Annotated in this window: 45 protein-coding genes (1 of these 45 running past the window's edge); 29 read left to right on the top strand and 16 right to left on the bottom strand. The window is 71.6% G+C overall.

The window, feature by feature from the left end; translation table 11 throughout:
• The 4 genes in view from ACZ3I3_RS16270 to ACZ3I3_RS16255 are tightly spaced (at most 35 nt apart) and all read left to right on the top strand, a layout consistent with a single transcriptional unit that may run on beyond the window.
• A protein-coding gene (locus ACZ3I3_RS16270; RefSeq protein ID WP_467365587.1) for a WD40/YVTN/BNR-like repeat-containing protein crosses the window boundary here: on the top strand, positions 1-771 show its 3' end. It extends 1,419 nt beyond the left edge of the window; the window shows 771 of its 2,190 coding nt (coding positions 1,420-2,190); its start codon lies beyond the left edge, outside the window; it ends in the stop codon at positions 769-771.
• A complete protein-coding gene (locus tag ACZ3I3_RS16265) occupies positions 771-2,735 on the top strand; it encodes a beta-galactosidase (protein ID WP_467365585.1) in 1,965 nt (654 codons plus the stop codon). The genes ACZ3I3_RS16270 and ACZ3I3_RS16265 overlap by 1 nt, the downstream gene beginning before the upstream one ends.
• Positions 2,732-4,921 carry a glycosyl hydrolase family 95 catalytic domain-containing protein gene (locus tag ACZ3I3_RS16260; protein WP_467365583.1) on the top strand — a complete coding sequence of 730 codons (2,190 nt, stop codon included), beginning with the start codon at positions 2,732-2,734 and terminating at the stop codon, positions 4,919-4,921. The genes ACZ3I3_RS16265 and ACZ3I3_RS16260 overlap by 4 nt, the downstream gene beginning before the upstream one ends.
• A 35-nt stretch (positions 4,922-4,956) precedes the next feature.
• Positions 4,957-5,670: a glycoside hydrolase family 12 protein gene (locus tag ACZ3I3_RS16255; protein WP_467365581.1), complete on the top strand. Its 714-nt coding sequence runs from the start codon at positions 4,957-4,959 to the stop codon at positions 5,668-5,670.
• Positions 5,671-5,702: 32 nt separating this feature from the next.
• On the opposite strand, the gene ACZ3I3_RS16250 is transcribed toward ACZ3I3_RS16255, so the two are convergent.
• The 3 genes from ACZ3I3_RS16250 to ACZ3I3_RS16240 all read right to left on the bottom strand — a co-directional run bounded on the left by ACZ3I3_RS16250 (position 5,703) and on the right by ACZ3I3_RS16240 (position 10,162).
• Positions 5,703-6,890: a sulfotransferase family protein gene (locus ACZ3I3_RS16250; protein WP_467365579.1), complete on the bottom strand. Its 1,188-nt coding sequence runs from the start codon at positions 6,888-6,890 to the stop codon at positions 5,703-5,705.
• Positions 6,891-7,002: 112 nt separating this feature from the next.
• Positions 7,003-9,045, bottom strand: a complete 2,043-nt coding sequence (locus ACZ3I3_RS16245) for a glycoside hydrolase family 31 protein (protein ID WP_467365577.1) — start codon at positions 9,043-9,045, stop codon at positions 7,003-7,005.
• A 103-nt stretch (positions 9,046-9,148) separates the two neighbouring features.
• Positions 9,149-10,162 carry a LacI family DNA-binding transcriptional regulator gene (locus ACZ3I3_RS16240; RefSeq protein WP_467365575.1) on the bottom strand — a complete coding sequence of 338 codons (1,014 nt, stop codon included), beginning with the start codon at positions 10,160-10,162 and terminating at the stop codon, positions 9,149-9,151.
• Between the two features lie 343 nt (positions 10,163-10,505).
• On the opposite strand from ACZ3I3_RS16240, the gene ACZ3I3_RS16235 reads away from it, so the two are divergent.
• From ACZ3I3_RS16235 to ACZ3I3_RS16205, 7 genes are all read left to right on the top strand, one after another.
• Positions 10,506-12,446, top strand: coding sequence for an acyl-CoA dehydrogenase family protein (locus ACZ3I3_RS16235; protein WP_467365573.1), 1,941 nt, complete (start codon positions 10,506-10,508; stop codon positions 12,444-12,446).
• Positions 12,447-12,541: 95 nt separating this feature from the next.
• Positions 12,542-13,798, top strand: a complete 1,257-nt coding sequence (gene dxr, locus ACZ3I3_RS16230) for a 1-deoxy-D-xylulose-5-phosphate reductoisomerase (protein WP_467365571.1) — start codon at positions 12,542-12,544, stop codon at positions 13,796-13,798.
• Between the two features lie 8 nt (positions 13,799-13,806).
• The gene (locus ACZ3I3_RS16225; RefSeq protein WP_467365941.1) at positions 13,807-15,099 is read left to right on the top strand and encodes a M50 family metallopeptidase; all 1,293 of its coding nucleotides are present in this window, start codon (positions 13,807-13,809) and stop codon (positions 15,097-15,099) included.
• Positions 15,100-15,267: 168 nt separating this feature from the next.
• Positions 15,268-16,425 carry a flavodoxin-dependent (E)-4-hydroxy-3-methylbut-2-enyl-diphosphate synthase gene (ispG, locus tag ACZ3I3_RS16220; protein ID WP_086561175.1) on the top strand — a complete coding sequence of 386 codons (1,158 nt, stop codon included), beginning with the start codon at positions 15,268-15,270 and terminating at the stop codon, positions 16,423-16,425.
• 180 nt (positions 16,426-16,605) lie between these two features.
• Positions 16,606-17,454, top strand: a complete 849-nt coding sequence (locus ACZ3I3_RS16215) for a GNAT family N-acetyltransferase (RefSeq protein ID WP_467365569.1) — start codon at positions 16,606-16,608, stop codon at positions 17,452-17,454.
• Positions 17,455-17,484: 30 nt separating this feature from the next.
• Complete coding sequence (locus ACZ3I3_RS16210; RefSeq protein WP_467365567.1) at positions 17,485-18,015, top strand: GNAT family N-acetyltransferase; 531 nt, start codon at positions 17,485-17,487, stop codon at positions 18,013-18,015.
• Positions 18,016-18,087: 72 nt separating this feature from the next.
• Positions 18,088-19,788 (top strand): proline--tRNA ligase, encoded by a 1,701-nt coding sequence (locus tag ACZ3I3_RS16205; RefSeq protein WP_467365565.1) that lies wholly within the window; start codon positions 18,088-18,090, stop codon positions 19,786-19,788.
• Positions 19,789-19,827: 39 nt separating this feature from the next.
• Here the strand turns inward: ACZ3I3_RS16205 and ACZ3I3_RS16200 are convergent, their stop codons facing one another.
• From ACZ3I3_RS16200 to ACZ3I3_RS16190, 3 genes are read right to left on the bottom strand one after another with little or no spacing between them, the layout of a single operon-like run.
• Entirely contained in the window at positions 19,828-20,727 is a 900-nt protein-coding gene (locus tag ACZ3I3_RS16200) for an aminoglycoside phosphotransferase family protein (RefSeq protein WP_467365563.1), read from the bottom strand.
• Positions 20,728-20,775: 48 nt separating this feature from the next.
• Positions 20,776-21,240, bottom strand: coding sequence for a ferritin-like domain-containing protein (locus ACZ3I3_RS16195; protein WP_467365561.1), 465 nt, complete (start codon positions 21,238-21,240; stop codon positions 20,776-20,778).
• Complete coding sequence (locus tag ACZ3I3_RS16190; protein ID WP_467365559.1) at positions 21,237-21,776, bottom strand: hypothetical protein; 540 nt, start codon at positions 21,774-21,776, stop codon at positions 21,237-21,239. Before ACZ3I3_RS16190 ends, ACZ3I3_RS16195 begins: the two co-directional genes overlap by 4 nt.
• Positions 21,777-21,982: 206 nt before the next feature.
• Between ACZ3I3_RS16190 and rimP the strand changes: the two genes are divergently transcribed.
• From rimP to ACZ3I3_RS16145, 9 genes are all read left to right on the top strand, one after another.
• Positions 21,983-22,483, top strand: a complete 501-nt coding sequence (gene rimP / locus ACZ3I3_RS16185) for a ribosome maturation factor RimP (RefSeq protein ID WP_356925801.1) — start codon at positions 21,983-21,985, stop codon at positions 22,481-22,483.
• A gap of 2 nt (positions 22,484-22,485) precedes the next feature.
• A complete protein-coding gene (nusA, locus tag ACZ3I3_RS16180; protein ID WP_356925800.1) occupies positions 22,486-23,487 on the top strand; it encodes a transcription termination factor NusA in 1,002 nt (333 codons plus the stop codon).
• Between the two features lie 102 nt (positions 23,488-23,589).
• A complete protein-coding gene (locus tag ACZ3I3_RS16175) occupies positions 23,590-23,886 on the top strand; it encodes a YlxR family protein (RefSeq protein WP_467365556.1) in 297 nt (98 codons plus the stop codon).
• A gap of 148 nt (positions 23,887-24,034) precedes the next feature.
• A complete protein-coding gene (gene infB, locus ACZ3I3_RS16170; RefSeq protein ID WP_467365554.1) occupies positions 24,035-27,154 on the top strand; it encodes a translation initiation factor IF-2 in 3,120 nt (1,039 codons plus the stop codon).
• 317 nt (positions 27,155-27,471) lie between these two features.
• Positions 27,472-27,765, top strand: a complete 294-nt coding sequence (locus ACZ3I3_RS16165) for a DUF503 domain-containing protein (protein ID WP_467365553.1) — start codon at positions 27,472-27,474, stop codon at positions 27,763-27,765.
• A 44-nt stretch (positions 27,766-27,809) separates the two neighbouring features.
• On the top strand, positions 27,810-28,262 hold the full coding sequence (gene rbfA / locus ACZ3I3_RS16160) for a 30S ribosome-binding factor RbfA (protein WP_351412812.1): 453 nt from the start codon (positions 27,810-27,812) through the stop codon (positions 28,260-28,262).
• The gene (gene truB, locus ACZ3I3_RS16155) at positions 28,259-29,164 is read left to right on the top strand and encodes a tRNA pseudouridine(55) synthase TruB (RefSeq protein ID WP_467365551.1); all 906 of its coding nucleotides are present in this window, start codon (positions 28,259-28,261) and stop codon (positions 29,162-29,164) included. The genes rbfA and truB overlap by 4 nt, the downstream gene beginning before the upstream one ends.
• A 256-nt stretch (positions 29,165-29,420) precedes the next feature.
• Positions 29,421-32,906 (top strand): trypsin-like peptidase domain-containing protein, encoded by a 3,486-nt coding sequence (locus ACZ3I3_RS16150; protein WP_467365550.1) that lies wholly within the window; start codon positions 29,421-29,423, stop codon positions 32,904-32,906.
• A 166-nt stretch (positions 32,907-33,072) separates the two neighbouring features.
• Positions 33,073-34,029, top strand: coding sequence for a bifunctional riboflavin kinase/FAD synthetase (locus ACZ3I3_RS16145; protein ID WP_467365548.1), 957 nt, complete (start codon positions 33,073-33,075; stop codon positions 34,027-34,029).
• Between the two features lie 13 nt (positions 34,030-34,042).
• On the opposite strand, the gene ACZ3I3_RS16140 is transcribed toward ACZ3I3_RS16145, so the two are convergent.
• Positions 34,043-34,660 carry a TetR/AcrR family transcriptional regulator C-terminal domain-containing protein gene (locus tag ACZ3I3_RS16140; protein ID WP_467365940.1) on the bottom strand — a complete coding sequence of 206 codons (618 nt, stop codon included), beginning with the start codon at positions 34,658-34,660 and terminating at the stop codon, positions 34,043-34,045.
• A 186-nt stretch (positions 34,661-34,846) separates the two neighbouring features.
• On the opposite strand from ACZ3I3_RS16140, the gene ACZ3I3_RS16135 reads away from it, so the two are divergent.
• The gene (locus ACZ3I3_RS16135; protein ID WP_467365546.1) at positions 34,847-35,557 is read left to right on the top strand and encodes an NAD(P)-dependent oxidoreductase; all 711 of its coding nucleotides are present in this window, start codon (positions 34,847-34,849) and stop codon (positions 35,555-35,557) included.
• 520 nt (positions 35,558-36,077) lie between these two features.
• Here ACZ3I3_RS16135 and ACZ3I3_RS16130 read toward each other — a convergent pair.
• From ACZ3I3_RS16130 to ACZ3I3_RS16100, 7 genes are all read right to left on the bottom strand, one after another.
• On the bottom strand, positions 36,078-37,079 hold the full coding sequence (locus tag ACZ3I3_RS16130; RefSeq protein WP_467365544.1) for an oligopeptide/dipeptide ABC transporter ATP-binding protein: 1,002 nt from the start codon (positions 37,077-37,079) through the stop codon (positions 36,078-36,080).
• Positions 37,076-38,146 (bottom strand): ABC transporter ATP-binding protein, encoded by a 1,071-nt coding sequence (locus ACZ3I3_RS16125; RefSeq protein WP_467365542.1) that lies wholly within the window; start codon positions 38,144-38,146, stop codon positions 37,076-37,078. Before ACZ3I3_RS16125 ends, ACZ3I3_RS16130 begins: the two co-directional genes overlap by 4 nt.
• Positions 38,092-39,006: an ABC transporter permease gene (locus ACZ3I3_RS16120; RefSeq protein WP_467365540.1), complete on the bottom strand. Its 915-nt coding sequence runs from the start codon at positions 39,004-39,006 to the stop codon at positions 38,092-38,094. Before ACZ3I3_RS16120 ends, ACZ3I3_RS16125 begins: the two co-directional genes overlap by 55 nt.
• Positions 39,003-40,049: an ABC transporter permease gene (locus ACZ3I3_RS16115; protein ID WP_467365539.1), complete on the bottom strand. Its 1,047-nt coding sequence runs from the start codon at positions 40,047-40,049 to the stop codon at positions 39,003-39,005. The genes ACZ3I3_RS16120 and ACZ3I3_RS16115 overlap by 4 nt, the downstream gene beginning before the upstream one ends.
• A 19-nt stretch (positions 40,050-40,068) precedes the next feature.
• On the bottom strand, positions 40,069-41,922 hold the full coding sequence (locus ACZ3I3_RS16110) for an ABC transporter substrate-binding protein (protein ID WP_467365537.1): 1,854 nt from the start codon (positions 41,920-41,922) through the stop codon (positions 40,069-40,071).
• Positions 41,923-42,228: 306 nt separating this feature from the next.
• Positions 42,229-46,080: an SCO5717 family growth-regulating ATPase gene (locus tag ACZ3I3_RS16105; RefSeq protein WP_467365535.1), complete on the bottom strand. Its 3,852-nt coding sequence runs from the start codon at positions 46,078-46,080 to the stop codon at positions 42,229-42,231.
• A gap of 452 nt (positions 46,081-46,532) precedes the next feature.
• The gene (locus tag ACZ3I3_RS16100; protein ID WP_467365533.1) at positions 46,533-46,835 is read right to left on the bottom strand and encodes a DUF397 domain-containing protein; all 303 of its coding nucleotides are present in this window, start codon (positions 46,833-46,835) and stop codon (positions 46,533-46,535) included.
• A gap of 293 nt (positions 46,836-47,128) precedes the next feature.
• Here ACZ3I3_RS16100 and rpsO point away from each other — a divergent pair, with 293 nt between their 5' ends.
• The 5 genes from rpsO (at position 47,129) to ACZ3I3_RS16075 (ending at position 52,563) form a co-directional block, all read left to right on the top strand.
• Positions 47,129-47,416 (top strand): 30S ribosomal protein S15, encoded by a 288-nt coding sequence (gene rpsO / locus ACZ3I3_RS16095; protein WP_003993372.1) that lies wholly within the window; start codon positions 47,129-47,131, stop codon positions 47,414-47,416.
• A gap of 305 nt (positions 47,417-47,721) precedes the next feature.
• A complete protein-coding gene (locus tag ACZ3I3_RS16090) occupies positions 47,722-49,938 on the top strand; it encodes a polyribonucleotide nucleotidyltransferase (protein ID WP_399414837.1) in 2,217 nt (738 codons plus the stop codon).
• Complete coding sequence (locus tag ACZ3I3_RS16085; protein WP_467365530.1) at positions 49,935-51,314, top strand: M16 family metallopeptidase; 1,380 nt, start codon at positions 49,935-49,937, stop codon at positions 51,312-51,314. Before ACZ3I3_RS16090 ends, ACZ3I3_RS16085 begins: the two co-directional genes overlap by 4 nt.
• Positions 51,315-51,341: 27 nt before the next feature.
• A complete protein-coding gene (gene dapB, locus ACZ3I3_RS16080) occupies positions 51,342-52,094 on the top strand; it encodes a 4-hydroxy-tetrahydrodipicolinate reductase (RefSeq protein WP_274820191.1) in 753 nt (250 codons plus the stop codon).
• A gap of 13 nt (positions 52,095-52,107) precedes the next feature.
• Complete coding sequence (locus ACZ3I3_RS16075; protein ID WP_467365528.1) at positions 52,108-52,563, top strand: tetratricopeptide repeat protein; 456 nt, start codon at positions 52,108-52,110, stop codon at positions 52,561-52,563.
• 82 nt (positions 52,564-52,645) lie between these two features.
• Here ACZ3I3_RS16075 and ACZ3I3_RS16070 read toward each other — a convergent pair whose 3' ends face one another.
• Positions 52,646-53,200 (bottom strand): hypothetical protein, encoded by a 555-nt coding sequence (locus ACZ3I3_RS16070; RefSeq protein WP_467365526.1) that lies wholly within the window; start codon positions 53,198-53,200, stop codon positions 52,646-52,648.
• Positions 53,201-53,312: 112 nt separating this feature from the next.
• Positions 53,313-53,555 (bottom strand): hypothetical protein, encoded by a 243-nt coding sequence (locus ACZ3I3_RS16065; RefSeq protein ID WP_274820197.1) that lies wholly within the window; start codon positions 53,553-53,555, stop codon positions 53,313-53,315.
• Between the two features lie 177 nt (positions 53,556-53,732).
• Here ACZ3I3_RS16065 and thyX point away from each other — a divergent pair, with 177 nt between their 5' ends.
• The 3 genes from thyX (at position 53,733) to ACZ3I3_RS16050 (ending at position 57,424) form a co-directional block, all read left to right on the top strand.
• Positions 53,733-54,473: an FAD-dependent thymidylate synthase gene (gene thyX, locus ACZ3I3_RS16060; RefSeq protein WP_279546991.1), complete on the top strand. Its 741-nt coding sequence runs from the start codon at positions 53,733-53,735 to the stop codon at positions 54,471-54,473.
• A gap of 211 nt (positions 54,474-54,684) precedes the next feature.
• On the top strand, positions 54,685-55,584 hold the full coding sequence (dapA, locus tag ACZ3I3_RS16055; protein ID WP_467365524.1) for a 4-hydroxy-tetrahydrodipicolinate synthase: 900 nt from the start codon (positions 54,685-54,687) through the stop codon (positions 55,582-55,584).
• Positions 55,585-55,738: 154 nt separating this feature from the next.
• Positions 55,739-57,424, top strand: a complete 1,686-nt coding sequence (locus tag ACZ3I3_RS16050; protein ID WP_467365523.1) for a ribonuclease J — start codon at positions 55,739-55,741, stop codon at positions 57,422-57,424.
• The last annotated feature ends 247 nt before the right edge of the window (positions 57,425-57,671 follow it).

Here is a 57,671-nt window from a genome sequence, read left to right as displayed (position 1 = left end):
GGGCTGGCGCTGGCCGCGGCCAGGCCGACGTACGTCGTGCGGGCCGGGTGGGGAGACCACGGCAACGGCGCCTGGTCGAACGACGGCGGAAAGACCTGGACGCCCTTCGAGTCCCAGCCGTCCATGGCCAAGTCCGCGCCGGGACCGATCACCACCAACGCCGACGGCAGCGTGCTGCTGTGGTCCTTCGGCACGAGCAACCCGGGCTTCCGCTCGGCGGACAACGGCGAATCGTGGTCGGAGATCGCATCCTTCCCGAAGGGAGCCGCCCCGGTGGCGGACCCCGTCGACCCGACCCGCTTCTACGCCTTCGACACCACCGCCGGCACCCTGTTCGCCAGCACCGACAGCGGCCGGACCTTCACCGCGCGGGCCACCGGCCTGAACTCGGGCGACACCGAGTTCCAGCTGGCCGTGGCGCCGGGCCGCTCCGGCGACCTGTGGCTGAGCCTGAAGTGGAACGGGCTGTACCGCTCCACCGACGGCGGCGCGACCTTCACCAAGGTGGGCAGCTGCTGGGCGTCGTACACCCTGGGCTTCGGCAAGGCCGCCGAGGGCGCCTCCTACCCGGCGCTCTACATGGTCGGCTCCACCGAGAGCATCACCGCCGTGTACCGCTCCGACGACGAGGCGAAGAGCTGGACCCGGGTCAACGACGACCAGCACCAGTGGGGCTGGATCGGCGCCACCATCGCCGGGGATCCGCGCGTCTACGGCCGGGTCTACATCGCCACCAACGGGCGCGGCGTGCAGTACGGGGACCCCGCCTGATGCCCGGCCTGAGCGACGCGACCCGAGGCCGTCTCCTGTTCGGCGGCGACTACAACCCCGAGCAGTGGCCGCAGGAGACCTGGCACGAGGACGTCCGGCTGATGAAGGACGCCGGCGTCAACTCCGTCACCCTCGGGGTGTTCTCCTGGTCGAAGCTCGAACCGGAGCCGGGGGCACGGGAGTTCGGCTGGCTGGACACGCTGATGGACCTGATGCACGAGAACGGCATCGGGGTCGTCCTCGCCACCCCCACCTCCTCGCCCCCGCCCTGGATGGGCCGGCTGCACCCCGACACCCTGCCCGTCACCGAGGACGGCCGCACCGAGTGGTGGGGCGGCCGGCAGCACTTCTCGCACTCCAGCGCCACCTACCGGCGCTACGCCGCCGCCATCACCGAGGACCTGGCGGCCCGCTACGGCGGCCACCCTGCCCTGACGATGTGGCACATCAACAACGAGTACTGCACCTTCGACCACGGCGACGAGGCGGCGGCCGCCTTCCGCCGCTGGCTGCGCGAGAAGTACGGCACGCTCGGCGCCCTCAACGAGGCCTGGGGCACCGCCTTCTGGAGCCAGGGCTACGACACCTGGGACGGCATCCTGCCGCCCCGCCTGCCGCACTACATGCGCAACCCCGGCCAGGTCCTGGACTTCCGGCGCTTCACCTCCGACATGCTCCTGGAGTGTTACACCGCCGAGCGGGACATCGTCCGGCGCCACACCCCGCACATCCCGGTGACCAGCAACTTCATGCCGCTCTGGATCGGGCAGGACGCGTGGCGCTGGGCGGCGGAGGAGGACGTCGTATCGGTCGACATCTACCCCGACCCGCGCGACCCGCTCGGCGCCCAGAACGGCGCACTCGTGCAGGACATGACCCGCTCCCAGGCACGCGGGCCCTGGATGCTCATGGAACAGGCGGCCGGGCCGGTCAACTGGCGGGGCGTGAACCACCCCAAGCCGCGCGGCCTCAACCGGCTGTGGTCCCTCCAGGCCGTGGCCCGGGGCGCCGACGCCGTCTGCTTCTTCCAGTGGCGGCAGTCCCGGCAGGGCGCGGAGAAGTTCCACTCCGGCATGGTCAGCCACGCGGGGGAGGAAGGCCGTACGTACCAGGAGGTCAAGCAGCTCGGCGCGGACCTGGCCAGGATCGCCCCGCAGGTGACCGGCCGGAACCTCACCGCGAACGTCGCCGTCCTGCACGACTGGGACGCCTGGTGGGCGGGCGCTCATGACGGCCGCCTGTCCAGCCGGGTGGAGTACCCGGACGTCCTGCGCGCCTGGCACCGGGCCCTCTGGCAGGCGCACCTCACCTGCGACTTCGCTCACCCCGGGCACGATCTGACGCCGTACTCGGTGGTCGTCGTGCCCCAGCTGTACGCGCTCACCGACGCGGCGATCGACAACCTCCTGGCCTACGTCCGCGGCGGCGGCACCCTCGTCTGCGGTTTCCTGACCGGCGTCGCCGACGAGGACGACCGGGTGCGCCCCGGCGGCATGGACGCCCGGCTGCGGGAGCTGTTCGGCATCCGCACCCTGCACGAGTGGTGGCCGCTGGACGCGGACGAGACCGTCGCGTGCGAGGGCTTCCGGGGCACGCTGTGGTCCGAGGAGATCGAGCCCGCCGACCCCGACCACACGACCCGCTACAAGGGCGGCGAACTCGACGGCATGCCCGCCGTCCTGCGCAAGGGCCGGGCCTGGTACGTCTCCACGCTCCCCGAGCCCGAGGCCCTGCGCGAGCTGCTGGCCCGGATCGCGGGCGACGCGGGCGTCCGGCCGGTGCTCGACGGCCTCCCCGAGCAGGTCGAGGCCGTCCTGCGGGGCGAGATCCTGTTCCTGCTCAACCACGGCCGTGAGCCGGTGACCGTCGACGTTCCCGGCACCCACTACGACCTGCTGTCGGAGACGGACGTCACCGACCGGGTCACCCTCGGCCGCTACGGTGCGGCGGTGCTGCGGCCATGACCGACTCCGCAGCCGTCCACGGCACGTGGGAGCCGCACCCGGCCGCCCGCTGGGAGGACGGCTTCCTGAGCGGCAACGGCCACCACGGCGCCCTTGTGTCCGGTGACCCGAACGACGAGCGGGTCGTCGTCACTCATCACACCCTGGTCCGGCCGGGCGGCAGGGATCCCCGGCCCCCGCAGCTCGCCGACGGCCTCCCCGCCCTCCAGGACCGCCTGCTGGCGGGCGACACGACCGCGGCGGAGAGCTTCACCGACGGCAGGCCGCTCCAGTGGGTGCAGCCCTTCCACCCCGCCTTCCAGATCCGGCTGCGCCGGCCGCCGGACGACTGCCCCGGCTACCGGCGCGACGTCGACTTCACCACCGGCGTCGTGCGGGCCGCCTGCACCGGCTGGACAAGCCGCCTCTTCGTCTCCCGCGCCGACGACGTGCTCGTCCAGCAGGTCACCGGACCCGGCCTCACCCTCGACATCGACCTGGACCACCGGCTGCCCGGCGCCCCCGCCGGACTGGGCGTCGGCCACGGAGCCGTCCTCACCCACGAGGGCGCCCTGCTGAGCCTGCGCGCCCGCTACCCGGACAGCGACCTGGCCTGCACCGGCGTCACCCTGCTCACCGTCACCGGCGGCACGACCACCCTCAGGCCTCCCGGCGTGCACATCGAGGGAGCCCGGTCCGTGCTGCTCCTCACCCGGGTGCACCGGCACACCGGCGAACTGGACGTGGTCGCGCAGGGGCGTGCCCTGCGGGACCTGCCCACCGGGTACGACGAACTCCTCGACCGCCATACCGCCCTGCACCGCACCGCCTACGAGCGTGTCACCCTCGAGCTGGCCGCCGACCCCGCCGAACGGGCGCTGCCGGGCTCCGAGTTGCTGAAGCGGCCCCGCAGTGCCGCCCTGCTGGAGCGCCTGTTCGCGGCCGGCCGCTACCACCTGCTGTCCGCCAGCGGCCTCTTCCCGCCCCGCCTGACCGGACTGTGGACCGGCGACTGGAACACGGCCTGGTCGGGCGCGTTCACCAACGACGCCAACCTCAACCTCCAGACCGCCTCGGCCGCTGCCGCCGCCCTCCCCGAGGTCACCGAGGCCCACGCGAACCTCATCCACCGCCAGCTGCCCGACTGGCGCGACAACGCCCGCGCGGTCTTCGGCACCCGGGGCGCCGTCGCCCCCGCCCACACCGACGGCGAGTCCGGCCACTCGTACCACTTCAGCCGCGAATACCCGCTGCACCTGTGGACCGCCGGCGCCGACTGGCTGCTCAAACCGCTCGTCGACCACGACGAGACCCACGGCACCCGCGATCCGCGCACCGCCGCCGCGCTCGCCGAAGTCGCCCTGTTCTACGAGGACTTCCTCACCCGCACGGACGAGGACGGTCGGCTGGTCGTCGTCCCGTCCTACTCGCCCGAGAACAGGCCGGCCAACGCGAGCTGGGGCACCCTAAACGCGGCGATGGACCTCTCCGCGGCCCGCCACGCCCTGCGCACGGCCGCCGCCTACCACCCGGGCCCCGACGCCGACCGCTGGCGCGCCCTCGCCGACCGGCTCCCCCCGCACCGGATCAACGCCGACGGAGCCCTGGCCGAATGGGCCTGGCCGGGCCTGGAGGACTCCTACGACCACCGCCACCTCAGCCACCTCTACGGCGTCTGGCCGCTCGACGAGATCACCCCCTACGACACCCCCGAGCTGGCGGCCGCCGCGCACCGCGCCCTGGAACTGCGCGGCGCCGAGAACGACTCCGCGCACGGCCACCTGCACCACGCGCTCATCGCGGCCCGGCTCAGGGACGGCGACCGCGTCGCCCACGCCCTCGGCCAGGTCCTGGACGGCGACTTCTTCCACGCGTCCCTGATGAGCGCCCACTACCCGAACCGGAACGTCTACAACGCCGACGCCGCGCACACCCTGCCCGCCGTGCTGATCGAGATGCTCGTGCAGTCGACCCCCGACCGGCTGGTGCTGCTGCCCGCGCTGCCGGCGGCGTACGCCGCCGGCGCCCTGCACGGCGTGCGCACCCGGTTCGGGGCGGAGCTCGACCTCACCTGGACGCCTGACGGCGCCACCGTGGCCATCAGGCCGGGCCGCACCCAGCGCGTCGAACTGCGGACTTCCTCCGGCGCAGAATCCCTCCACCTGGTCGCCGGAGAAGACCACGTCCTCACCCTGAGGGCGTGGTAGTTCCCCCCATCCCCCCACCCCATGGAAGGGACACCATGGCATCACGCACGCTGAACAGGGTCACCAAGGCCCTGCTGGCTCCCGCCCTGGCGCTCGGCGCCACCGTCGGCCTCGCCTCCGCCCCCGCCTCGGCCGCCGTCTGGAACTCCTGCGACCAGTGGGGCCAGACCAACCTGAACGGCTACACGCTCTACAACAACATCTGGGGCGGCGGCGCCGGCAGCCAGTGCATCTGGGCCAACTCCGGCACCAACTGGGGTGTCTGGGCCAACCACCCCAACACCGGCGGCATCAAGTCCTACCCGAACCAGACGAAGGCGATCAACAAGTCGATCACCTCGCTGGGCTCGCTGTCCAGCAGCTACAACGTGAGCGTCCCGTCCTCCGGCGCGTACAACACGTCGTACGACATCTGGGACACGGACCACGACTACGAGATCATGCTCTGGGTCAACAAGACCGGCCCCGTCGGCCCGATCGGCACCTCGCAGGGCAGCGTCAGTCTCGGCGGTCACTCCTGGAACGTCTTCAAGGGCACCAACGGCTCCAACGAGGTGTTCTCGTTCATCCGCACGTCCAACTCCAGCTCCGGCACCGTGAACATCCTGCCGATCCTGAAGTGGATCAAGGACACCAAGCGCTGGATGGGCAACGAGACCATCGGTGACGTCCAGTTCGGCTACGAGGTCACCTCGTCGTCCGGCGGGCTGAACTTCACCACCAACAACCTGACGGTCAGCAGCAGCTGATCCGTCGCGGGGGCCGGGGCCGGCCGTGCCGTTCAGGCGCGGTCGACCTCGGCCCGCAGCGCGTTGTAGTCCGCGAACGCCGACTCGACCTCGGCGCGGGTCAGGCTGTAGCGGGACAGGTCGTAGGTGTGCTTGCGGGTGCCCTTGGGGCGGGCGACGGCCGCCGGGAGACGGGCCGCGTCCGCCTCCGTCCAGGGGGCACCGACAGCCGCGTAGAGCTTCGGGGCGCCGGTGGCGGGGTCCGAGCCGAGCCAGGAGTACGGGGCGTCCACCAACTGCTCCGCGGGGATCGCGGCCCGGGCCGCGAGGCCGCGCGCCATGGCACGGCTCAGCAGGCCCAGCCAGGTGGCGCCGATGCCGGACAGGTCGAGCGGGCGGGTGCTGACGGCCATGCCGTGCTCGATCAGCGAGCAGAACGACGCCACGACGGTGACCGGGTCGCGGTGGCACCACACGATCGTGGCGTCGGGGAACACCGTGCGCAGCGCGTCCAGGTTCTCCAGGTGCATGGGGGACTTCAGCACCCAGCGCCGCTGCGGACGGCCGTACTGGAGCACCTGGTAGACCTGCTTGAGGTACCGGTAGTCGGCGGTGAAGTCCCGCTCGCAGTGCCAGTCCAGGTACTCCGGGATACGGGCCTGGGAGAACGGCATCAGGGCGTGCGGGAGCGCGAACGTGCACTCCTCGGGGCCCTCGGCGGCCATCGCGTGGATGTCGCGGAAGCGCGGCGCGAAGAGGTCTGTGCCCTGCACCAGCCGGCGCCCGGCCGTGATCGCCCTGCGCCGCTGCCGGGGCGGCAACTCGAGGTCGGGCCCGAGCAGTTCCCACAGCAGGGGACACCGGTGCTCGTCCGAGATCGCCAGCACCGAGTGCGTGACCGTGGTGGCGGTGCGCGGCAGCCCCACGACGAACACCGGCTTCTCGATCGGCTCCCGCTCGATCTCCGGATGCTCGGCGATCAGCCGCCGGACGCGGGCCCGGTTGGTGAGGTGCCGGCGCACGTGCACCTGCGCCGACTGCCAGCCGACCGGGGTGAGGTTCTCGGCCTTCGCCCACCACCCCAGCAGCGACCGGAAGCCGTCGACGAACTCCCGGTCCCCCGGCGCCTCACCGGCCTCCACCACGATGCGGTCGAAGATCCGGTCCGGGTCACGACGGGAGCCGAAGCCCGGCCGCAGCAGCAGATTCGCCAGCGTGAGGGCGAGCGGTGACGTGGACACGCAGGGAACCTATCCTCCCGAACCCGCTTGCGGTGGACGAAAGTTGGCCGAACAGGCGGAAGGGGTGGCCGGAAGACCTCCATCGATCCGGTCACCCCTCCCACTGACACGGCTACTCCGCTACGGGCAGCCGCGCCCCGTCCCGCAGAAACAGCGGGATGCGGTCCAGCGGGGCGTCGACCGTCACGGACCGGCCGCCCTCGTACGTCTCACCCGTCCAGGCGTCCGTCCACGTGGCCCCCGCCGGCAGGTATGCCGTCCGGGCGGTGGCGCCGGCGGTGAGCACCGGGGCGACCAGCAGGTCCGGGCCGAAGAGGTAGGAGTCGTCGACCGACCAGGTGGCCTGGTCGTCCGGGAACTCCAGGAACAGCGGCCGCATCACCGGCAGGCCCTCCTCGTGCGCCTCCCGCATGACCCGCAGCACGTACGGCTTCAGGCGCTCGCGCAGCCGCAGGTACTTCTCCAGGACGGCCAGCGCTTCCTCGCCGTACGACCACACCTCGTTCGGGCCGCCGGTCATCGCGGGGCCGAGCGGCATGCCCGGGTCGCGGAAGCCGTGCAGACGCATCAGCGGGGACAGCGCGCCGAACTGGAACCAGCGGACCATCACCTCCCGGTACGCCGGATCGTCCGGGTCGCCGCCGTGGAAGCCGCCGATGTCGGTGTTCCACCACGGGATGCCCGACAGCGCGGTGTTGAGGCCGGCCGCGATCTGGCGGCGCAGGGTCGGGAAGTCCGTGCCGATGTCACCGGACCACAGGGCGGCGCCGTAGCGCTGACTGCCCGCCCAGGCCGAGCGGTTGAGGCTGACGACCTCCTCCTCGCCGGTGGCGACGAGCCCTTCGTAGAACGTGCGGGCGTTCTCGGCCGGGTAGATGTTGCCGACCTCCAGGCCCGGGCCAGCCCAGTAGCGCAGGTTCTCCTGGAAACCCGGCTTCAGCTCCGGCTCGCAGGCGTCCAGCCAGAACGCCGTGATGCCGTACGGGTCGAGGTAGTTCTCCTTCACCTTCGACCACACGAACTCCCGGGCCTCCGGGTTGGTGGCGTCGTAGAAGGCCACCTGGACCGTGGAGGCGACCTCCTTGTCGGGCCAGTCGGCGTGCGCCATCGGGCCGTACTGGGTGCCGATGAACCAGCCGCGCTGCTCCATGACCGGGTGGTTCTCGCTCAGCGGCGACACCGACGGCCAGACGCTCACCACCAGCTTGATGCCGAGCTCCTCCAGCTCGCGCACCATCGCGGCCGGGTCCGGCCACTCCTTCGGGTCGAACTTCCACTCGCCGAGGTGCGTCCAGTGGAAGAAGTCGCACACGATCGCGGAGATCGGCAGGCCCCGGCGCTTGTACTCCCGTGCCACCGCCATGAGTTCGTCCTGTGTGCGGTAGCGCAGCTTGCACTGCCAGAAGCCCGCCGCCCACTGAGGCAGCATCGGCGTCCGGCCGGTCACCGCGCTGTAGCGGCGCTGGGCGGCGGCCGGGTCGCCCGCCGTGATCCAGTAGTCGATCTGCCGGGCCGAGTCGGCGACCCACCGCGTGCCGTTGTGCGCGAGCTCCACGCGGCCGATCGCCGGGTTGTTCCACAGCAGGGTGTAGCCGCGGCTGGAGGTCAGCACCGGGATGCCGACCTCGGCGTTGCGCTGGACCAGGTCGAGGACCAGGCCCTTCTGGTCCAGGCGCCCGTGCTGGTGCTGCCCGAGGCCGTACAGCTTCTCGTCGTCGTACGCGGCGAAGCGCTGCTCCAGGCGGTGGTGGCCGTTGCCGACGGCCGTGTAGAGGCGGGAGCCGGGCCACCAGAAGTGGGCGCGGTCCTCGGCGAGCAGCTCGGCGGAGTCCTCCGTCCGCAGGAAGCGGACCAGGCCCTCGGCGCTCACCTCGACGGTGAGCGTGCCGACGGTCAGCTGCCCGCGCCCCTCCTCGATCTTCACCGTGGACGGGGTCGTGGGAGCCTCGTCGAGGAGGGCGCCCGGGAGCCCTTCGAGCACCGGGCCGCCGAGCCGGGCCCGCACCCGGACCGCGTCCGGGCCCCACGGCTCGATCCGTACGGTCTCCTGACGGCCGCTCCACTCCAGCGCGCCGTCCCGCTCGCGGAACGTGCCGACGGTGGGGGAGGACTGCGCCAGGCTCACCTGGGGCTGGGTTTCAGCAGGCTGATTCACGTGGCGGGCTCCTGTGCTCCTGGGGGAGTGCAGACAGAGGTGTTCAGGCATGACGGTGCCGTGGGAGGACGGCGGTGGTCGTGAGTGGGAGAAGGGGGTGGGCTTACGGCCGGGTGGGCGCCGGCCCCGTGCTGCCCCGGACCGTCAGCTCGGGCGCGATCAGCACGACCTCGTCGCTGCCGCGTCCCTCGAACTTGGCGACCAGGTGTTCCACGGCGTTCCGGCCCATCTCCTGCGCGGGGATGGCGACCGACGTGAGCCGCACCGAGGCCTGCGTCGCGACCTGGTCGGGGCAGATCGCCACCACCGACACGTCCTCCGGCACGGCCCGGCCCTGCTGCCGCAGCAGCGCGAGCAGCGGCTCGACCGCCGACTCGTTCTGCACGATGATCCCCGTGGTCCCCGGGCGTTCGTCGAGGATCCGGGCGAGCGTCACGGCCATCGCGTCGTACCCGCCCTCGCACGGCCGGTGCAGCAGCCGCACGCCCAGTTCCCGGGAACGGGACCGCAGCCCGTCGAGGGTGCGCTCGGCGAAACCGGTGTGCCGCTCGTAGACCGCCGGGGCCTCGCCGATGACAGCGATGTCCTGGTGCCCCTGCTTCGCCAGGTGCTCCACGCACAGCGCGCCCGTCGCCCGGAAGTCCAGGTCGACGCAGGTCAGCCCGGTGGTGTCGGCGGGCAGTCCGATCAGCACGGACGGCTGGTCCGTCGCACGCAGCAACGGCAGCCGCTCGTCGTCGAGTTCGACGTCCATCAGGATCATCCCGTCGGCGAGCCCGCTCCCGGCGACGCGGCGGACCGCGTCCGGGCCCTCCTCACCGGTGAGCAGCAGCACGTCGTACCCGTGCGTCCGCGCGGCGGTCGCCACCGCGATGGCGATCTCCATCATCACGGGCACGTACATGTCCGTCCGCAGCGGGATCATCAGCGCGATGATGTTCGACTTGCTGCTGGCCAGGGCGCGGGCCCCGGCGTTCGGGTGGTACCCGAGCTCGCGGATGCTCCGCTCGACCCGCTGCCGGGTGTTCGCGGAGATGGACCGCTTGCCGCTGAGGACATAGCTCACCGTGCTCGCCGAGACTCCGGCGTGCTGGGCGACCTCGGCGAGGGTGACCATCCGCTCTCCAAGCTTTGTGAAGCGCTTCGACAATGCGCGTTGCTGACATGAGTGGGTGAGGGTGGTTCGACAGTAGCTCCAGCGCGAGTACGTGTCCATAGGTCGTCGAAGCGCTTCGATACCGAATTCCGGCACGGCGTTGGCAGCGCGGCCGTTCCCGGGAAGACACCTTGATGCAACACCGTCCTCAGGTCCCCGACAAGTCCGGCAGCTTTCCGTCCCCTTCGGCTGAACGGATGCGTGAGGACTGGTGGGAGCGTCCGGTTTCGGGTACCAACGATCCAGTAGCACTGATCGGTAACGTACGGTCCTCAACATCCCTATATGCGGCGAGGTGGCCCTCATGTCCGCTTCCACCACCCCCTCTTCCCGTCCCGCCGTCACCGAGCGGGAGGCCCGTGAGGTGGCGGAGGCCGCCCGGGAACAGCACTGGCGCAAGCCCAGCTTCGCCAAGGAGCTCTTCCTCGGCCGCTTCCGGCTCGACCTCATCCATCCCCACCCCCTGCCGGCCGACGAGGCGGTTCAGCGCGGCGAGGAGTTCCTCGCCAAGCTCCGCGACCTCGTCGAGACGAAGGTCGACGCGGCCCTCATCGAGCGCGAGGCCCGGATCCCCGACGAGGTGATCGACGGGCTGAAGGAGCTCGGCGCCTTCGGCATGAAGATCGACACCAAGTACGGCGGTCTCGGCCTCACCCAGGTGTACTACAACAAGGCGCTCACCCTGGCCGGCTCCGCCAGCCCCGCCATCGGCGTGCTGCTCTCCGCGCACCAGTCGATCGGCGTGCCGCAGCCGCTGAAACTGTTCGGCACACAGGAACAGAAGGAGCGCTTCCTGCCGCGCTGCGCGCGCACGGACATCAGCGCCTTCCTGCTCACCGAGCCCGACGTCGGCTCCGACCCGGCCCGCCTCGCCACCACGGCCGTGCCCGACGGGGACGACTACGTCCTCGACGGCGTGAAGCTGTGGACCACCAACGGCGTCGTCGCCGACCTGCTGGTCGTCATGGCCCGGGTCCCGAAGAGCGAGGGCCACAAGGGCGGCATCACGGCCTTCGTCGTGGAGACCAACTCGCCCGGCGTCACCGTCGAGAACCGCAACGCCTTCATGGGCCTGCGCGGCATCGAGAACGGCGTCACCCGCTTCCACCAGGTCCGCGTCCCCGCCGCCAACCGCGTCGGCGCGGAGGGCCAGGGCCTGAAGATCGCCCTGACCACGCTCAACACCGGACGGCTCTCCCTGCCCGCCTCCTGCGTCGCGGCCGGCAAGTGGTGCCTGAAGATCGCCCGGGAGTGGTCGGCGGCCCGCGAGCAGTGGGGCAAGCCCGTCGCGCACCACGAGGCGGTCGGCTCCAAGATCTCCTTCATCGCGGCCACCACCTTCGCCCTGGAGGCCGTGACGGACCTGGCCTCGCAGATGGCCGACGAGGACCGCAACGACATCCGCATCGAAGGCGCCCTCGCCAAGCTCTACGCCTCCGAGATGGCCTGGACGATGGCCGACGAACTCGTCCAGATCCGCGGCGGCCGCGGCTTCGAGACGGCCGAGTCCCTCCGGGCCCGCGGCGAGCGCGGCGTCCCCGCCGAGCAGCTCCTGCGCGACCTGCGCATCAACCGCATCTTCGAGGGCTCGACGGAGATCATGCACCTCCTCATCGCCCGGGAGGCCGTCGACGCCCACCTCTCGGTCGCCGGCGACCTCATCGACCCGGAGAAGTCCCTGGGCGACAAGGCCAAGGCGGGAGCCAACGCGGGAGCCTTCTACGCCAAGTGGCTTCCGAAACTGGTCGCGGGCCCGGGCCAGCTCCCCACCTCCTACGCCGAGTTCAAGCACGGCGTGGACCTCTCCGGGCACCTGCGCTACGTCGAGCGCACGGCCCGCAAGCTCGCCCGCTCCACCTTCTACGCCATGTCCCGCTGGCAGGGCCGGATGGAGTCCAAGCAGGGCTTCCTCGGCCGGATCGTCGACATCGGCGCCGAGCTGTTCGCCATGAGCGCGGCCTGCGTACGGGCCGAACTGCTGCGCAGCCAGGGCGACCACGGCCGCGAGGCCTACCAGCTCGCCGACATCTTCTGCCGCCAGTCCCGCATCCGGATCGAGGAGCTCTTCAACCGCCTGTGGACCAACACCGACGACCTCGACCGCAAGGTCGTCAAGGGCGTCCTGTCGGGCACGTACGAGTGGCTGGAGCACGGCATCGTCGACCCGTCGGGCGAGGGACCGTGGATCGCGGACGCGACTCCCGGCCCGAGCCAGAAGGAGAACGTGCACCGGCCGATCCGCTGACCCGGCCTTCACGGGGGCGCGAACCACTGCGGCGCGCGCCCCCGTGAAGGGGATGCGCTGTCCTCACACACGACGCTTACGGCAACAATGGAGGAATGAGCGACAGTCCAGCCCCCCTCGCCGATCCCCATCTGGTCTACGACCCCGTAGCGGGCGACGGCCCGAAGGACGTGGTGATCCTCGGCTCCACCGGGTCCATCGGCACCCAGGCCATCGACCTCGTGCTGCGCAACCCCGGCCGGTTCCGGGTCACCGGCCTGTCCGCCAACGGCGGCCGGGTCGCCCTCCTCGCCGAGCAGGCGTACCGGCTGCGGGCGCGCACGGTCGCGGTCGCCCGTGAGGACGTCGAACCGGCCCTGCGCGAGGCGCTCACCGCGCAGTACGGCACGGGCGAGCCGCTCCCCGAGATCCTCGCCGGCCCGGACGCGGCCACGCAGCTGGCGGCGTCCGACTGCCACACCGTCCTGAACGGCATCACCGGCTCCATCGGCCTCGCCCCGACCCTGGCCGCCCTGGAGGCGGGCCGCACCCTCGCGCTCGCCAACAAGGAGTCGCTCATCGTGGGCGGCCCGCTGGTCAAGGCCCTCGCCAAGCCGGGGCAGATCATCCCGGTCGACTCCGAGCACGCCGCCCTCTTCCAGGCCCTGGCCGCCGGCACCCGCGCCGACGTCCGCAAGCTGGTCGTCACCGCCTCCGGCGGCCCCTTCCGCGGCCGTACGAAGGCGGAGCTGGCCCACGTCACCGTCGAGGACGCCCTCGCGCACCCCACCTGGGCCATGGGCCCGGTCATCACGATCAACTCCGCGACCCTCGTCAACAAGGGCCTGGAGGTCATCGAGGCGCACCTCCTCTACGACATTCCCTTCGACCGCATTGAGGTGGTCGTGCATCCCCAGTCGTATGTCCACTCGATGGTTGAGTTCACGGATGGATCGACACTGGCCCAGGCGACCCCGCCCGACATGCGCGGGCCCATCGCCATCGGCATCGGCTGGCCCGAGCGGGTCCCCGACGCCGCGCCCACCTTCGACTGGAGCAAGGCCTCGACCTGGGAGTTCTTCCCGCTCGACAACGAGGCCTTCCCGTCGGTGAACCTCGCCCGGCACGTCGGCGAGCTCGCGGGCACCGCCCCGGCGGTGTTCAATGCGGCCAACGAGGAGTGCGTGGAGGCGTTCCGCCAGGGCGCACTGCCCTTCAACGGGATCATGGAGACCGTCACCCGGGTCGTCGAGGAGCACGGCACCCCGCGTACGGGAACCTCACTCACCGTGTCGGACGTCCTCGAAGCGGAGACCTGGGCGCGGACCCGGGCCCGGGAACTGGCGGCACAGACGGCGGAGGCCCGTGCATGACGACCCTGATGTTCATCCTCGGCATAGGCCTCTTCGTGGTCGGCCTGCTGTTCTCGATCGCGTGGCACGAGCTGGGGCACCTGTCCACCGCCAAGCTGTTCGGCATCCGCGTGCCGCAGTACATGGTCGGTTTCGGCCCGACGATCTTCTCGCGCAAGAAGGGCGAGACCGAGTACGGCCTCAAGGCCATCCCCTTCGGCGGCTACATCCGCATGATCGGCATGTTCCCGCCCGGCCCCGACGGCCGACTGGAGGTCCGCTCCACCTCCCCGTGGCGCGGCATGATCGAGGACGCCCGCTCGGCCGCGTACGAGGAGCTCAGGCCGGGCGACGAGAACCGCATGTTCTACACGCGCGCGCCCTGGAAGCGCGTGATCGTGATGTTCGCGGGCCCCTTCATGAACCTGATCCTGGCCGTGGCGCTGTTCCTCGGCATCCTGATGGGCTTCGGCATCACCCAGCAGACGACGACGGTCAGCTCGGTCTCCCAGTGCGTCATCGCGCAGAGCGAGAACCGCGACAAGTGCGCCAAGGGCGACCCGGCCAGCCCCGCCGCCGCCGCGGGCCTCAAGGCGGGCGACAAGATCGTCTCATTCAACGGCGTGCCGACCGACGACTGGAACAAGCTGTCCGACCTGATCCGCGCCAACCCCGGCAAGGAAGTGCCGATCGTCGTCGACCGCAAGGGCCAGGACGTCACCCTGCACGCGAAGATCGCCACCAACCAGGTCGCCAAGAAGGACTCCGGCGGGCAGATCGTCGAGGGCCAGTACGTCCAGGCCGGATTCCTCGGCTTCAGCGCCGCCACCGGCGTGGTCAAACAGGACTTCGGCGACTCCGTGACCTGGATGGGCGACCGGATCGGTGAGGCCGTCGACTCCCTCGCCGCCCTGCCCAGCAAGATCCCGGCCCTGTGGAACGCGGCCTTCGACGGCGCCGAGCGCGAGGCCGACTCCCCGATGGGCGTGGTCGGCGCGGCCCGCGTCGGCGGCGAGATCTTCACCCTCGACATCCCGCCGACCCAGCAGCTGGCCATGGCCCTCATGCTGGTCGCCGGCTTCAACCTCTCCCTGTTCCTGTTCAACATGCTCCCGCTGCTGCCGCTCGACGGCGGCCACATCGCGGGCGCCCTGTGGGAGTCGCTGCGCCGCAACACGGCCAAGGTCCTGCGCCGGCCGGACCCGGGCCCCTTCGACGTGGCGAAGCTCATGCCCGTCGCGTACGTGGTCGCCGGGATCTTCATCTGCTTCACGATCCTGGTGCTGATCGCGGATGTGGTTAACCCGGTGAGAATCTCCTAGTCATACGGCGTTCGGGGCGGCTCGGCATACTTTCTGCCGGGCCGCCTCCCATTGAGTGGCAATGCGGGTGGGATGTGCCCGCGCCAGTGCATGTGCCGTAATCTCGAAGCTCGGAGCCCGCTGCTCACGGGACCGGACCTTGATCCACGACTTGGGGTTGCACAGCAGATGACTGCGATTTCTCTCGGCATGCCGTCCGTTCCGACCAAGCTCGCCGAGCGCCGGAAGAGCCGCCAGATCCAGGTCGGATCCGTGGCCGTCGGCGGAGACGCCCCTGTCTCGGTCCAGTCGATGACGACGACGCGTACGTCCGACATCGGCGCGACCCTCCAGCAGATCGCGGAACTCACCGCGTCCGGCTGCCAGATCGTCCGGGTCGCCTGCCCGACCCAGGACGACGCCGACGCCCTCGCCACCATCGCCCGCAAGTCGCAGATCCCGGTCATCGCCGACATCCACTTCCAGCCGAAGTACGTCTTCGCCGCGATCGAGGCGGGCTGCGCGGCGGTCCGCGTCAACCCCGGCAACATCAAGCAGTTCGACGACAAGGTCAAGGAGATCGCCAAGGCGGCCCGGGACCACGGCACCCCGATCCGCATCGGTGTCAACGCGGGCTCCCTCGACAAGCGCCTGCTCCAGAAGTACGGCAAGGCGACCCCCGAGGCCCTGGTCGAGTCGGCCCTGTGGGAGGCGTCCCTCTTCGAGGAGCACGACTTCCGGGACATCAAGATCTCCGTCAAGCACAACGACCCGGTCGTGATGATCGAGGCGTACAAGCAGCTCGCCGAGCAGTGCGACTACCCGCTCCACCTCGGCGTCACGGAGGCCGGGCCCGCCTTCCAGGGCACGATCAAGTCGGCGGTCGCCTTCGGCGCGCTGCTCAGCCAGGGCATCGGCGACACCATCCGCGTCTCCCTGAGCGCGCCCCCGGCCGAGGAAGTGAAGGTCGGCCTCCAGATCCTGGAGTCGCTGGGCCTCAAGGAGCGCGGCCTGGAGATCGTCTCCTGCCCGTCCTGCGGCCGCGCCCAGGTCGACGTCTACAAGCTGGCCGAAGAGGTCACGGCCGGCCTCACCGGCATGGAGGTCCCCCTCCGCGTCGCCGTCATGGGCTGCGTCGTCAACGGCCCCGGCGAGGCCCGCGAGGCCGACCTCGGCGTCGCCTCCGGCAACGGCAAGGGCCAGATCTTCGTCAAGGGCGAGGTCATCAAGACGGTCCCCGAGTCCAAGATCGTCGAGACCCTGATCGAAGAGGCGATGAAGCTCGCCGAGCAGATGGAGAAGGACGGCGTCATCTCAGGCGAGCCGTCGGTTGCGGTAGCGGGCTGAGGTTTCCGGAGCGCCGGTTTTCCCTGCGTCCTTCTTGGGGGCGCGGGGAACTGCGCGACCAGCCACAGAAAACCCGCACCCGCCGACAAACCCCCGGCTCCCGAGCTCGAAGGCGCCCGGCCCAAGCAGCGCAGCTATAGTGCGGAGACCAAGCAGACCCGAGTGTGTGAGGCCCCGCCCGTGTTGACGCAGACGACCTCCCGGGTCCTCGAACCGAGCGACCTGGACGCCGCGCTCGCCATACTCGACCGCGAGCCCGTCGCGAACGCCTTCGTGACCTCCCGCGTGCAGATCGCCGGCCTCGACCCCTGGCGGCTCGGCGGAGAGATGTGGGGCTGGTACGAGGACGGCATGCTGACGTCCCTGTGCTACGCGGGCGCCAACCTCGTCCCCATCTGCGCCACCCCGCGCGCCGTCCGCGCCTTCGCCGACCGCGCCCGCCGGGCAGGCCGCCGCTGCTCCTCCATCGTCGGCCCGGCCGCCTCCACCGCCGACCTGTGGCGGCTGCTGGAACCCCAGTGGGGCCCGGCCCGCGACGTCCGCCGCCACCAGCCGCTCATGGTCACCGACCGCCTGCCGGACGGCATCGCCCCGGACCCGTACGTCCGTCGCGTCCGCAAGGACGAGATGGAGAAGATCATGCCGGCGTGCGTGGCGATGTTCACCGAGGAGGTCGGCGTCTCCCCGCTGGCCGGCGACGGCGGCCTCCTCTATCAGGCCCGCGTCGCCGAACTCGTCGGATCCGGCCGCGCCTTCGCCCGCTTCGACGCGGACGGCAAGGTCGTCTTCAAGGCCGAGATCGGCGCCGCGACCGACCGCGCCTGCCAGATCCAGGGCGTCTGGGTCGCCCCCGAGTACCGGGGCACCGGCCTGGCGGCCCCGGGCATGGCAGCGGTCCTGCGCTACGCCCTGGCCGACGTGGCCCCGGTGGCGAGCCTGTACGTCAACGACTTCAACACGGCAGCCCGCAGGACGTACCAGAGGGTGGGCTTCCAAGAGGTCGGCGCCTTCATGAGCGTGCTGTTCTGACAACTCGAAGCCCCCTGTAGGCTCCCCGCCATGGACCTGGTGATCGGCCCCCTCGACCTCTCCGCCCACGTCGACGAGGCCCTGGAAGTCCAAGCCGTGGCATTCGGGCTGGGCCCCGACGAAGTCGCAGTCCGCCGCCAGATCGTCCTGCGCCACATGACCTACCCGGGCGCCCGCGCCCTCGGCGCGACAACCGGCGGCAAGCTCGTGGGCTTCGTCTACGGCATGCCCAACGACCGCGCCCACTGGTGGTCCACCGTCGTGGAGCCGTACCTCAGGGCGAACCACCACGACCACTGGCTCGACGACGCCTTCGTGATCACCGAACTGCACGTCCACCCCGCCCACCAGAACCGCGGCATCGGGCGTTCCCTGATCACCACGATCACCGACGACGCCGCGGAACCCCGCTCGATCCTCTCCGCGATCGACACCGAGAGCCCCGCCCGCGCGCTCTACCGCTCCCTCGGCTACCGGGACCTGGCCCGCCAGGTCCTCTTCCCGAGCGCCCCCAAGCCGTACGCGGTGATGGGCGCTCCGCTTCCGCTCCGCCGCCGTTAACCGATTTCCGCCGCCCGGTGCCCCCCGGATAACCTCCTGCCATCACCTACACGCAGCAGGAGCAGAGAAGCCATGGCGAACGTACCGGTCCAGCGCATGTCCCAGTTGATGGCGAAGACGTTGCGCGACGACCCGGCGGACGCCGAGGTCCTCAGCCACAAGCTCCTCGTCCGCGCCGGGTACGTGCGCCGCACCGCCGCCGGGATCTGGAGCTGGCTGCCGCTCGGCAAGCGGGTCCTGGCCAACGTGGAGCGCATCGTCCGTGAGGAGATGGACGCCGTCGGCGCCCAGGAGGTACTGCTCCCCGCCATCCTGCCGCGCGAGCCCTACGAGGCCACCGGCCGCTGGGAGGAGTACGGCCCCGAGCTGTTCCGCCTCCAGGACCGCAAGGGCGGCGACTACCTCCTCGGCCCCACCCACGAGGAGATCTTCACCCTGCTGGTGAAGGACCAGGCGTCCTCCTACAAGGACCTGCCGGTGATCCTCTACCAGATCCAGAACAAGTACCGCGACGAGGCCAGGCCCCGTGCCGGCATCCTGCGCGGCCGCGAGTTCCTCATGAAGGACTCCTACTCCTTCGACACCGAGGACGAGGGCCTCGCCCGCTCCTACGCCCTGCACCGCGAGGCCTACCAGAAGATCTTCGCGCGCCTCGGCCTCGACTACCGCATCTGCGCCGCCACCGCCGGCGCGATGGGCGGCTCCAAGTCGGAGGAGTTCCTCGCCCCTGCCGAGGCCGGCGAGGACACCTTCGCCGACTGCCCGAACTGCGACTTCGCCGCCAACACCGAGGCGATCACGTACGAGCTGAAGCCCGTCGACGCCGCGGACGTGCCGGCCGCCGAGGACATCCCGACCCCCGACACCCCGACCATCGAGACCCTCGCCGCCTCCCTCGGCGTCCCGGCCTCGGCCACGCTGAAGAACCTCCTCGTCAAGGTCGACGGCGAGATCGTCGCCGTCGGTGTCCCCGGCGACCGCGAGGTCGACATGGACAAGGTCGAGGCGCACTTCGCCCCCGCCGTCGTCGAACTCGTCACCGAGACGGACTTCGCGGCCCGCCCCGACCTGGTCCGCGGCTACGTCGGACCGCAGGGCCTGGACAAGGTCACCTACATCGCCGACCCGCGCGTCGCCCCGGGGACGTCCTGGATCACCGGCGCCAACAAGCCCGGCACGCACACCAAGAACGTCGTCGCGGGCCGCGACTTCGAGGTCGACCGTTACGTCGACGTCGTGGTCGTGCAGGAGGGCGACCCCTGCCCGAAGTGCGGCACGGGCCTCGTCCTCGACCGGGCCATCGAGATCGGCCACATCTTCCAGCTGGGCCGCAAGTACACCGACGCCCTCAAGCTCGACGTCCTCGGCCAGAACGGCAAGCCGGTCCGCGTCACCATGGGCTCCTACGGCATCGGCGTCTCCCGAGCGGTCGCCGCCATCGCCGAGCAGAGCGCCGACGACAAGGGCCTGTGCTGGCCCAAGGAGGTCGCCCCGGCCGACGTCCACGTGGTCGCCGCCGGCAAGGCCCTCCAGACCGAACTGGCCCTCGACATCTCCCAGAAGCTGGCCGCCGCCGGCGTCCGCGTCCTTGTCGACGACCGCGCCGGCGTCTCCCCGGGCGTCAAGTTCACGGACTCCGAGCTGATGGGCGTACCGCAGATCCTGGTGGCCGGGCGGCGCGCGGCCGACGGCGTGGTGGAGCTGAAGGACCGCCGCACCGGCGAGCGCGAGGAGCTGACGGTCGAGGAGGCCGTCGCCCGGCTCACCGCCTGAGCGCCCTGGCCCTGTGAGCGCTCCGGGCCTGCGGAGCGCTCACAGCCAGCCCGCGAACTCCAGCAGCAGCTCCGCGTCCCGCGGGCGACCCACCCGCCCCGCCCGCACACCCGACTCCACGGCCCGGAACAGCGTCCAGCCGCGCAGCCGCTCCTGGTCGACGTCCAGGGACTCGGCCAGGCGCTTCACCCGGCGCCGGGTCGTCGCCGCGCCGGACGGCTGGGCGATCAGGTCCTCCACCCGGTCGCGGACCAGCCGGGCCAGATCGAAGGCGCACTCGCCGACCACCGGGTCGGGCCCCACCGCCAGCCACGGCATCCGCTCCCCGGCGAGCACCTTGCTCTGCCGGAACGTGCCGTGCAGCAGCCGGTGTTCGGGCGGCGCGGCCAGCAGCTCCGCACGCGCCGCGAGCGCCACGTCGACCAGCGGTGCCACCTCGGGATCGACCCGGGCACGCGCCCGCATCGCCTCGGCCTGCCGCCCGGTCCGCTCGGCCACGGTCTCGAAGGGGAAGCCGGCGGGCGGCTCCACCCACAGCCGCCGCAGCGTCCCCGCCGCCTCCAGCAGCGCCTTCGCCTCCGGCAGCGACCGCACCGACACGTCCGGATGCAGCCGCTCCAGCAGCAGCACACCCTCGGTCCGACCGGGTTCGAGCAACTGCACGGCACCCCGCCCGGCCCAGTGCGCGAGCGCGGCCCGCTCCGCCTCCGGACGGGCCCGGCCCGGCGCCAGCTTCAGCACGGCGGGCGTACCGTCGGCCGTCCGCACCAGCACGACCAGGCTGCTGCGCCCGCCGGGCACCTGCACCCGCTCCACGGTCAACTCGCGTAGCGCGACGGCCTGCTGCGCCGCCCCGGGCAGCTTCTCCAGCCAGTCGTCACCGTCCGGTGCCGTCTCACCGAGCGCCCTGACCAGACGCTTCGGCGGTTCGAAAACCATGCGCGAGTCGTTCCCTTCATGCTGTCCGCGGTGCGTGCCCTGCGCGGGTCACGCCGTCGGCGCCGCCAAGGGCGGGGCCGTGCCGGCCCGCTCGGCGAGCCCAGGGAAGGCTACGCTCTCGCCGCGCCAGCGCACCGCCCGCACCGCCGCCTCCCGCAGCGCCTCGGCGGCCAGGGCCCGCCGGGCGCCGCCCGCCGCGCGCACCAGGTCCGAGTACACCCCGGCCACCCGGTCCTCCAGCTCTGCGGCGAGCCGCACGGCCGCCGCCGCGTCCGGCACCGGGAACGGCAGCGCGTACCCGGCGGCCGCCGCCACGGGCCTGCCGCCCAGGTCCTTCACCTCGCGCACCAGCGCGTCCCGGCGCGTCCGGTGGGCGTCGTACGCCGTCCGTGCCTCGGCGCGCTGTCCCTCGCCGATCCGGCCGCCGACGACGCCGTAGCCGTACACCGCCGCGTGCTCGGCGGCCAGCGCCGCCTGCAGGGCCCGCAGCTCCCGGTCCTTCGCCTCGCTCACGCGCCACCCTCCGTCAGCAGATACACGTGCGCCGCCCCGGCCGCCGCCACCGAGGCCAGCAGCCGCGCCAGCTCGCCCGGCGCGTCGAGCAGTGCCTTGGCCCGCCGGTCGGCGAGGTCCCGCTCCGCGGCGGCGAGCGCGGCGAGCGCGTCCTTGTCGCTGCCCGGCACGGCGGCGGCCGAAGGGGAGGCCGACGCGGCCGAGGCAGAGAGGGAGGGGGAGGGAGACGCCTTCCGGCCCGGCCCCCCGCCGAAGGCCTGCGCATGCCGCACGGACTCCTCCCGCAGCGGGCGCAGCCGCTCCGCGAGCCCCGGATGGGCGGTGATCACGGCGTCGTACCGCTCCACCAGCCCCTCGCTGTCCCGCGCCGCACGCGCGCGTGCCCGGCGCTCGGCCGCCGACGGGCCGTCCTCCGGGGCACCCGGACCGTCGCCCCCGGCGGTGCAGCCCGCCAGGGCGAGAGCCGCCGGGCCGACGGCGAGCAGAGTCCTTCTGCGCGGCCCCGACCGGGCGCGCGGAGATGAGGGGAACGGCACGTCAGACGTCCTCGGGGGGCTCGTACGAGAAAGAAACGGCTCTGAGGGCTGAACGCCCGTGATCACGGTACCCGGGCCCCCGCCCGGGACCACTCAGCGGCACCGTTCGTCACCGGGTGGACGGCAACACACCCCGCGACCGGATACCCTTTGACCAGACACGCGACCCATCCCACAACAGCACACGCGGCCGAGGAGTCACCCGGATGAGCACCACCCAGAGCGAGAGGCTGCGAAAACTGCTGGAACCGCTCGTCACATCCCAGGGCCTGGATCTCGAAGAGATCGAAGTGGACTCCGTCGGACGCAAGCGTGTGCTGCGCGTCGTCGTCGACTCGGACACGGGCGCCGACCTGGACCAGATCGCCGATGTGAGCCGCGCGCTCTCGGCGAAGCTCGACGAGACGGACGCGATGGGCGAGGGGGAGTACACCCTCGAGGTCGGCACCCCGGGCGCGGAGCGCCTCCTCACGGAACACCGGCACTACGTCCGCGCCACGGACCGCCTGGTGAAGTTCCAGCTGGCCGAGGGCGGCGAGCTGGTCGCCAGGATCCTCAAGGTCGACGACGAGGGAATCGACACCGAGGTGCCCGGGGTGAAGGGCCGCAAGGCCACCGCGCGCAGACTCGCCTTCGACGACATCGTCCGGGCACGCGTCCAGGTCGAGTTCAGCCGCAAGGACAACAAGAAGGAAGAGGAGGCGTAGCCGTGGACATCGACATGAGTGCCCTGCGGGGCTTGGTTCGGGAGAAGGAGATCTCCTTCGACCTGCTGGTCGAGGCGATCGAGTCGGCCCTCCTCATCGCCTACCACCGCACCGAGGGAAGCCGCCGTCACGCGCGCGTGGAGCTCAACCGGGAGACCGGCCATGTGACCGTGTGGGCGAAGGAGGACCCCGACGATCTCGAGGAGGGCCAGGAGCCCCGCGAGTTCGACGACACCCCGTCCGGTTTCGGCCGTATCGCCGCCACCACGGCCAAGCAGGTCATCCTGCAGCGCCTGCGCGACGCCGAGGACGACGCGACGCTCGGCGAGTACGCGGGCCGCGAGGGCGACATCGTCACCGGCGTGGTCCAGCAGGGCCGCGACCCGAAGAACGTGCTCGTCGACATCGGCAGGCTGGAAGCCATCCTGCCGGTCCAGGAGCAGGTGCCGGGCGAGACCTACCCGCACGGCATGCGGCTGCGGTCGTACGTCGTCCGGGTGGCCAAGGGCGTCCGCGGCCCGTCCGTGACGCTGTCGCGAACGCACCCCAATCTGGTGAAGAAGCTCTTCGCCCTGGAGGTGCCGGAGATCGCCGACGGGTCCGTGGAGATCTCCGCGATCGCCCGTGAGGCCGGCCACCGCACGAAGATCGCCGTACGGTCCACCCGGTCCGGCCTGAACGCCAAGGGCGCCTGCATCGGCCCCATGGGCGGCCGTGTGCGCAACGTGATGGGCGAGCTGAACGGTGAGAAGATCGACATCGTCGACTGGTCGGAGGACCCGGCCGAGATGGTGGCGAACGCGTTGTCCCCGGCGCGTGTCTCCAAGGTGGAGATCGTGGACATGGCGACCCGGTCGGCCCGGGTGACCGTGCCCGACTACCAGCTGTCCCTGGCCATCGGCAAGGAGGGGCAGAACGCCCGCCTCGCGGCCCGGCTGACCGGCTGGCGGATCGACATCCGGCCGGACACCGAACCGGCCGGGGACGACCGGGCCGGGGAATAGATCCAAGCCGCGGGTCGTTCAGATCACGACAGGTTCGGGCCCGGCAACTGTTCGAATCCTGCCCCAAAGGGGTGAGGCGCCTACGGGGAGGTAGACTTAACGGTGTCTGGCCGGACGCGCACCCGCGCATGCCCTGAACGCACCTGTGTGGGGTGTCGGGAGCGAGTGGCCAAGGCCGATCTGTTGCGGATCGTGTTGATCGAGGGTGCATGCGTCCCTGATCCACGCGGTACGCTGCCCGGCCGGGGTGCGTATGTGCACCCCACACCGGTCTGTCTCGACCAGGCGGTTCGCCGCCGGGCGTTCACGAGGGCACTGCGCGCCCCGGGAGCGCCCGACACAAAGGCGTTGCGCCAATACGTCGAGCAGACAACAGTTGCCGAGCAGGCAACACGGTAAGAACGTGCCGCACGGAACCCCCCGTGCGGTCTAGGTACCTCGCGAGTCGAAAGCAGGTCGAGATTGCGATGAGCACTCGATGAGTACGCGATGAGTACGCCCATGAACTAGCGACGGTCCGGCTTCACCCGGACCTCAAAGGAGCGAAGTGGCTAAGGTCCGGGTCTACGAACTCGCCAAGGAGTTCGGTGTCGAGAGCAAGGTCGTCATGGCCAAGCTCCAGGAGCTCGGTGAATTCGTCCGTTCGGCGTCTTCGACCATCGAAGCGCCCGTTGTACGCAAGCTGACGGACGCCCTCCAGCAGGGCAACGGTGGCGGCAAGTCCGCCCCCGCACGCAAGGCTGCCCCGGCGAAGCCGGCAGCCCCTTCCCCGGCGCAGGCTGCCCGTCCGGCCGCCCCGCGCCCGCCGGCCCCCAAGCCGGCAGCCGCCGAGAAGCCCGCGGCTCCGGCCGCACCGGCCACTCCCGGCCCCCGTCCCACCCCGGGTCCGAAGCCCGCGCCGCGGCCCGCCCCGGCGTCCCCGGCTCCGACCACGCCCGAGTTCACGGCGCCCCCGGCGGCTCCCTCCTCGCAGGGTTCGTCGCAGGGTTCGTCGCAGGGCTCCTCGCAGGGTTCCGGTGCGCGTCCGGGCGCCCCGCGTCCGGCCGGCCAGTCGCCGCGTCCGGGTGCCCCGCGTCCGGGTGGTTCCGGCCAGGGCGGCCAGGGCCGTGGTGACCGGGGCGAGCGCCCCGGCGCCTCGCGTCCGGGTGGCGGCGCCCCGCGTCCCGGTGCCCGTCCGGCGGGTCCCCGTCCGGGCAACAACCCGTTCACCTCTGGTGGTTCCACCGGCATGGCGCGCCCCCAGGCGCCCCGTCCGGGCGGTGCCCCGCGTCCCGGCGGCCCTGGTGCCCCCGGCGGCGGACAGCGTCCGCAGGGCCAGGGCCAGGGCGGTCCCCGTCCGCAGGGTGCGGGCGGCGGTCCTCGTCCGCAGGCTCCGGGCGGCGCGCGTCCCACTCCGGGCGGCATGCCCCGTCCGCAGGGCGGCGGTCCGCGTCCCGGCGGCGGTCCCGGCGGTCCGCGTCCCAACCCCGGCATGATGCCGCAGCGTCCGGCTGCCGGTCCGCGTCCCGGTGGCGGTGGCCCCGGCGGCCGCGGTCCTGGTGGCGGCGGTCGTCCCGGTGGCGGCGGCGGTCGCCCGGGTGGCGGCGGCTTCGCGGGTCGTCCGGGTGGCGGCGGTGGCGGTTTCGCCGGTCGTCCCGGTGGTCCCGGTGGCGGTGGCGGCGGTTTCGCCGGCCGTCCGGGTGGCGGCGGTGGCCGTCCCGGCTTCGGTGGTCGTCCCGGTGGTCCCGGTGGCCGTGGTGGCACGCAGGGCGCCTTCGGTCGTCCCGGCGGTCCCGCGCGTCGTGGCCGCAAGTCGAAGCGGCAGAGGCGCCAGGAGTACGAGGCCATGCAGGCCCCGTCGGTCGGCGGTGTGATGCTGCCTCGCGGCAACGGCGAGACCGTTCGCCTGTCGCGCGGTGCCTCGCTCACCGACTTCGCGGAGAAGATCAACGCCAACCCGGCGTCGCTCGTCGCGGTCATGATGAACCTCGGCGAGATGGTCACGGCCACGCAGTCCGTCTCCGACGAGACGCTCCAGCTCCTCGCCGACGAGATGAACTACACGGTTCAGATCGTCAGCCCGGAGGAGGAGGACCGCGAGCTCCTCGAGTCCTTCGACATCGAGTTCGGCGAGGACGAGGGCGACGAGGAGGACCTGATGGTCCGCCCGCCGGTCGTCACCGTCATGGGTCACGTTGACCACGGTAAGACCCGGCTCCTCGACGCCATCCGCAAGACGAACGTCATCGCGGGCGAGGCCGGCGGCATCACCCAGCACATCGGTGCCTACCAGGTCGCGACCGAGGTCAACGACGAAGAGCGCAAGATCACCTTCATCGACACCCCGGGTCACGAGGCGTTCACCGCCATGCGTGCCCGTGGTGCCCGGTCGACGGACATCGCGATCCTGGTCGTCGCGGCCAACGACGGCGTCATGCCGCAGACGGTCGAGGCGCTCAACCACGCGAAGGCGGCCGAGGTTCCGATCGTCGTCGCGGTCAACAAGATCGACGTCGAGGGTGCGGACCCGACCAAGGTGCGCGGTCAGCTGACCGAGTACGGCCTCGTGGCCGAGGAGTACGGCGGCGACACCATGTTCGTCGACATCTCCGCCAAGCAGGGTCTGAACATCGACTCCCTGCTGGAGGCCGTGGTCCTCACGGCCGATGCCTCGCTCGACCTTCGGGCCAACCCGAACCAGGACGCGCAGGGCATCGCGATCGAGTCCCGTCTCGACCGCGGCCGTGGTGCCGTGTCGACGGTCCTCGTCCAGCGCGGCACGCTGCGGGTCGGCGACACCATGGTGGTCGGCGACGCGTACGGCCGAGTGCGGGCGATGCACGACGACAACGGCAACCTCGTCACCGAGGCCGGCCCGTCGACGCCGGTGCAGGTCCTGGGTCTGACCAACGTCCCGGGTGCCGGCGACAACTTCCTCGTCGTCGACGAGGACCGTACGGCCCGTCAGATCGCGGAGAAGCGTGCGGCGCGCGAGCGCAACGCGGCCTTCGCGAAGCGCACGCGCCGTGTGTCGCTGGAGGACCTGGACAAGGTGCTGAAGGCCGGCGAGGTCCAGCAGCTGAACCTGATCATCAAGGGTGACGCTTCCGGTTCCGTCGAGGCACTCGAGTCCTCCCTGCTCCAGCTGGACGTCGGCGAAGAGGTCGACATCCGCGTCCTGCACCGCGGCGTCGGTGCGGTCACGGAGTCCGACATCGACCTGGCGATGGGCTCGGACGCCATCGTGATCGGCTTCAACGTGCGCGCCGCCGGGCGTGCGCAGCAGATGGCCGAGCGCGAGGGCGTGGACGTCCGGTACTACTCGGTCATCTACCAGGCGATCGAGGAGATCGAGGCGGCCCTCAAGGGCATGCTCAAGCCGGAGTACGAAGAGGTCGAGCTCGGTACGGCGGAGATCCGCGAGGTCTTCAAGTCGTCCAAGCTGGGCAACATCGCGGGTGTTCTCATCCGCTCCGGCGAGGTCAAGCGCAACACCAAGGCCCGCCTCATCCGCGACGGCAAGGTGGTCGCGGAGAACCTCAACATCGAGGGCCTGCGTCGCTTCAAGGACGACGTCACCGAGATCCGCGAAGGGTTCGAGGGCGGTATCAACCTCGGCAACTTCAACGACATCAAGGTCGACGACGTCATCGCGACGTACGAGATGCGCGAGAAGCCGCGGGTGTAACCCACGGTTGTCAGACCGGCCGACGGGGCCTCGCCCCGTCGGCCGGCTGGTCGTTTGCTCCTCCTGCGGAACAGCCTCGGCGCACCCTGTGGGGTGCGCAGGGGCGAAGCCCCGCGAGGGGTGCAGGGGACGCAGTCCCCGCCGGGGTCCGGGGCGGAGCCCCGGAGGCAGCACCTCCTGGCCGACCGTGTCGGGCGGGTGGGTGGGCAAAGGAAAACCCCGTCGAGCCACCGGACGGTACGCGGTACCGTTCTTGATGTCCCTGCCCCAACCGCAGGGCCATCGATCCCGTACCGGCGGGTCATCCGGATACACACATGTACGTGGGGACGCTGTCCTTCGACCTGCTCCTCGGCGACGTACGGTCGCTGAAGGAGAAGCGCTCCGTCGTCCGCCCCATCGTCGCCGAGCTCCAGCGCAAGTACGCGGTGAGCGCGGCCGAGGTGGATCACACGGACCTCCACCGCAGGGCCGTCATCGGCCTCGCGCTGGTGTCCGGCGACGCGGGGCACGTGAGCGAGGTCCTCGACCGGTGCGAACGGCTGGTCGCCGCCCGCCCCGAGGTGGAGCTGCTGTCCGTCAGGCGGCGCTTCCACGGCGAAGACGACTGACGAACCGAGAACGACCCAGACAGGAAAGAACGGGAGACGGACCAGTGGCCGACAACGCGCGGGCCAAGAGGCTGGCGGACCTCATCCGGGAAGTGGTGGCCCAGAAGCTGCAGCGTGGGATCAAGGACCCGCGGCTCGGCTCGCACGTCACCATCACGGACACGCGGGTCACGGGCGATCTGCGGGAGGCGACCGTCTTCTACACCGTGTACGGGGACGAGGAGGAGCGGAACGCCGCCGCGGCCGGTCTGGAGAGCGCCAAGGGCGTCCTGCGCTCCGAGGTCGGCCGGGCCGCCGGCGTGAAGTTCACGCCGACCCTGACCTTCGTCATGGACGCCCTTCCGGACACCGCGCGCGCCATCGAGGACCTCCTCGACAAGGCGCGCCAGTCCGACGAGAAGGTGCGGGAGGCCTCCGCGGGCGCGAAGTACGCCGGCGACGCCGACCCGTACCGCAAGCCGGACGAGGACGACGAGACGGACGACACCGCCGAATGACCCAGAAGCACACCACGCCCGACGGCCTCGTCATCGTCGACAAGCCGTCGGGCTTCACTTCGCACGACGTCGTCGCCAAGATGCGCGGCATCGCCAGAACGCGACGCGTCGGGCACGCCGGCACCCTCGACCCGATGGCGACGGGCGTCCTCGTCCTCGGCGTCGAGAAGGCCACCAAGCTCCTCGGCCACCTCGCGCTGACCGAGAAGGAGTACCTGGGCACCATCCGGCTCGGGCAGAACACCCTCACGGACGACGCCGAGGGGGAGATCACCTCTTCCACGGACGCCTCCGGGGTCACCCGCGACGCCATCGACGCGGGCATCGCCAAGCTGACCGGCGACATCATGCAGGTGCCGTCCAAGGTCAGCGCCATCAAGATCAACGGCGTGCGGTCCTACAAGCGGGCCAGGGACGGCGAGGAGTTCGACATCCCGGCCCGGCCCGTCACGGTCTCCTCCTTCGGCGTGTACGACGTCCGGGAGGCAGTCGCCGAGGACGGCACGGCCGTACTCGACCTGGTCGTCTCGGTCGTCTGCTCCTCCGGCACGTACATCCGGGCCCTCGCCCGCGACCTGGGCGCCGACCTCGGCGTGGGCGGGCATCTCACCGCCCTGCGCCGCACCCGCGTCGGCCCCTACAAGCTGGACGCGGCCCGCACGCTCGACCAGCTCCAGCAGGAGCTGACCGTGATGCCCATCGCCGAGGCCGCCACGGCCGCGTTCCCCCGCTGGGACGTCGACACCCGGCGGGCCAAGCTGCTCACCAACGGCGTACGGCTGGAGATGCCCGAGACGTACGCGGGCTCCGGCCCCGTCGCCGTCTTCGACCCGGAGGGCCGCTTCCTCGCCCTCGTCGAGGAGCAGCGGGGCAAGGCCAAGAGCCTGGCCGTCTTCGGCTGACGGCCCGACCGGGACCGTCCGCCCGTGGAGCGGCGACCACGGGGTACCTCCACTGCCGCCGCTCCACGGTCCCCCCTCGGTTCCCCCACCCCTAGGGTGTATCCAGCCGTCCCTCTCCGTTCACCCGTCCGTGCGGGCGCTCGGAGTGAACCGGGGGAGCGGAAGGGGGCGCTTTCGCCGAGCGATCTGTCCCGCTGATCATCCCGGCCCTACCGTCGAACACAAGGGCACGGGTGTACGGCGGGGAGGCTCGACGATGACGTCGCGGAACCGGTCCGGGGAGACACAGGACAGCGCACCAGGATCCCAGGACCGCCCCGAAGCAGCGGAGCAGACGACCGAGGGGACCGACGCCGGGGCATCCGGCCCGGCCCTCGTCCGTATCCACGACCTCGCCGGCCGGCCCCGGGGCACCGGCTTCCTGGCCGACCATCACGGCACGCTCGTCACCAGCCACGAGGCGGTCGACGGCCTGCCCCGGCTCGTCCTGCACGGGGCCGGGGGCCGCCGCCGGGTCGTGTCCGCCGACGCGGTGACCCCGCTGCCCGCGCTCGACCTGGCCCTCGTACGGACCGAGGACCTCGGGGTCCCGCCGCTGCCCGTCACCGTGCGGGGCGGGGCCGGGACGGGCGCCTATGTGCGGATCGCCGCCGGCGGCTGGCGCGAGGCCAGGGTGCTGGGCTCGACCGCCGTGACGTACACCGCCACGGACCGCCTCCACCGCCTCGACGGCGCGCTGGAACTGGCGGTCGGCACGGCAGGGCGCGACGCGCTGCGGCTGGGCGGCGGAGCGGCCGGCGGCCCGGTGCTCGACGCCGCGACCGGCGCGGTCGTCGGGGTTCTCGGCACGGCGCTCAGCACCGACCACAGCGACGTCGGGTTCGCCGTGCCGCTGCATCCTCAGGATCCCGGCGCGGCGGGCCCGCTCGCCGAGCTGCTCGCCGAGAACGCGGCGACGGTCCCCGCGTACGGCGCCGACCTCAACCTGGCCGGGGTGCTGGAGCTGACCGGCACGGCGGTGGGGCTGGACGGTCCGCCCGGCGGCACGGGACTCCCGGAGCCGGTGGAACGGGCGGCCGTGGTAGCCGAGTTCGGCGCGTTCGCGGCAGGACCCGCGGCGGTGCTCGGTCTCGTCGGGCCGCCCGGCAGCGGCCGTACGACGGAACTCGCGGCGCTCGCCGCGCGCCGCGCCCGCGACGGGCATCCCACACTGTGGCTGCGCGGCTGCGAACTGCGGGGCGACGACGCCTCGGTGGCCGACGCGGCACGCCGGGCGCTGACCCGGGCTGCCTCTGTCGTGGCCGCGTCCCGGCCCGGTCATCTGCCGGCCGACCTGGGCGACGCCACTCCCGAGCGCCTCGCCCGACTCGCCGGCGCCTTCGGCCGGCCCCTGTTGCTGCTCCTCGACGGCCCGGAGGAGATGCCCTTGGCGCTGGCCCGCCGCCTGGCCGACTGGACGGACGGGACGGCGCGGTGGCTGCGCGAGACGGGAGTGCGGCTGGTCGTGGCGTCCCGGGCGGAGTACTGGGAGGGGGCGGGCTTCCCGGCGGAGGTCCTGCACCGGCCTGCCGGTGCCGACGGCGGGCCCGCGTGTGTGCGCCTCGGCGATCTCACCGAGGAGGAGGCCCGCGAGGCCCGTCTGCGCCATGGCATCCCGGAGAGCGCCCTCGTCGACACCGACGCCCGGCACCCTCTCACCCTGCGACTGCTCGGCGAGATCCGGGCGGCCCTCGCCGACGCACCCGACGGTCCGCCCTGTCCGGACGGCCCCGGCGCCACCGTCGGCCGCGACGAGGTCTTCGCGGCCTACCTGGACCTGATGTCCCTGCGCATCGCCCAGCGGCTGGCCGCAGGGAGCGGCCTGTGCGGCACGGCCGTCCGCCGGCTGGCCGCCAAGGTCGCCGGGCAGGTGCACGAGGCCGCCCGGCGCGGCCTCGGGCCCGGGCTGGGGGACCTGGACCGCGAGGCCTTCGAGTCGGTGTTCCCGTGGGGGCCCGCACCGGAGCGGCTCGGTGGCGGCACCGGCTGGGCGTCGGCCGTCCTCGCCGAGGGCCTGCTCGTGCCCGCCGGATCCGGCTACCGCTTCGCCCACGAGGAGCTCGCCGACTGGCTCCAGGGCATGCACCTCGACCTCGACGAGGCCTTGCACGTCCTCGTCCACCGCCGGCCGGACGCGCAGTCCGACCCCGTCCCGCACCACCGCATCGGTCCGGTCGTCCAGGCCCTGCTGTTCCTCGCCCGCCAGCACGGCGCCGGCCGACTGGCCTCCCGGCTGGCGGACCTGGTGCACGCCCTGGACGCCGATCCGCGGTCCTGGTGGGCCGCCCGGCTGCTCGCCGGGACCCTGTCGGCCGTGCCCGAGGCGACGCCGTACACGGAGGTGCTGCGGCTGCTCGCCGACCGGATCGTGGCCTGGCGGCGGCAGGGAAGGCCCGTGCCGGAGGAGGTCGGGCCCGCGTTCTGGGCCGGCGTACGGCTGCCGGAGGGCGAGCGGTTCGCGCTGCTGAGGCGGCTGGTGCACGCCGACGGCCCGCCGTGCGAGGCCGGTCCCCGGTTCCTGGACACCGCCGCGCGGCTGCTGGCCGCCGATCCCACCGCCGTACAGCCGCTGCTGGCCCGCTGGTTCGACGACGAACAGCCGCTGCCCGCCACCCCGCACGCGACCGTCGCCACGGCCGCGCAGGCGCTGCTGCACACCCACCGGCACAGCGCCCTGGACGACCTGGTGGACGTGCTCGTCGACCGCGCCCACCGCAGGGCCGACGAACTGCTCGCCGTCCTGGCCGAGGAGGAAACCTCGGCGATGTGCCGGGCCGTCGACCGGTGGGCGCGCGACGAGCGTTCGGCGCGACGCGGTGCCGCGATGGCGCACGGTCTGCGCGTCGCGCCGCAGGTGAACACCGGAGGCGACCGCGCCCTCCTGCGCTACGCGGCCCTCACCCTGCTCGCCCGCCCCGCCGACCGCGCCCTGCACGGCGGCGCACTCGCCCTCCTCGTCCAGGATCCGCACACCCGGGACCGTTATCTCCCCCGGGCGCTGGAGCACTTCGCGGCGGGCGACCCGCACCTCCCGCCGGACGCGCCGGCCGCCGCCCTCGCGGCCCATCCCGAGCCGGTCCTCGGCGCCTTCGCGGTGCGGCTGGAGCGGCCGGACCCGGAGGAGGCGCTGCGGGCGCTCGCCGACGCCACCCCGCCCGGCCTGGCCCGGCGGGTCGCCGCGCTGGTGGGGCAGGCGGCGCAGCGGAGGCCGGCACTCGCCGGGCATGTGGCCGCGTACGTGGACCAGCGGCTCGACCGCGGGCCGGCGGCCCGGGCCGTGCTCCTGCCGCTGGTCAGCGGCCTGCTGGAGGACGGCCCGGTGCGGCTGCGGTGCGCTCTCGCCGCGGTCCTCACCCCGCCCGGCATCCCCGCCTCCCGCCCGCTGCGCCGCGAGCTGCGCGACACGCTCCTGGACCGCGAGCGCGACACCGACGTCCTGGACGCGCTGCTGCACGCCGCCGCCCGGAACGGCGGCGACGACCTGCGCGACCTCGTCCGCCGCATCGGGCTGCTGCTCGTGCGCACCCCGGAGGGCGCCGGCCGCTTCGACCGCGCCCTGGTCGACCTCGGCCGGCACGTGCCCGGCTTCGCCGCCCGCGTGGCCCGCTGGTTGGCCGCCGCGCCCGATGAGTGGGCGGCCCTGGTCGGGCCGAGCGCCCACCGGACGATCGAGAACCTGGCGGGCGCAGGCGTCCCGGCCTGACGGGTTCCCGCACAGGCCGGAGGGGACACGGCCTCGTGCGCCCGGTCACACCCCCATGCCGATGCGGGCCTGAGGCACCCGGCATGGCACCCTTAGACCTGCGTACGAGGCAACCAGCAACACCACGGACACGGGTTCGACGAGCTTTCGACAAGGAGCAGGCACAGTGCAGCGCTGGCGTGGCTTGGAGGACATCCCCCAGGACTGGGGGCGCAGCGTCGTCACCATCGGCTCCTACGACGGAGTCCACCGCGGACACCAGCTCATCATCCGGCATGCCGTGAACCGCGCCCGGGAGCTGGGCGTGCCCGCCGTCGTCGTCACCTTCGACCCGCATCCCAGCGAGGTCGTCCGCCCCGGCAGCCATCCGCCGCTGCTCGCCCCGCACCACCGCCGCGCCGAACTCATGGCCGATCTGGGTGTGGACGCCGTCCTGATCCTCCCGTTCACGACCGAGTTCTCGAAGCTGTCCCCGGCCGACTTCGTCGTCAAGGTGCTGGTCGACAAGCTGCACGCCAAGGCGGTCGTCGAGGGCCCCAACTTCCGCTTCGGCCACAAGGCCGCGGGCAACGTCGAGTTCCTCGCGGAGCAGGGCAAGATCTACGACTTCGAGGTCGAGGTCGTCGACCTGTACGTGACCGGCGAGGCGGGCGGCGGCGAGCCGTTCTCCTCGACGCTGACCCGGCGTCTGGTCGCCGAGGGCGACGTCCAGGGCGCCGCCGAGATCCTGGGCAGGCCGCACCGGGTGGAGGGCGTCGTCGTCCGGGGCGCCCAGCGCGGCCGCGAGATGGGCTTCCCGACCGCCAACGTCGAGACACTGCCGCACACCGCCATCCCCGCCGACGGTGTCTACGCCGGCTGGCTGCACGCCCAGGGCGAGGCGATGCCGGCCGCGATCTCCGTCGGCACGAACCCGCAGTTCGACGGCACCGAGCGCACGGTGGAGGCGTACGCCATCGACCGGGTGGGCCTCGACCTGTACGGCCTCCATGTCGCCGTCGACTTCCTGGCGTTCGTGCGGGGACAGGCCAGGTTCGACACACTGGACGCGCTGCTGGAGCAGATTGCCGAGGACGTCAAGCGCTGCCGGGAGCTGGTGGCGGCGGCCGAGCGGTCCGCCTGACGGCCCTGGCACATCAGGGCACTCGCTGTGCGCCGGCGGCCTCGTCCGGGTGGAGGGCGTCGAGGATGAGGGTGAGGCCGAAGGCGAACTCGCCGGCGTAGTCGTAGCCGGGCTTGAGGACGTGTTCGGTGGCCAGTTCGGTGAGGTGGGGGTAGGTGTCGGTGGGCATGTCGCGCAGGATGGCGCCCGCGACCTCGTCCAGCTCCGCCGCGCCCCTGAACGGCAGGCTCAGTTCCTGGAGCACGAACCCGTACAGGTAGCTGTCGATCAGCGAGACGGCGTGCGCGGTCATGGGGACGGAAAATCCCCCGGCGCGCAGCGTCCCGATGACGGCGTCGTGATGGCGCAGGGTCGCCGGGCCGGGCTGCGAGCGGGAGTCCATGAGCCCGACGGCCCAGGGGTGGCGCAGCAGAACGGCACGGGCGGAGTCCGCGCGGTGGCGCAGGGCGCTCTTCCAGTCCATCTCGCGCGGCGGCAGGTCGATCTCGCCGAACACGGCGTCCACCATGCCGTCGAGGATGTCTTCCCGGCCCGCGACGTGGTGGTAGAGCGACATCGCCTCGACGCCCAGCGGTTCGGCGATGGCCCGCATGGTGAGCGCGGCCGCTCCCTTCTCGTCCGCCACGGCCATCGCCGTGCGGATCACGCGCTCGCGACTGAGCGGGGTGCGCGCCGACGCCCCCCGCCGGCCCTTGTTTCCCTCGCCCACCCGGGGCCCTCCTTCTGACGTCCTCGTGCGCTCCCTTGACCGCCTTACGGCATAAGGCTAGCTTGCCTTACAACATAAGGTAGGCATCCCGGTGAAAGGGGCCGCGCCATGGACACGGATCGCGTGAAGAGGGTCTGCATCATCGGGGCTTCGGGGAAGCTCGGGCAGTACATGGTCGGCCACGCGCTGGAGCGCGGCTACGAGGTGGTCGGGGTGTGCCGGGAGCGCAGCGTGCCGAAGCTGGCCGCGTTCGAAGGCCGGATGACCGTCGTCCCCGGAGACACGAACGACCCGGAGGTGATCCGGCGGGCGGTCGCCGGGTGCGACGGCGTGCTGACGGTGCTGGTCCCGTGGGGTGTGCGGCAGTACGCGTCGGGCACGGCGCAGGCGGTGCTCGACCACGCACGGCCGGGCGCGCGCCTGGTCTTCTCCTGCGGCTGGCACATCACCCGCGACGGCAAGGACAGGTACTCACGGCTGTTCACCCTGGGCGTCCGGATCGCCACCGTGCTGGCCAAGCTCGTCCGCGCCGTCGAACTCGACGACCAGGTCGAGGCGTGCCGCCGGGTGTTCGCCAGCGACACCCGGTGGACCGTGGTGCGCGGCAGCTCCCTGGAGGAGGGCGAGAGCCAGGGCCTGCCCGTGTGGAGCAGGCACGTGGGCGACCCGGTACTGGCCGGCAACCTGACGCGCCGCGTGGACTTCGCGCTGTTCATGGTGGAAGCGCTCACCGACGACACACTCGTCCAGGAGGCCCCGGCGATCGTCGGCTGCAGGACCCCCAGCGCCCTCGCCCATGCCGGGGGGACGCGCGGCTAGAGCAGACGACCGTGCTCCGGAACGCGCGTCTCGCACCGATCACACAGCACCAGGAGGATCCGTCGGCTCTCACGCGGTGAGCCAACGGCACCGCACCGCTCGCAGGTGCCCTCACTGCGGTCAGCGAACGTTTCAGTCACAGCACTGACACGTGCGGACTCGGCATCCGTCCAGTTGCCGTCAGGCTTCCACGGCCGCGGAAACGCCTGGAAGGACAAAGACCCCCACTTCTGCTTCACGGCAAGAAGCTCATACTCCGGGAACTCCGCGACCACGGCCTGATGGCACTCAAGTACCAACAGACGCCAGCCAGGCCCCACGTCGAAGTCATACGAGGGGTCTCGCAGGTGTCGCCTCACCGGCTCCAGTACGTCGCCCGAAGCCGGGGAAGTCCCAGCCATCCCGCCCCCTCACGCAGCAATGACCCCGATCCTACGATCCACGGCTCGCGCGACGTGATCCACAAGAGAAGCCCTGGCCGGGCGACACAGTGAGCCGGGAGGTCCCGCCCGGTTTCCCCTCAGCGTGTCGCCCAGTGGCATGCCACCTGGGCCGTGCCGCTGCCGTCGAGAATCTCCGGATCCTGGTTGCGGCACGCGTCCGCGACGCCTGCCCGGTCCGCCTCGCCGCTCGCGAGGATCTGGCAGCGGGCGTGGAAACGGCAGCCGGACGGCACCCGCGACGGGTCCGGCGGCTCGCCGGTGAGGACCACCGGGTCGCCGGGTGCCTCCGGCAGCACCGACAGCAGGGCCTGCGTGTACGGGTGACGGGGCGCGGTCAGGACCTGCTCCACCGCGCCCGTCTCCACGATCCGGCCCAGATACATCACGGCGACCCGGTCCGCGATGTTCCAGGCCAGCCCCAGGTCGTGCGTGACGACCAGCGCGGACAGGCCCAGCTCCGTGCGCAGCCGCAGCAGCAGGGCGAGGATCTCGCCGCGCACGGAGGCGTCGAGGGACGCCACCGGCTCGTCGGCGACGAGGAGGTCGGGTTCCAGGACGAGCGCGCCCGCGATGACGACCCGCTGGCGCTGCCCGCCGGACAGTTCGTGCGGATAGCGCAGGAAGAAGCGTTCCGGTGGCCGCAGCCCGGCCCGTGAGAGGGCCTCGGCGACCGCCGCCCGCTCGTCACCGCCGTACCCGTGGATGCGCAGACCCTCGGCGACCGCGTCGTACACCGTGTGCCGGGGGTTGAGCGAGCCGCTCGGGTCCTGGAGGACCAGCTGGACGCGCTTGCGGTAGGCCTTGAGGGACCGGCCGGAGTACGCCAGCGGGCGGCCGTCGAACGTGACCCGGCCCGAGGTCGGCTCGACCAGGCCCAGCAGACAGCGGGCCAGGGTCGTCTTTCCGCAGCCGGATTCGCCGACCAGCGCGACGATCTCGCCGGGCCGGATGTCGAGGTCGACCCCGTCCACCGCGCGGGCCCAGGGGCCGCCGTGCCGGCCGGGGAAGGTGACGTGCAGGCCCTGGGCGCTCAGCAGGGGCGCCGTGGTGACCTCGGGGGCCGTGGGGGACGTGGTCATGGCGTACTCGGCCTCGCTTCTTCCATGGCGTCCGGATCCTCGCGGGCCTCGCGGAGCTCCTGAGCCGGCGACCCGACCAGGACGCACGCCGCCCGGCGCTCCGGCCCCGCCTCGGCAAGCACCGGGTCCTCCTCCGGGCACGACTCCAGCGCCACCGGGCACCGCGGATGGAACGTACAGCCGGACGGCAGCGCCGCCGGGTCGGGCGGGTCGCCCGCCAGCCCCTGCGGCGCGAACCGGGAGGACGGGTCGCCGATGCGCGGGAACGCGGCCGACAGGGCCCTGGCGTACGGGTGCCGGGCGTCCTCGTACACCTGCCGGGCCGGGCCCTCCTCGACGACCCGGCCCGCGTACATCACCGCCAGCCGGTCACAGGTGTCGGCGAGGACCGCCAGGTCGTGGCTGATCATGATCAGGCCCAGGGCCTGGTCCGCGACGAGCTGCTCGATGAGCCGGAGGATCTGGGCCTGGATCATCACGTCGAGCGCGGTGGTCGGCTCGTCGGCGATGATCAGCCGCGGATCGCAGGCCAGCGCCATGGCGATCATGACGCGCTGCCGCTGCCCGCCGGACAGCTCGTGCGGGTAGGCGTCCGCGCGGGCGGCGGGCAGGCCGACGTGCTCCAGCAGCTCCCCGGTCTTCTTCTTCGCCCCGGCCGGGGTCGCCTTCTTGTGCAGCAGGATCGGCTCGGCGATCTGGTCGCCGATGCGGTGCACGGCGTTCAGGGAGTGCATCGCGCCCTGGAACACGACCGAGGCGCCGGCCCAGCGGACCGCCCGCACCCGGCCCCACTTCATCGTCAGCACGTCCTCGCCGTCGAGCATGACCTCACCCGTGATGCGGGTCCCGGCGGGCAGCAGCCGCAGCAGGGCCAGTGCCAGCGTGGACTTGCCGCAGCCGGACTCCCCGGCGAGGCCGAGCTTCTGCCCGGCGTCCAGGCGCAGGTCCACCCCGCGCACGGCCGCGGCCCCGCCCGGGTACGTCACCGTCAGGTCCCTGACGTCCAGCAGCGTCACCGCGACACCCCCAGCCTGGGGTTGAGGACGGACTCCACGGCCCGCCCGCACAGCGTGAACGCCAGCGCCACCACGGCGATGGCGATGCCCGGCGGCACCAGGTACCACCAGTCCCCGGCACTGACCGCGCCCGCCTCGCGCGCGTCCTGGAGCAGCCCGCCCCACGACACGACCGTCGGGTCGCCGAGCCCGAGGAAGGCGAGGGTCGCCTCGGCGAGGATGGCCGAGGAGATGATCAGGGTCGTCTGGGCCAGCACCAGCGGCATCACATTGGGCAGGACGTGCCTCGACATGACGTGCCAGTGCCCGCCGCCCAGCGCCCTCGCCCGCTCGATGTACGGCCGGGTCTCCACAGCGAGGGTCTGCGCGCGCACCAGGCGGGCCGTGGTCGGCCAGGTCGTGACGCCGATCGCCACGACGGTCGTGGTCAGCGAGCGGGACATCACGGTGGCCAGGGCGATCGCCAGCACCAGCGTCGGCATGACCAGGAACCAGTCGGTGATCCGCATCATGACGGTCGCGTACCAGCCCTTGAAGTGCCCCGCCGTGACCCCGATCAGCGTGCCGATCGCCACCGACAGCACGGCCGCGAGCAGCCCGACCAGCAGCGACACCCGCGAACCCCAGACCAGCAGGCCCAGCAGGTCCCGCCCGAACTGGTCCGTGCCGAGCGGGAACTCCGCGCTCGGGCTCTGCATCGGACGCCCCGGCGCGCCGGTCACACTGCTCATGTCGGAGCCCACGAACAGCGGCGCGAACAGCGCCAGCAGCGCGCACAGGGCGAGTGCGGTCAGGCCGTACAGCCCCGCCCGCTCGGAGCGGTACTGCCGCCAGAAGCGCGCGACGGAGGCCCGGCGCCGCTGCCGGGCGAGGGCGCGCGGACCCATGCCCGTGCCGGTCGTCGTCGTCATCGGGCCACCCGGGGGTCGAGCAGGGGATACACCAGGTCGGCGAGGGTGTTCATCAGGATCACCGCGGCGGCGAACACGAAGAACAGCCCCTGCACCAGCGGCAGGTCGGGCACGCTCAGCGCCTGGTAGAACAGCCCGCCGAGCCCGGGCCAGGAGAACACCGTCTCGACGAGGATCACGCCCGCCACCGTCCGGCCGAGGTTGATGAAGATCAGCGTGACGGTCGGCAGCAGCGCGTTGGGCACGGCATGCCGACGCCGTACGAGGTCGTCGCGCAGCCCCTTGGCCCGCGCGGTCGTCAGATAGTCGCTGCCCATCTCGTCCAGCAGCGCCGACCGCGTGACCAGCAGCGTCTGCCCGTACTCCACGGCCACCAGCGTCACCACCGGCAGCACCAGATGGTGCGCCACATCGACGACGTACGCGAAGCCCTCCTCGCCGCCCGACTCCATGCCGCCGGTGGGGAACATGCCCGGGACCGGGCCGATGCCCACCGCCAGCACGATGATCAGCAGCAGCCCGAGCCAGAAGGACGGGATGGAGTACAGCGTCAGCGCGAGGCCGGTGTTGATCCGGTCGCCGAGCCCGCCGCGCCGCCACGCCGAGCGGGTGCCGAGGAAGATGCCCAGCGCGGTGTAGAGGACGAAGGCGGTCCCGGTCAGCAGCAGGGTGTTCGGCAGCGCCTCGGTGATCTTGTCGACGACCGGGGCCCGGAACTGGTACGACGTCCCGAAGTCGCCGGTGAGCGCCTTGCCGCAGTAGTCCGTGAACTGCCGCCACAGCGGCAGGTCGAGCCCGAACTCCTCGCGATAGGCGGCCAGCTGCTCGGCCGAGACCTGACGGCCGCCCGTCATGGTCTTCACCGGGTCGCCGGGGATCAGCCGGAAGAGGAAGAAGCTGGTGACCAGCACGGCCAGCAGCGAGACGGCCGCGCCCGCCACCTTGCCCGCGAGGTACCGCGGGTACGCGGAGCTCTTGCGTACCCGCGCCCCGGCCACCGCGTGCTTGTCCTCGACCAGCGCGGGTGTCGCGTCAGCGGTCATGAGTGTCCGTGTCCCCGCTCTACTCGCGGTCCTCGGCGGTGGAGCGCCGCCGCATCGCCGCGAAGACGCCGAGCCCGGCGAGGACCACGACACCTCCGACGATCCCGGCCACGACCCCCGCCGACGACGCGTTGTCCGACGAGCCACTGGACTCCGCAGGGATCGCCGACCACCAGCTCCAGTAGCCGTCCTGGCCGTAGATGTTCCCCGCCTTCGCCGGCATGGTCGTGATGGACTCGATCTGGTCCGTTCGGTAGGCCTCGACCGCGTTCGGATACGCCATGACGTTCATGTACCCGAGGTCGTACAGCCGCGACTCCATCTGCTTGACGATGTCCGCCCGTTTGGCGGGGTCGTACTCGGCGAGCTGCCGGGCGTAGAGCTCGTCGTACTTCTTGTCGCAGATGAAGTTGTCGGTCGCGCCCGTCTCCTCCGGGGTCGCCGGGAGCGCGCCGCAGGTGTGGATGGACAGCACGAAGTCCGGGTCGGGGTTGACCGACCAGCCGTCGAAGGCCAGGTCGTACTTGCCGGCGAGCCAGGGGTCGGTCACGTTGTCCAGGCAGTTGAGCTGGACGCCGATGCCGAGCTCGCCCCACCACTCCTGGAGGTACTTGCCGATCGCCTTGTCGTTCGGGTCGGTGGCGTGGCACAGGACCCGGTAGGTGATGGGCTTGCCGTCCTTGCCGACGCGCTTGCCGTCGCCGTTCTTCCTGTAACCCGCCCGGTCGAGCATCCGGGCCGCCTCGGCCGGGTCGTACGTCAGCTTCTGGCCGCCCGACGGCTTCCAGAAGTACTGCGAGAAGCGCGGCGGGATGTAGCCCTCGCCCTCGACGGCGTGTCCCTGGAACACCTTGTCGATGACGGCCTTGCGGTCGACGGCCTTGAACAGCGCGTTGCGCACCCGCTGGTCCAGCAGGGACGGGTGGCCGTCGCCGAACTTCTTGCCGTTCTTCGCCTTCGCGCCCGGGTTGGTCGCGAGGGCGTAGAAACGACGGCCGGGGGCGTCGTTGACCTTGATGTTCTCCGCGCCCTGAAGGGAGGCCGCCTGAGCGGGCGTCAGGGACGGCGAACCGGCGACGAACGAGACCTCGCCCTTGCGCAGCGCCGACACCGCCGCGTCCTGGTCCTTGTAGTAGCGGAAGACCAGCTCGTCGAACTTCGGCGACCCGCGCCAGAACCTCTTGTTGGCCTTGAGCCGGACGTAGCTGTCGGCTTTGTACCCGGTCAGCACGAACGGCCCGTTGCCCACCACCGGGAAGCTCTTGTCGTTGTTGAACTCGGAGAAGTCCGAGACCTTCTCCCACACGTGCTTCGGCACGATCGGCACATCGAGCGCCGTCATCGTGGCCTGCGGCTTCTTCAGCTCGATGACCAGCTTGGTCGGGCTGGGCGCCGTCACCTTCCGGAAGTTGCCGACATAGCTGCCGTTCGCCGTGGCCGCGCCGGAGTCGGTCATCATCTTGTTGAACGTCCACGCCGCGTCCTCGGCCGTGGCCTGCTTGCCGTCGGACCACTTGGAGTTCGAGCGGATCGTGTACGTCCAGGTCAGCTTGTCCGGCGACGGCTCCCACTTGGTGGCCAGGCCCGGGATGGCGTGGTTGTCCTTGGGGTCGTAGTTCGTCAGGTACTCGTACACCAGCCGGTGAATGCTCGTACTGAGCAGCCGGACCGCGAGGAACGGGCTGAGCGAGTCCACGCTCTGCGCCACCGCGACGGTCAGCGTCTTCTTGCCGTCGTCGGCCGCCCGGGCCTGCCGGGGCGCCGGGTCGAGCGGGGTCGCGAGACCGGCGGTGAGGGTGAGCGCCGCCGCACCGGCCACGGCGACGAGCCCGAGGCCGCGCGGGAGGCTGCGTGTCTGATCTTTCGTGCCCATGGTCGGACCTCGCGTCATCGCTCGGACGGGAAGGACGGGTTGATCAGCAGTCAGTGGATGCTGAGTGTGTATCAGCGGCCGTCTCCACCCGTCAACGGCACGTTCACCCCTTGTGGCCTGCGGAAATAACGAATTGGCGAGCTTTTCACGGCCATTGGTCGAGACCACTGACGCGCCCCAGGCCAGGGCCTGGCAACGGATTTCGCCCCGGACGGCCCCGGAACGCACGGCGGCCCGCGCCGAGTCGGAACGGCGCGGGCCGGAAAGGGGATCGGCCCCTCGAAAGGGGCCGATCGGGTGAGGCGATTACTGCGTCGGGGGCGGGGGCGGCGGCGTCTGACCCTGCCCGTCGGGCTGCCCGGGGTGACCGGGGCCGGGGTGGCCGGGCTGTCCCGGCTGCGGGTAGCCGTAGCCCGGCTGCGGAGGGGCGGCCGGAGGCTGCCCGGGCTGGGGCTGCTGGGGGTACGGCTGCCCGGGCTGGCCCTGCTGCGCCTGCTGCGGGTACGGCGGCTGGCCCGCCGCCTGCGGATACGGCTGCTGCCCCGGCTGGGGGTAGGGCTGGCCGGGCTGGGGGTACGGCTGTCCCGGCTGCTGCGGGTAGGGCTGCCCCGGCTGCTGGGGGTACGGACCAGGCTGCTGCGGGTACGGCTGTCCCGGCTGCTGCTGTCCGGGGTACGGAGGCTGGCCGGGGACCGGCTGGCCCGGGACCTGCTGGCCGGGCAGCGGCGGGGCGGCCACCGGCGGCGGGTTGCCGTCGGAGGTCCACAGGCCGTGCGCCTGCTGGTGGCGGGTGAAGTCCTCGGCGACCATCGCCGCGAGGTTGAAGTACGCCTCCCGCACCTTCGGCCGCATCATGTCGAGGTCGACCTCGGCACCGGCGGCGAGATGCTCGTCGAACGGCACGACGATGACGCCCCGGCAGCGCGTCTCGAAGTGCGACACGATGTCGTCGACCTTGATCATCTTGCCGGTCTCGCGCACACCGGAGATGACGGTGATGGACCGCGAGACGAGATCGGCGTACCCGTGCGCCGACAGCCAGTCCAGCGTCGTACTCGCGCTGCTCGCACCGTCCACCGACGGCGTCGAGATGATGATGAGCTGGTCGGCGAGGTCCAGCACACCGCGCATGGCGCTGTAGAGCAGACCTGTACCGGAGTCGGTGAGGATCACCGGGTACTGCTTGCCCAGCACGTCGATCGCGCGCCGGTAGTCCTCGTCGTTGAACGTCGTGGACACGGCCGGGTCGACGTCGTTGGCGATGATCTCCAGGCCCGACGGCGCCTGGGACGTGAACCGCCGGATGTCCATGTACGAGTTGAGGTGCGGGATCGCCTGGACGAGATCACGGATGGTGGCCCCGGTCTCGCGCCGCACGCGACGCCCCAGGGTTCCAGCATCCGGGTTGGCGTCGATCGCGAGGATCTTGTCCTGCCGCTCGGTGGCGAGCGTGGAGCCGAGCGCGGTGGTCGTGGTCGTCTTGCCGACACCACCCTTGAGGCTGATCACGGCGATCCGGTAGCAGGAGAGCACGGGCGTGCGGATCAGCTCCAGCTTCCGCTGCCGCTCGGCCTCCTCCTTCTTCCCACCGATCTTGAACCGGCCGCCACCGGCCACCGGACGGCTGCTCTTCGCCTTCTGCTTCTTGCTGTTGAGCAACCGGTCGGACGACAGCTCGACGGCAGCGGTGTAACCGAGCGGCGCGGCCCCCGGGTTGGTCGGCTGCCGCTGGTCGTGCTGCATGGGCTGCGGCCATGCGGCCCCGGTCCGCGGGTCCACGGGCTGCTGAGGCGGCTGCCCCTCGGGCTGCGGCTGGCCCTGCGGGGGCACGCCGGGGTGGGGGAAGCCGTATCCCTGCGGATGGGGAGCGGCCGGTGCGGGCGCGCCGGGCTGCGGGAAGCCGTAGCCGTCCTGCGCGTTGGGCGCGGGGGCGGGCGGGGTGTTGGGCTGCTGGGCGGGGGGCTGCGCGGCCGGCGGCTGCTGTGCGGCCGGGGGTTGGGTGGGCGCGCCGGGGTGGGGGAAGCCGTAACCGGCTTGGGGGTTGGGCCCGGGCTGCGGGAAGCCGTAGCCGTCCTGCGTGTTCGGGGCAGGGGTGGGCGGGGTGTTGGGCTGCTGGGCCGGCGGCTGTTGTGCGGCTGGGGGCTGAGCAGGGGCGCCGGGGCGCGGGAAGCCGTAGCCGTCCTGCGTGTTCGGGGCAGGGGTGGGGGGCGTGTTGGGCTGCTGGGCCGGCGGTTGCTGTGCGGCCGGGGGCTGGGCGGGAGCGCCCGGTTGCGGGAAGCCGTAGCCGCCCTGGCCGTCGGGTGCGGCCGGGGCCGGAGCCCCCGGCTGCGGGAAGCCATAGGCGCCGGGCTGCGGTCCGGGCTGGGCGGACGGCTGGCTCGGCGGCGGCGTCGGTGCGGCCGGCGGGTTCCAGGCGGCGGGCGCGGGCTGCGGCGCCTGCGGCTGGAACGGCGGCTGCCCCTGCGCGGGAGCGTTCGGGTCCGTGGGCTGTGCTTGGGGCTGAGCCTGAGGCTGGGCCTGCGGCTGTGCGGGCCACTGGCTGGCCGGGGCCGGGGCGGCCGGCTGATACGACGGCGGCAGCGGCGGCATGGCCTGCGGCGCCGGGGGAGTCCAGGCGGGCTGGGCGTCGGCCGGGCCCGGCACGGCGGCGTCCTGCGGAGCGGCGTCCTCGGGAGCGGCGTCGGCGGGCACGGCGTCGGTGGGCTCGGGGCCCACGGGTGGGGCGTCGGTGGGCGGGGTGTCTGCGGGCTGTGCGTCGGCCGGCTCGGGAGCAGCCGGGACCTCCTCCGCAGGCACTGCGTCGGCCGGGACCTCGTCGACAGGCACCGCATCCGCCGGAGCCTCGTCCGCAGGCACCGCATCCGCGGGCGCGGAGTCCTCAGGCTCGGCATCCTGCGGCACGGCCGCGCCCGTCTCCGCCTCCGGAGCCGCTTCCTCCGCAGCCGCAGCCGCAGCCGCGTCCTCGGGGGCTTCCTCTTCCGGTGCGGTCACCGCAGCATCAGCATCCTCGCTGTCGGCGTCGTCGGAAGCCGGACCGTCCACACCGGGTGCGTCGGCCACGTCAACCGCGACGGCCGTGTCGGAGGAGACGTCCTCATCGGCGTCGGCCTCGTCCTCGGCGTGACTGGGAGCGTCCTCGACGTCACCGCCGGACTCCTCACCCGGCTCCGCCCCGTCGCCCGGGCCGGAAGCGACGGCGAAACCGTCCTCGTCCCCGCCCTTGTCCTCGTCCTGGTCGTCGTCGGCCGACTCCAGCCGTGCCTCGACCTCGGCGGCACGCTCCTCGATCTCCCGCTTCAGGGCGACGGCGGAGAACCGCATCGTGGCACCGCTCTCCAGGTCACCGCTCTCCGGCTCCGCCTCCTCGGAAGCCGGAGCGGCAGGAGCGGCAGGAGCAGCAGCCGAAGCCTCGGGAGTGGCCGGAGCAGCCGGGGGCTCCGACCCCTCCGACGGAGCGGCCGGCGCCCACTGCGCCTGATACCCGCCGGCGGGGATGTTCGGCACGGCCGTAGGAGAGGCCGGATCCGCCGCAGGCGTCTCGGTCCGTCCCTGCGGCTCGAACCCCACCGGAAGCCAGGGCACGGCAGTCGGCCCTCCGGCAGACGACCCCGCAGCAGGCGCGGGCGGCGTGAAGGGCGTACCCGGAGCGGGTGCGGGAGGAGCGGGAGGCGTGAACGGAGCGCCCGGGGCAGGCGGCGGCGCGGGCGGAGTGAAAGGCGCCCCTGGAGTCGGAGAAGGAGCCGGAGAAGGAGCCGACACCGGAGCCGAGCCGGCGGCCTGCCCCTGTCCCTGCCCGTGTCCGTGCCCGTGTCCTGGCCCCTGCCCCTGCCTCGGAATGGACGCCGCCGCACCGGAAGGATTGGCATGCGGCGGGGGAGTGAGCCCCGGCAGCGGCGGAACCGGCCCACTCGGCCCACCGGAACCCCCACGCGCCCCGGAACTCCCGGAACCCCCGGGCGCCCCGGAAGCACTGGAGTCCTCGGACGTACCCGCCCCCTGCCCCGAGCTGGAGCCCCCCGAGGCGTTCTGCGTGTACCAGGCCGGCGGCGCGTAGTCGATGGTGAACTCGCCCGTCACCTCTGCCGCGGACTCCGCGTCGGGCTGGTCATCGCCGGGTGTCGCCCAGCCCCCGCGGTTCCCGTCCCGATCGCTGCTCACAGTGTTCCTCCTGGTTGGTCGAGCACCCTCATGCCGTGCTGGGGCGACCCTTGCTTGTCGTCCGACGTCGTACGAAGTCGTTCTGAGGCGTAAGAAGGGGTCGTCCGAGGTCGTCCGAAACCAAGCTCCCCCGCTCTCCCCCTGGGACGCTCACGCCTACTCACGGGTTCTGGCGTCGCGCCCGGTCCCAGCCTAATCACCACAAGCCCCGCCTCGGCAGGCCCGTCCACCCCCGAGCACCTGTCCGTCGTGTCACAACCTGCCCAGAAGCTGCCCGGAAGTGACGTACAGAGCACACACTTTGGTGAACAATCAGGGCGAGTACGGTGAAGAACCGCGAACCATCTTGCGTTACCGCACATGAAGAAGCGCGACGAGGGACGGCCGGCCACCGGCCCGCCCCGCCCTCGTCGCGCTCCGCACAACTACCGCAACTACCGCAGCTACCGCGACTACTGCACGGACTCCGCCTGCGAGCCCCCGTTGTGCGACCGCGGCTCCAGATCGAACTCCCCGTCCCGCGCTCCCAGTACGAACGCCCGCCACTCCGCCTCGGTGTAGCGCAGCACCGTGTCCGGGTCGAGCGAGGACCGCATCGCCACCGCCCCCTCGGGCAGGTACGCGATCTCGACCCGCTCCTCGTGCTCCTCGGTGCCCGGCGCGCAGTGCCACTCGACACCGGAGATGTCGAGGGCGTAGAGCTCGTCCCGCTCCCGCTCCTTGCGTGCCTTGATCTCCTCAGCCGTCTCCGCCATGCCGTAGCGACCCCTTCCCGACGTACCGGTTCCGAACGTCCGGATGCCGTACGAACGATCCGAACCTGCTCACCCTAGTGGCGCGGGCCGCCCCGTCCGGCAGGTTCGGGGACCAGCGCGAAGACGGCCCTGACCGCCTGGTACCCTGGTCGACGGCCGTTTGTGTACGCACCCCCGGAGCTCACCGCTCTGGAGGCCGCGCCCAGCGGATCCCCGCCTCCCGAGTAACGGAAGCTCCCCCGAGACACAGACCGGGGGCACTCGGTGGCCATCACAGACTACGAGGAGTACGCGTGCCGCTCGACGCCGCTACGAAGAAGCAGATCATCACCGAGTTCGGCCAGAAGGAGGGCGACACCGGCTCCCCCGAGGTCCAGGTCGCCATGCTCTCGCGCCGCATCTCCGACCTGACTGAGCACCTCAAGACCCACAAGCACGACCACCACTCCCGCCGTGGTCTGCTGATCCTGGTCGGTCAGCGCCGCCGGCTGCTGCAGTACCTGGCGAAGAAGGACATCCAGCGCTTCCGTGCGCTGGTCGACCGCCTCGGCATCCGCCGTGGTGCGGCGGGCGCCAAGTAAGACGCCGTGAAGGGAGCGGTTCCCGGCAGGAAAGGGGACCGCTCCCTTTGCTGTACGTGCGGAGTGTCACCGCTGCTTTGTAGTGTGGTAGCACAACGCAATACGGACGACACAGCACGACAAGAAGAAGAGGGGAAGCGCGCCTAGCCGCCGCCGGTCCTCGGTAGTGGCCCCCGGGGGGAAGCGAGCCCCGGGTGCTTCGATCGAAGACCGGCCCGCACAGCACGGAGCGCTTCTCCGCCACCGTCCCCCTGCCACACGGGCAGCCCGGGACAAAAGACGACAAAGTAACGGAGAAAACGCTAGTGGAGAACGAGACCCACTACGCCGAGGCCGTCATCGACAACGGCACCTTCGGCACCCGCACCATCCGCTTCGAGACGGGCCGCCTGGCCAAGCAGGCCGCCGGCTCCGCCGTGGCGTACCTGGACGACGACACCATGGTGCTGTCGGCCACCACCGCCTCCAAGAACCCCAAGGACCAGCTCGACTTCTTCCCCCTCACGGTGGACGTCGAGGAGCGGATGTACGCCGCCGGCAAGATCCCCGGCAGCTTCTTCCGCCGTGAGGGCCGCCCCTCTGAGGACGCGATCCTCACCTGCCGCCTGATCGACCGCCCGCTGCGCCCGTCCTTCAAGAAGGGCCTGCGCAACGAGATCCAGGTCGTCGCCACGATCATGGCGCTCAACCCCGACCACCTGTACGACGTGGTGGCGATCAACGCCGCCTCCGCGTCCACGCAGCTGGCCGGCCTGCCCTTCTCCGGCCCGATCGGCGGCGTCCGCGTCGCGCTGATCAACGGCCAGTGGGTGGCCTTCCCGACGCACACCGAGCTCGAGGACGCCGTCTTCGACATGGTCGTCGCGGGCCGCGTCCTGGAGGACGGCGACGTCGCGATCATGATGGTCGAGGCCGAGGCCACCGAGAAGACCATCCAGCTGGTCAAGGGCGGCGCCGAGGCGCCGACCGAGGAGGTCGTCGCCGCCGGTCTGGACGCCGCGAAGCCCTTCATCAAGGTCCTGTGCAAGGCGCAGTCGGACCTCGCCTCCAAGGCCGCCAAGCCGACCGGCGAGTTCCCGATCTTCCTGGACTACCAGGACGACGTCCTCGAGGCGCTCACCGCCGCCGTCAAGCCCGAGCTCGCCCAGGCGCTCACCATCGCCGGCAAGCAGGAGCGCGAGGCCGAGCTGGACCGCGTCAAGCAGCTCGCCGCCGAGAAGCTCCTGCCGGAGTTCGAGGGCCGCGAGAAGGAGATCTCCGCCGCGTACCGCTCGCTGACCAAGACCCTGGTCCGGGAGCGCGTCATCAAGGAGAAGAAGCGCATCGACGGCCGCGGTGTCACCGACATCCGCACGCTGGCCGCCGAGGTCGAGGCGATCCCGCGGGTCCACGGCTCCGCGGTGTTCGAGCGTGGCGAGACCCAGATCCTGGGCGTCACCACCCTGAACATGCTCCGCATGGAGCAGCAGCTGGACACGCTGTCGCCGGTGACCCGCAAGCGCTACATGCACAACTACAACTTCCCGCCGTACTCCACCGGCGAGACCGGCCGCGTCGGCTCCCCGAAGCGCCGCGAGATCGGCCACGGCGCCCTCGCCGAGCGCGCCCTGATCCCGGTCCTGCCGACGCGCGAGGAGTTCCCCTACGCGATCCGCCAGGTCTCCGAGGCGCTCAGCTCGAACGGCTCGACCTCCATGGGCTCGGTCTGCGCCTCCACCATGTCGCTGCTGAACGCCGGTGTGCCGCTGAAGGCCCCCGTCGCCGGTATCGCCATGGGCCTGATCTCCCAGGAGATCGAGGGCGAGACGCACTACGTCACCCTCACCGACATCCTCGGTGCGGAGGACGCCTTCGGCGACATGGACTTCAAGGTCGCCGGCACCAAGGAGTTCGTGACCGCCCTCCAGCTCGACACCAAGCTGGACGGCATCCCCGCCTCCGTCCTGGCCGCCGCCCTCAAGCAGGCCCGTGACGCCCGCCTCCACATCCTCGACGTGATGATGGAAGCGATCGACACGCCGGACGAGATGTCCCCGAACGCCCCGCGGATCATCACCGTCAAGATCCCCGTGGACAAGATCGGCGAGGTCATCGGCCCCAAGGGCAAGATGATCAACCAGATCCAGGAGGACACCGGCGCCGACATCACGATCGAGGACGACGGCACGATCTACATCGGCGCCGTCGACGGCCCGTCCGCCGAGGCCGCCCGTACGACGATCAACGGCATCGCCAACCCGACGATGCCCGAGGTCGGCGAGCGCTACCTGGGCACGGTCGTGAAGACGACCACCTTCGGCGCGTTCGTGTCGCTGCTCCCGGGCAAGGACGGTCTGCTGCACATCTCGCAGATCCGCAAGCTCGCCGGCGGCAAGCGCGTGGAGAACGTCGAGGACGTCCTCGGCGTCGGCGCGAAGGTCCAGGTGGAGATCGCCGAGATCGACTCGCGCGGCAAGCTCTCCCTCATCCCCGTGATCGAGGGCGAAGGCGACGACGACAAGAAGGACGACACCGACCAGTGACGTCGACCAGCTCGACGGCGACGGCCCGCACCTCCTCGGAGGCGCGGGCCGTCGCCCGTACCCAAACCCTGATCAAGGGCACCAACGGCATCGGCGTCGTCCGCAAGACCACCCTCCCCGGTGGCCTGCGCATCGTCACCGAGACCCTCCCCTCGGTCCGCTCGGCCACCTTCGGCATCTGGGCCCACGTCGGCTCCCGCGACGAGACGCCCGCGCTCAACGGAGCCACGCACTACCTCGAGCACCTGCTCTTCAAGGGCACGAACCGCAGGTCCGCCATGGACATCTCCTCCGCCATCGACGCGGTCGGCGGCGAGATGAACGCGTTCACGGCGAAGGAGTACACGTGCTACTACGCGCGCGTGCTCGACACCGACCTGCCGCTCGCCATCGACGTCGTCAGCGACATGCTGACCGGCTCACTCATCCTCGAAGAGGACGTCGACGTCGAGCGCGGCGCCATCCTCGAAGAGATCGCCATGACCGAGGACGACCCGGGCGACTGCGTGCACGACCTGTTCGCGCACACGATGTTCGGCGACAACCCCCTCGGCCGCCCGGTCCTCGGCACGGTCGCCACGGTCAACGCCCTGACCGCCGACCGCATCCGCCGCTTCTACAAGAAGCACTACGACCCGACCCACCTCGTGGTCGCGTGCGCCGGCAACATCGACCACGCCCAGGTCGTACGCCAGGTCCGCGCCGCCTTCGAGAAGGCCGGCGCCTTCAAGGAAGCCGTCGCCGAGCCCGTCGCCCCGCGCAGCGGCCGGCGCGCCCTGCGGACCGCCGGCCGGGTCGAGCTGATCGACCGCAAGACCGAGCAGGCCCATGTCGTGCTCGGCATGCCGGGCCTGTCCCGCACGGACGAGCGCCGCTGGGCCCTGGGCGTGCTGAACACCGCCCTCGGCGGCGGCATGTCGTCCCGCCTCTTCCAGGAGGTCCGCGAGAAGCGCGGCCTGGCCTACAGCGTGTACTCGTACACCTCGGGCTTCGCCGACTGCGGCCTGTTCGGCGTGTACGCGGGGTGCAGGCCGTCGCAGGTGCACGACGTGCTGAAGATCTGCCGCGACGAACTCGACCACGTCGCCGAGCACGGCCTCTCGGACGACGAGATCGGGCGCGCGATCGGCCAGCTCCAGGGCTCCACGGTCCTCGGCCTGGAGGACACCGGTGCGCTGATGAACCGTATCGGCAAGAGCGAGCTGTGCTGGGGCGAGCAGATGTCCGTCGACGACATGCTGGCGCGGATAACCTCGGTCACCCCGGACGACGTCCGCTCGGTCGCCCGCGAGATCCTGGGACGGCGGCCCTCCCTGTCGGTCATCGGCCCGCTGAAGGACAAACAGGCGGCCCGCCTGCACGACGCCGTCGCCTGACAACCCCTGGTGAAGGAAGCACAAGAGATGAGCAAGCTGCGCGTGGCGGTCCTCGGCGCCAAGGGCCGGATCGGCTCGGAGGCGGTCCGAGCCGTCGAGGCCGCCGAGGACATGGAACTGGTCGCCGCGCTGAGCCGCGGCGACAAGCTGGAGACGCTGGCCGAGACCGGCGCCCAGGTCGCCGTCGAACTGACCACGCCCGACTCGGTCATGGCCAACCTCGACTACTGCGTACGCCACGGCATCCACGCGGTCGTCGGCACCACAGGCTGGACCGACGAGCGCCTCGCGCAGCTGAAGGGCTGGCTGGAGCAGTCCCCGGAGACCGGCGTGCTCATCGCGCCGAACTTCTCCATCGGGGCCGTTCTGACCATGAAGTTCGCGCAGATCGCCGCCCCGTACTTCGAGTCCGTCGAGGTCGTCGAGCTGCACCACCCGAACAAGGTGGACGCCCCTTCCGGCACCGCCACGCGCACTGCCCAGCTCATCGCCGAGGCCCGCCGCAACGCGGGCTCCGCCCCGGCCCCGGACGCCACGGCCACCGCCCTGGACGGTGCCCGCGGCGCCGACGTCGACGGCGTCCCGGTCCACGCCGTCCGGCTGCGCGGCCTGCTCGCCCACCAGGAGGTCCTGCTCGGCGCGGAGGGCGAGACCCTGACGGTCCGGCACGACTCGCTGCACCACAGCAGCTTCATGCCGGGCATCCTGCTCGGCGCCCGCCGTGTGGGGAGCGTCCCGGGCCTGACCTTCGGCCTGGAACACTTCCTGGACCTGAGCTGAGCACCTGACCGTCATGCGCGCGAAGCTCACCTACGCCCTCACGGCCGCCGTCCTGGTCGTCTACTTCGTCCTGGTCGGCAGCCGAGGCGTCCTGCTCATCGAGACCGGCACGCCCCTCACCGTCACCTTCGGCGTCGCGGTGCTGATCCTGCCGGCCATCGGCCTGTGGTTCCTGTGGAAGAACACCCAGTTCGTCCGCAGGGCCAACGCCCTCGCCGCCGAACTCGACGCCGAGGGCGGCCTGCCCGTCGACGAACTGAAGCGCACGCCCAGCGGGCGGATCGACCGGGACTCGGCCGACGAGGTCTTCGCCAAGCGCAAGGCCGAGACGGAGGCCGCCCCCGACGACTGGCGCACCTGGTTCCGCCTCGCCGTCGCCTACCACGACGCCCGCGACACCCCGCGCGCCCGCAAGGCGATGCAACGCGCGATCGCCCTGCACGACGGCAAGCAGCCCGAGGCGGCCTGAGCCGGACCCCGCTCATGCCGGAGGGGCCGGACCGTTCGCGGTCCGGCCCCTCCGGCATGAGAATCCGGGGTCACCCGGGACGTCAGTGCGGGCGGTACTCGTCGGCCCACGCCTCGATGGAGTCCGCCGCCCGGTCGAAGGCCTCCACCCGGCCCAGGAAGTCCGCGTTGTGCGTCGTCAGCAGCGCCGGCCCACCGTCGGGCGACTGCCCCCGTCGGACGACCAGCAGCGCCTGCCCCTGCACCGTCCGGGGCAGCCCCAGCCAGCGCACCGGCTGCTGCACCGTCCGCACGGCGGCGACCTGCTCCCAGGACGCCGTACGTGTGGTGAGGAAGCCCACGTGCCGCAGCCCGCGCGCGCTCACCCACACACCCACGCGCAGCAGCCGCAGCGCCCCGGCGATGACCAGCAGCGCGAGCCCGAAGACCACACCGGCCGAGGCCGGTTCGGCCGTCGCCGCGATGATGACCGCCGCGAACAGCACGAACGAGGCGAGCAGCAGCGCCAGCGCGGCCGCCGCCACCCGCCAGGGGCCGGGCCGGTACGGCCGCCGCCAGCGGTCACGGTCGTCGTAGGGCAGCGGAATGTCGTCCGTCGCCTCGAAAACGCGGTCGGCCGTCAGGAAGGGCAGGGGCACGGCTGGTCCTCACTCGATCCATGCGTGGGCTGTGCCCGGTGAGGCTACCGATCTGTGTCCCCGGTCACCACTGGCGGGGGGCCGGATGGAGTCATCGCCGGTCTGCGGCGGCTCAGTTCTTCTGCGACGCCTGCGACTGCTGGGGCTGTGAGCCCGGGTTGTCGCCCGTCGACAGCGCGGGCGTCCCGATGACCAGGGAACCCACGAGCCCCGCCACGATGGTCAGACCCAGCAGCCAGCGCCCGGCCATCTGGCCGACGGACAGCCGCTCACGCGGTGGGGGAGTGACATTACTGCGGAACCTGTCGGCCTCAGCAACAAAGGCAAACGGTACGGGTTCACGCCGACCGAACATCAGGGGTGCTTCTCCCTTCGGGGATGGAACGAATCACTCTCGTCCCTAAAGACGAACGAACTCCCTCAGTGGTGCCCTGTTTCACCGACTTCATTGCGGCACGCCACCGATCGCACGGATTCCGCCGGGCCGTAGAGTGGCGTCGCCACACGACGAGATGGGAAGGCCCTGCCAACCGTGACCGACACCCCCGCCGACGACCCCAAGCCCAGCTACCGCAGCGATGTGACCGTCGAGCTGGTCAAGCACACCGCGTCCGACGCGGACGTCCTGTTCGCCGCCCGCGTCTCGACCCTCGGCGAGCAGTCCCTGGACGAGCTGAACAAGGACCCCGAGCGCTCCAAGGGCCTGATCAACTACCTGATGCGGGACCGGCACGGCAGCCCCTTCGAGCACAACTCGATGACCTTCTTCATCAGCGCCCCGATCTTCGTCTTCCGCGAGTTCATGCGGCACCGCGTCGGCTGGTCGTACAACGAGGAGAGCGGCCGCTACCGCGAGCTCCAGCCGGTCTTCTACGTCCCCGACGAGTCCCGCAAGCTCGTCCAGGAGGGCCGTCCCGGCAAGTACGTCTTCGTCGAGGGCACCCAGGCCCAGCAGGAGCTCGTCGGCCGCGTGATGGAGGACTCCTACCGTCAGGCGTACGAGGCCTACCAGGAGATGCTCGCCGCCGGTGTCGCCCGCGAGGTCGCCCGCGCGGTCCTCCCGGTCGGCCTGTACTCCTCGATGTACGCCACCTGCAACGCCCGCTCGCTGATGCACTTCCTCGGCCTGCGCACCCAGCACGAGCTGGCCAAGGTCCCGTCCTTCCCGCAGCGCGAGATCGAGATGGTCGGGGAGAAGATGGAGGCCGAGTGGGCCCGGCTCATGCCGCTCACCTACGCGGCCTTCAACGCGAACGGACGCGTGGCGCCCTGACGCGCCCCGGTTCCCCGATCAGGTACAGATGTACGGTTCAGCCGCACGAAGTGTCCGTATTGCGGCATTTCGAGAAGTTCATCTAGCCTGATCAAACGGGTCCGGCACTGCTTGAACCCCCGAGCAGGCAGTGCCGGGCTCCACCTTTGTCACGACTTGTCGCCTCCCCCTAGGGCAGACCCGGTCCTGAGCAACGAGTAGCGTGTAACCCATGGCTCCGACCTCCACTCCGCAGACCCCCTTCGGGCGGGTCCTCACCGCCATGGTCACGCCCTTCAAGGCGGACGGCGCACTCGACCTCGACGGCGCGCAGCGGCTCGCCACCCACCTGGTGGACGCAGGCAACGACGGCCTGGTCATCAACGGCACCACGGGCGAGTCGCCGACGACCAGCGATGCGGAGAAAAGGGACCTCGTACGGGCGGTCCTGGAGGCGGTCGGCGACCGTGCCCATGTGGTGGCCGGGGTCGGCACCAACGACACCCACCACAGCATCGAACTCGCCCGCGCGGCGGAGCGCACCGGCGCACACGGCCTGCTCGTCGTGACCCCGTACTACAACAAGCCCCCGCAAGAGGGCCTCTACCGGCACTTCACGGCCATCGCCGACGCCACCGAGCTGCCGGTCATGCTCTACGACATCCCCGGCCGCAGCGGCGTGCCGATCAACACGGAGACGCTCGTCCGCCTCGCCGGGCACCCCCGGATCGTCGCCAACAAGGACGCCAAGGGCGACCTGGGCCGGGCGAGCTGGGCCATCGCCCGCTCCGGCCTCGCCTGGTACTCCGGCGACGACATGCTGAACCTGCCCCTGCTCTCCGTGGGCGCGGTCGGCTTCGTCTCCGTCGTCGGCCACGTGGTCACCCCCGAGCTGCGCGCCCTCGTCGACGCGTACACCTCGGGCGATGTCCAGAAGGCCACCGAGATCCACCAGAAGCTGCTCTCGGTCTACACGGGCATGTTCCGCACCCAGGGCGTGATGACGACCAAGGCGGCGCTCGCCCTGAAGGGCCTGCCCGGCGGGCCCCTGCGCGCCCCCATGGTCGAGTGCGCGCCCGAGGAGATCGAGCAACTCAAGATCGATCTTGCCGCCGGCGGGGTACAGCTCTGACATCAGACTTCGCGCGGCCCCCCGCGCAACGGCTTCACAACTGAATAAGCGGGCCACCGGTGCCCGCACCACCCATACGACAACTGCTTCTGCACGAACGTCATGCGCGCCACGTGCCCTACCGGTACGTGGCGTGTGTGGTGAGGAGAGTCTTTTGAGTCATCCGCATCCCGAACTCAGCCCGCCGCCGCCGCTCCCTGAAGGCGGACTGCGGGTCACCCCGCTCGGTGGCCTCGGCGAAATCGGCCGGAACATGACGGTCTTCGAGTACGGCGGCCGCCTGCTGATCGTCGACTGCGGAGTGCTCTTCCCCGAGGAGGAGCAGCCCGGAATCGACCTGATCCTGCCGGACTTCTCGTCCATCAGGGACCGCCTCGACGACATCGAGGGCATCGTCCTCACACACGGCCACGAGGACCACATCGGTGGCGTCCCCTATCTCCTGCGCGAGAAGCCGGACATCCCGCTGATCGGCTCCAAGCTGACCCTCGCCCTCATCGAGGCCAAGCTCCAGGAGCACCGCATCCGCCCGTACACCCTCGAGGTGGTGGAAGGACACCGCGAGCGCATCGGCCCGTTCGACTGCGAGTTCGTCGCGGTCAACCACTCCATCCCGGACGCGCTGGCCGTCGCCATCCGCACCCCCGCGGGCATGGTGGTCCACACCGGCGACTTCAAGATGGACCAGCTCCCGCTGGACAGCCGCCTCACGGACCTCCACGCATTCGCACGCCTGAGCGAGGAGGGCATCGACCTCCTGCTCTCGGACTCGACGAACGCCGAGGTCCCGGGCTTCGTCCCGCCCGAGCGGGAGATCTCCAACGTCCTGCGCCAGGTCTTCGCCGGCGCCCGCAAGCGCATCATCGTCGCGAGCTTCGCCAGCCACGTCCACCGCATCCAGCAGATCCTGGACGCGGCGCACGAGTACGGCCGCCGCGTCGCCTTCGTCGGGCGCTCCATGGTCCGCAACATGGGCATCGCGCGCGACCTGGGCTACCTGAAGGTCCCCCCGGGCCTGGTCGTGGACGTCAAGACGCTCGACGATCTCCCGGACAGCGAGGTGGTCCTCGTCTGCACGGGCTCCCAGGGCGAACCCATGGCGGCCCTGTCGAGGATGGCCAACAGGGACCACCAGATCCGCATCGTCCAGGGCGACACGGTGATCCTGGCGTCGTCCCTGATCCCCGGCAACGAGAACGCGGTCTACCGCGTGATCAACGGCCTCACCCGCTGGGGCGCCAACGTGGTCCACAAGGGCAACGCCAAGGTCCACGTCTCCGGCCATGCCTCCGCGGGCGAGCTGCTGTACTTCTACAACATCTGCCGCCCGAAGAACCTGATGCCGGTGCACGGCGAATGGCGCCACCTGCGTGCCAACGCCGAGCTGGGCGCCCTGACCGGCGTCCCGCACGACCGCATCGTCATCGCCGAGGACGGCGTCGCCGTCGACCTCGTCGAGGGCAAGGCCAAGATCTCCGGCAAGGTCCAGGCGGGTTACGTCTACGTCGACGGCCTCTCGGTCGGTGACGTGGGGGAGCCGGCCCTCAAGGACCGCAAGATCCTCGGCGACGAGGGCATCATCTCGGTCTTCGTCGTCATGGACTCGTCCACCGGGAAGATCACCGGTGGCCCGCACATCCAGGCCCGCGGCTCCGGCATCGAGGACTCCGCCTTCGGCGACGTGATTCCCCGGGTCACGGAGGTACTCGAACGCTCCGCCCAGGACGGCGTGGTCGAACCCCACCAGCTGCAGCAGCTCGTTCGCCGCACGCTGGGCAAGTGGGTCTCGGACACCTACCGGCGCCGGCCGATGATCCTGCCTGTGGTCGTGGAGGTCTGACGGTCCGTCGGGCCTGAACAGGCGCCAACTGGGAGCGGGGCTCCTCGATTTGCATCGAGGAGCCCCGCTCCAGTAGGTTTACAACTCCTTCCGAAGGGGCACCCGGCCGACTCAGGCACGGGAACCATGCCCGGCCGAGGAGGGAAATCCGACTCAGAACTTCTGATAAAGTCGGAGCCGCCGGAAAGGGAAACGCGGAAGCGGAAACCTGGAAAGCACCGAGGAAATCGGGTCGAGAAAAGATCTG

This window comes from Streptomyces sp. NPDC016851, assembly GCF_055562795.1.
This window is presented reverse-complemented; position numbering and strand designations above follow the sequence as displayed.

Bases quoted from the DNA above. Each gene is read 5' to 3' on its own strand.
- ACZ3I3_RS16265 (WP_467365585.1), top strand. From the start codon at position 771: ATGCCCGGCCTGAGCGACGCGACCCGAGGCCGTCTCCTGTTCGGCGGC.
- ACZ3I3_RS16260 (WP_467365583.1), top strand. From the start codon at position 2,732: ATGACCGACTCCGCAGCCGTCCACGGCACGTGGGAGCCGCACCCGGCC.
- ACZ3I3_RS16255 (WP_467365581.1), top strand. From the start codon at position 4,957: ATGGCATCACGCACGCTGAACAGGGTCACCAAGGCCCTGCTGGCTCCC.
- ACZ3I3_RS16240 (WP_467365575.1), bottom strand. From the start codon at position 10,162: ATGGTCACCCTCGCCGAGGTCGCCCAGCACGCCGGAGTCTCGGCGAGC.
- ACZ3I3_RS16235 (WP_467365573.1), top strand. From the start codon at position 10,506: ATGTCCGCTTCCACCACCCCCTCTTCCCGTCCCGCCGTCACCGAGCGG.
- dxr (WP_467365571.1), top strand. From the start codon at position 12,542: ATGAGCGACAGTCCAGCCCCCCTCGCCGATCCCCATCTGGTCTACGAC.
- ACZ3I3_RS16225 (WP_467365941.1), top strand. From the start codon at position 13,807: ATGTTCATCCTCGGCATAGGCCTCTTCGTGGTCGGCCTGCTGTTCTCG.
- ispG (WP_086561175.1), top strand. From the start codon at position 15,268: ATGACTGCGATTTCTCTCGGCATGCCGTCCGTTCCGACCAAGCTCGCC.
- ACZ3I3_RS16210 (WP_467365567.1), top strand. From the start codon at position 17,485: ATGGACCTGGTGATCGGCCCCCTCGACCTCTCCGCCCACGTCGACGAG.
- ACZ3I3_RS16205 (WP_467365565.1), top strand. From the start codon at position 18,088: ATGGCGAACGTACCGGTCCAGCGCATGTCCCAGTTGATGGCGAAGACG.
- ACZ3I3_RS16200 (WP_467365563.1), bottom strand. From the start codon at position 20,727: ATGGTTTTCGAACCGCCGAAGCGTCTGGTCAGGGCGCTCGGTGAGACG.
- rimP (WP_356925801.1), top strand. From the start codon at position 21,983: ATGAGCACCACCCAGAGCGAGAGGCTGCGAAAACTGCTGGAACCGCTC.
- ACZ3I3_RS16165 (WP_467365553.1), top strand. From the start codon at position 27,472: ATGTACGTGGGGACGCTGTCCTTCGACCTGCTCCTCGGCGACGTACGG.
- truB (WP_467365551.1), top strand. From the start codon at position 28,259: ATGACCCAGAAGCACACCACGCCCGACGGCCTCGTCATCGTCGACAAG.
- ACZ3I3_RS16150 (WP_467365550.1), top strand. From the start codon at position 29,421: ATGACGTCGCGGAACCGGTCCGGGGAGACACAGGACAGCGCACCAGGA.
- ACZ3I3_RS16140 (WP_467365940.1), bottom strand. From the start codon at position 34,660: ATGGCCGTGGCGGACGAGAAGGGAGCGGCCGCGCTCACCATGCGGGCC.
- ACZ3I3_RS16135 (WP_467365546.1), top strand. From the start codon at position 34,847: ATGGACACGGATCGCGTGAAGAGGGTCTGCATCATCGGGGCTTCGGGG.
- ACZ3I3_RS16130 (WP_467365544.1), bottom strand. From the start codon at position 37,079: ATGACCACGTCCCCCACGGCCCCCGAGGTCACCACGGCGCCCCTGCTG.
- ACZ3I3_RS16120 (WP_467365540.1), bottom strand. From the start codon at position 39,006: ATGACGACGACGACCGGCACGGGCATGGGTCCGCGCGCCCTCGCCCGG.
- ACZ3I3_RS16115 (WP_467365539.1), bottom strand. From the start codon at position 40,049: ATGACCGCTGACGCGACACCCGCGCTGGTCGAGGACAAGCACGCGGTG.
- ACZ3I3_RS16110 (WP_467365537.1), bottom strand. From the start codon at position 41,922: ATGGGCACGAAAGATCAGACACGCAGCCTCCCGCGCGGCCTCGGGCTC.
- ACZ3I3_RS16100 (WP_467365533.1), bottom strand. From the start codon at position 46,835: ATGGCGGAGACGGCTGAGGAGATCAAGGCACGCAAGGAGCGGGAGCGG.
- dapB (WP_274820191.1), top strand. From the start codon at position 51,342: ATGAGCAAGCTGCGCGTGGCGGTCCTCGGCGCCAAGGGCCGGATCGGC.
- ACZ3I3_RS16075 (WP_467365528.1), top strand. From the start codon at position 52,108: ATGCGCGCGAAGCTCACCTACGCCCTCACGGCCGCCGTCCTGGTCGTC.
- ACZ3I3_RS16065 (WP_274820197.1), bottom strand. From the start codon at position 53,555: ATGTTCGGTCGGCGTGAACCCGTACCGTTTGCCTTTGTTGCTGAGGCC.
- dapA (WP_467365524.1), top strand. From the start codon at position 54,685: ATGGCTCCGACCTCCACTCCGCAGACCCCCTTCGGGCGGGTCCTCACC.